The sequence below is a fragment of the Mesorhizobium sp. M1328 genome (assembly GCF_040318075.1).
GTDB lineage: Bacteria > Pseudomonadota > Alphaproteobacteria > Rhizobiales > Rhizobiaceae > Mesorhizobium.
Window position 1 is genome coordinate 1 of sequence record NZ_JAMYLO010000031.1, and the last position, 42,346, is coordinate 42,346.

Consider the following 42,346-nt stretch of genomic DNA (forward strand, 5'->3'; position numbering starts at 1 on the left):
AGGCTGACCGACAGGGTTCCAGCGGCGACGCCGAGACGTTGGTCGACCGCGTCGAGAAAGTCGTGAAAAAGACGGCAAGCAAAACCGAGGAAGCCATTCGCGACCGTTTGCCGGAGACGCACGAGTCTCCCAAAACTTCGTCATAGCGCTGCCGCCGGTTTTCGTGGTGCGCTGGCGAAGCTGTTCTTGAGGATCTCTCCACGGCGACGGCATGCCTCGGGATTAATTTGGCATGCAACCTCGGCTTTGCAGGTTGGCTCCTGGCGAGGTATCGAGTTGCTGCTTCCGCGCGCTACGCCTGCTTTGCAAGAAGCGCCGCACAGACATCGCTCACGACTTGCGGCAAGACATCGAAAGCAAAGCCGATGTGAAGCCGCTCGAGCGGGGTATGGCAGTCTCGTCCCCACGGGCCGATATTGATGGTGGAAATGTTGGCCAGCCCGCCTGACTTCGGCCAGCGAATACCGTCGCGCCACATCGGCGTGTTGCGGGCGACGACGTCGAGACCGGATCCGGTAGCCTCGCCAAAGAAGCTCATATCCGAGATGCCGGCGAAGTAATCCGCACAGCCGATCGCCGAGCTATAGCGGGCGTTTGCGCCGGCTGCGATGTCCGAGGCAATCGCGCGCAACCTGCCGCTGCCGGCCTGTCCGAAAGGTTCGTCGGCAGATAGGGTATCGAGCCGAAGCCGGTGACGATTGCCGGTCCCGGCAAGCGGCTCAATCGCCATGCCTCCTCGGTAACCAGCCGGCATTGCTCGGGCAGCGGGAGATCGCCGGCGGCAAGAGACGCGCCGACGGTGCCAAGCCTTGATCTTGCTTCCGCATCGAGACGGTCCAGCAGTGCCTCGTAACGATGCAGGGGAATTGTTTCGACGAGATCGATCGCGGCGCTGCCGTGCTGGGAATGCCGCCGCTGCTTCAGCTCCGCCAGGCAGGCAGAAACAGCATCGGCGCAAAGCCGGTCAAAGCGATCAAGCACCTCGTCCGGCCTCCGTCGATAGCTCAGCACGTTAAAGCTGGCGAACGCCGTAGCCGGCGTTGTTACGTCATAGCCGGACTTGCCGTCGCGGATATTGAGCAAGCTCGGCGGTGTGCCCGGAACAAGCGCGATGACGCGACCCTTGCTGCCGTCACCGTCGTCGGCGATCGCATCGAGATTGATCGCCGCCAGAATATCGAGCCCGCGCTCGCCAGCAATCGCCGGCAGCGCCTGTGTCGCCTTGCGAGCTCCGGCAGAATTGTTCTCTTCGTCGGGGACGGCGATGAACAGAAGGTTTCCCGCCGCGTTGGTGCTTTCTGCGAATGCGGCGCAGACCGCCAGCCCGGCGGCGAGACCCGCCTTCATGTCGAGCAGGCCGCGCCCTGTGAGAACTCTCCCGACGCCAAATCGTCCCGCGCCTGCCTCGCGGCAGGCGCCTCGGCCACGGCCAAGGTTTTGCCCAGCGCCTGGGTGAGTTGTTGCGGCCGGGTTGCCATGTCCTCCAGCTCGCCATAGTCGCTCGTCGTGACAGTGTCGTAGTGGCCGGTCAGCACGACGGTGGCGTGGCTAGCACCGCGGACCAGCATCGCCACGCAGTGGCGCCCATCCCCCGGCTCGACTTCTATGGTCCAGATTTCCGCGCGGTGAAATGCCGTCTCGTGGCGCAACGCGTCGGCTAGCCATGGGCCGAACGAGGCTTCGCCATCGGTCCCGGTTACGCTTTTCCGTTCGGTTAGCGCGATGGGCCAGCGTCTGGTCCGGCCGGCCAGGCTGCTCTTTGCCCCACTGTTCATCATTCTCCTCGACGCACGTGAAAGAGCCTGAGCTTAGTGCCTCCGGCAACCTTCTCAAGGGCGGCCCGGGGAGAGGCGGAGTTAACGGCTGGAACCAACCCTCCTTCCCACTCGTTGCCGGGCAAAGGAGAATACGCCATGTGCCTTACCATGGGACCCCAACCAGAAGAGCCGCCATTAGACGCGCCAATGTGGACGCCGGATCCCGATGTGCAGCCGTATGAGTCTCCTGTTCCGAATCCAGACGAGAGCTGTGATCTCCTTCTGCGAGCGGTGTCGATATGATGGACGAGCAAGTTCGCACAGGTGGCTGCCTTTGCGGAGCTGCTAGCATCCGGCTCAAAGGGCAGCCGACGAGGGTTGGTATATGCCACTGCCATGACTGCAGGCGAACGAGCGGGAGCGCCTTCGTCTGCTTCGCGGTTTGGCCAAGATCGAGCTACGAAGGCACTGGTGATCTCCACACCTTTGCCGGGCGAAGCTTCTGCCCAACCTGTGGTTCGCGCCTCGTAAGCCTTCGGGACGACGAGGCCGAGGTGATGATCGGCAGTCTGGATCAAGCTCCGAGCAATCTTATACCAGATTATGAGCTGTGGATCGGGCGACGGGAGCCATGGCTGTTGAACCTGGAATGGGCCGAGCAGTTCGAGCACGATTGGGAGCCGAAGAAAAATTGAGGCCCCCCAATGGAGACGGCGTTGTCTGAGCCGGCCTAGCAGCCCGATCCACCGGTCTGACATGCCTAAGGGTCGTTACGGTCCTGCGCCGGTCATCATCGAGACCCTTTCAAAGCATCGGCGTCAAGCGCGCTAAGCTGCGTTCCCATTGCAAAGTTCCGGCGAGCGGAAACCAGCAGAACCTCCCTTCCAGGGACAACCGGGGTCAGGTTGGTTGGGGCAGCCGGACTCGGTAAGGCACGCGCCGACATGCGCGGCAGTTCGGCAACAGCATCAAGGCATTTCGAGAGCGGTCACGCCTGTCCACTTTGCGCGCGGCGGCCGCTAGCGGCCCGCCGCACGAACAAGACAACAGCAACCGCTGTTTTGAGGCAAATCGAAATCGGGCATCAGGTATTCGCGAACGACGCTCGTGAATGACGGTTCGGAACGGTTGGCCCTGTCGGGGGTTACCTCAGTCCAACGGGGAGGAGACTCCAAAATGGACCACACCAATCACGTACGGCTTTCGAGTTCTGAACTGCGCGCTGACGTTGTTGAGGGAGCGACCATCTACGGTCGCGACGATGAGGAAATCAGTTCAGTCGACCACATCCATGGAACGGGCGAGCATGCGCAAGTCGTCTTCGATGTTGGTGGGTTCCTCGGCATAGGCTCAAAGCGCGTGGCCTTGTATGCAACTCAGCTCGATTTTATGCGGGACGAAGACGGCACCGTGCATGCCATCACACAAATGACCACCGACCAGTTGAAGGCCCTACCAGAGCATTTTGATTAACCGCCAAGTCAGCTTCGGCGGTCTCGACCGTCAGATATTGTCAAGGTGGGGTCGAACCGAGTGCGAGCTCGTTCAGAGCGTCGGCGAAGGCATCGACCTGATCGTCAATCTGGCCATTCGGAAACGAACAGACCTCGTCGAGGAATGTTTCGTTCCAGCGACTGCGCAAGAGCTCACGTGTCCGCCTCAGCCTGGGCGGATGCAGTTTGCCCCTGTGGCCGTGTGGCCTGAGACCGGAAGAGCCTTCACGTCCTGGCCGGCCAGAAGCTTCACTTTCGTTGCTGCGTCCGCCTTGCCAGCCGAACCAGGGTCCTGCGGCATGCGGATCGTGACTTCCAGCCCGTCAAGCGTCACGACGTTCTTCAGCTTGGTCTCGACCTCGCCGGGAGACCAGCGGCCGCGCTCAATGTCCTCGACGTAGAAATTCCGTTCTTGTGGCCATGCGAAGCCCGACGGTCAAGTCAGGCCGTTTGCCAGGCTTCCTTCGACGCAGCGAAATCTCACGCAATGCCCGAAAGTGCCGGGATCTGATGCTGTCCGAATGGCACCGGGCGCTCTGGCCCGAGGTGGTGCTTACCAGGACCGGGGAGACCAGCTTTGCCAACCTGGTCTTGACGATCCGCACTCGACCGAGACTGCGGAGAGCGCCGCCACGCTTGACTGGCCCATCGTTGACGGTCGTGATGTCACAGGCGGGGCAGTATCGTTGTTAGATGAACTCGTCGCGTGCGGATGGCCGGTGTTTCTTCAGCTGGCGGATGATTATTTGCGAGCGCAGGTCTGCACCTGCATCTAATGGCGCGTCTAAACGTTTGCCGTCGAAGAAGATGCGACGGACTGCAGTTATGTCGAAGAACAAAGCCGAGGATTGCGACGAAAACCAAGTGCAACTGGAGCGGCGGGCTGGACAGGAGGGCCGCGGACGCAATGCCGAACGGCCATCGCAGATTTCCGGCCGCGGCTGGAGGGATGTGCTGTGGCGGGTGTTCGCTGAGGTAACGGAGGACCGCGTCATGCTGATCGCGGCCGGAGCCGCGTTCTACCTGCTTCTTGCCCTGTTTCCAGCGCTTGCAGCCTTCGTGTCCATCTACGGCTTCGTCGCCGATCCTCAGACCGTCGCCGAGCACATTTCATTCCTTGGCGGCATACTGCCTTCGGGAGGTTTGGAACTTATCAGATCGCAACTTAACTCATTGGCCGCTCAGAACACTGGCGCGCTCAGCTTTGGCTTTATCTTCGGTCTTGCCGTCGCACTGTGGAGCGCCAACAGCGGCATCAAGACGCTGTTCGAAGCAATGAACATCGCTTACGAGGAGACTGAAAAGCGCGGCTTTATCCATCTGAATCTCCTGGCCTTGGGATTCACCCTTGGCGCCATCGTCATTGGCATCGGCTTTATCATCTCGGTCGGGATCGTACCCGCAATGCTTGCGCTGCTGAACCTCGGCGGCTGGACCGAAACCCTTGTGCGGATCTTGCGGTGGCCGGTTTTGCTGATCATGGTCGGAATCGGAATTACGCTGATCTATCGCTACGGCCCTAGCCGCGAAAAGGCAAAGTGGCGATGGGCCACATGGGGGGCCTTCCTCTCGGCTGTGGTTTGGATCGCGGTCTCGGTGGGTTTCTCCTTTTACCTTGAAAACTTCGCTGACTACAACGCGACCTACGGAGCCCTGGGGGCGGTCATCGGTTTGATGATGTGGACCTGGATTTCCGTGATTATCCTGATTGTAGGTGCGGAGCTGAATGCTGAGATGGAGCATCAGACAGTCAAGGACACCACCACAGGTGCGCAGCAACCGATGGGTGCGCGAGGTGCCACGGTCGCGGACACGCTGGGCGGATCGGCCGATGCCGCCGACCTGCAGTCGCGTTTCGACGAGCGCAAATCCTAGCGCCTTACTGTGCATCTGCCGCAACTTCGCTTGGCGCCAATGACGGTGTTAGATGGCCGTCATCTTTCGAACAGGCCTATCGAGCATGTGAGATTATCCTCCCCATCACCGGAAAGACGGAAAGACAAAGCAGGGTTCAGATGCTGCTACCTCCTACTGAGGGCGCGCCCACGAGCGGCTTCGTCACCGTCGAGCTATACCACTCAGCGGGGCACGACCCGGACGCGACCATCCTTGCATCTAGGTCGTAGGTGTGACGCTTTGCCATTGAACGCCATCGACAACTCAGATGCTGCGTGAGCGCCTGTCACCCGCCGGAACATTTGGCTGTGTGTTCTTCAAGACTGTTGCCGCGCGTACGGTGCCCCTGTGCGATTGGGGAATCGGCGCTGGCCTTCCAAAGGCCGCTTCCCCTCGCGAAGTCAGTCACCCCGAGCCTTGAGCGCACGTGCGAGGAGCCGGGTGTCATTTAGCTGGATCACGCACGTCTCGAACGCTTTGGTCGGGCCGTGCCAGCGCAGCTCTTCGACGTTATCGAACAGGTGAGCGTCCGTGCGCAGCGTCGCGAGATTTTTGAACAAAAGCGCGAGCTCTCTACGGTTGCCGAGGGCTTCAAACGGAAAGCTTTCAAGAGGGCCGTAGCGGCCAAGCAGCCGGGCGGCCGAGACCAGGCCGATGCCTTCGAGACCCGGGTAGCCATCGGCAGTATCACCCACGAGCGCTAGGAAATCTGGAATCAGCGCCGGCTCAACACCGAACTTCTCGCGTACGCTGGCGGCATCGCGAATTTTCTGGGTCCTGCGGTCTACCTGGACCACATGGTCACCGCGCACACACTGCGCGAGATCCTTGTCCGGCGTCCAGATGCACACCTTCTGCACGCGCTCATCGGCGGCCGCGCTCTGTGCCGCGGATGCCAGCGCGTCGTCGGCTTCCAGGTCGATCATCGGCCAGACCGCCACTCCCATGGCCGCCAGGGCTTTCTCAAGGGGGTGAAACTGCGCGAGCAATGCCGGCTCGATGCCATCCCCGGTCTTGTAGCCGGGCCAGAGCTGATTTCTGAACGATTCGATTACATGATCGGTAGCCACCCCAATGTGTGTGGCGCCATTCTCGATCATCTCCAGCACTGTATTCAGCACCCCGACCACGGCGCCAAACGGCTTGTCTTGGCCGTTGTTGAACCGGCGTTGGCCATAGAAGTGGCGAAACAGCTCGTATGTGCCGTCTACTAAATGAACGATCATCTCAATCCTCGAGGAAGCGCTCGGCCGCGCCCGTACGCCCACCGCAAGCCATGTCTCTTACCGCAGCAGCTTACCTTCAAGTCGCAGGCGCGGGCACTACTATATGGTAGCCCGCTGCGACAGCCCCTCTTTGACAATCACGATCTGCGCATGGCGCTGAAATACGCCATCGACCGCGAAGCGCTCGTCAAGACTATCCTTGGCAGCCACGGGAAGGTCGGCAATGACACGCCGGTAAACGCAGCCTATCCTTTGTTCTCCGCCGACATTGAGCAGCGTGTCTACGATCCGGACAAGGCCGCATTCCATTACCGGAAATCAGCACATTGGCGCAGTCGTAACCCGCCTTTACGAGAAGTCCCTCGCCTCGGCGGCCTAAATCGATCGCAGCCCTCCACGAAGGCCGGATTGCGAGGTCACCCGCGGCCCGTCGTTCAGGAAACTTCCACGACACGGAAGACCTCCCCCGATCCTGAATCCCGCACAAGATCGACGCGCTCGCCATCCCAGTGGTAGTCGAGATGCCGGCCTTGAACGGGTGCCGAAGCACAATCCGGGTAGAAAAGGCCAACGCACTCGCCGTTTGGGTGCCGGATGCTGGGATATACCACACCGTCCGAGCCAGCGTCCTTGAGGCTCTTCGCCAACTCTTGCGATGCCTGGCAGCTGTCCGGAGCAAGGGCCGGATGGCCCTGCCGCTCAGGCCCTCTCAAGTCGTGCAGATCGACATCAATCGAAAGAACGATCTCCCGGAACTGTGACGTCCAGCCAGCTTCTTCGGCTGTCCGCGCCATGAAGCGCTCGTGGTGGTGGATGGTCTCGAACAGCGCCGTCTCGAAGACGTTGCCGACGTAGAGGACGCCAAAAGTGCCGTCGGTGAAGCGGCTCGGCCTGTCGGTGCTCACGTGCGTGAAGGGCGCCATCAGGTAAGACGCGCCATTGCCGCCGACCCTGCGCTCGACCGGAACGAGGTCGAGATTGCCGATGGTCGCCATGACCCGCGGGTTGGTCTTCTGCTCCGCGGAGATCAGCAGCGGCCAATCGGCCGGATCCGCAATGTCCTCGAATAGATCGATCGGCGGAAAGGCGCTGCGAATGATCCTGACAACGCCTTTCCACTCAATTCGCGAAACCGGGATCTGTTCTGGGGCCGTCACCAGCCGCCGCGCTCGGCGTCGAGGTAGCGGCGGACTCGCATGATGTCGGTAAGCTCGCCGCCGAGCATCACGTCCAACGCGCTTGCCCCGGCAAAGGCGGAATTGCCGGTCCGGATCCACAAATATCCGCGCTGCGGCTCGGCGAAGATGATCCTGAGGCCCTTGTGGATGCCCATCAGGTTGGAGAGGCGCGCACGGCCGTCGCGGGATATCCGTCCGGGCCCTCCAGCCTTCCAGCGGCGGAAGGACCGGACCGGCATGTCGAGCAGGGTCGCCGCCTGTTCGTCGGTCAGTGCCCATTTGCCGAAAAGATTGAGCGCGGCGCGAAACATGGCAGCCGCCTCGTCCTGGGTAACAGGATCGGCACGGAATGCCTCAGGGGCGGTATCGATGCGTTCAAGTGCTAGCATGCGGCAGCTCCACATGGCAGTCAATATCTCATTACATGCCATTTGGCAATACACCAGAGAACGGAGCGCTGAAATGGTCGGAGCGCTCGCGGGTCCGGTAGCGGATGCTCTCGGTGAAGCAGCCCTGCGCCTTGTACCAGTCGAGCAGCGCCGCAATCCATCCGGTCAGCTCAAGCTGCTGCCTGCCATTGACCAGGCTACGTTGGAACGTGAGTCCGTCGCATTCACCTCCATTGGACGGCCCGTAGCCAGAACCGCCTGCACAATCTCATCAGCTGAGATGGTGGGCCCGTGCTCCGGCCCGAGGCCGCGACACAACTCTGGAACACAGTGGACTTCGCGACCGAGCAGTGAGCGGCCATCGCTCGCGCGAATCCGGCTGACCCGCACGTGGTCGGGCGGTAGCTTGTCCTAGACCGGCAGCAGCAGGCCGGTCGCGAAATGGAGCCGCTCCTGCTTGAGGCTCAATGCCGCCTCGTCGACTTCCGCCTGCGCACAGGCGCCGGAATTCCTCCTCATCGGCAGGCTCCCAGTTGGTCTCGTCCAACTGATCGGCAGTGAGATTGCCCGCTTCAGCGGACGATGCAGTTCGAGCCGCGCTATACGCGCCGCTACCGCAGATGTATGCTGCGCGCGCGCTCATCGCATGATCCGATATGATCGCCACCGTCATGGCAGGTGTCGTGGCGAACCGAGTGCGAGCTCGTTCAGAGCGTCGGCGAAGGCATCGACCTGATCGACAATTGTCCATTCGCAAACGAACAGACCTCATCGAGGAATGTTTCATTCCAGCAGCCGCGCACGAGCTTCACGTTACCGGCCCCAGCCTGTGTGGATGCCGGGTTTGCCCGCGTGGCCTTGTCGGCTGAGACCGGCAGAACCTTCACGTCCTGGCCGGCGAGCAATTTCACCTTAGTCGCCGCATCTGCCTTGCCCGCCGAACCGGGGTTTCCTTTCTGTTGAGCGTGAAGGCGTCGGTGCGGCCGAGCGAGATATGAGCCTGCTGATCAGCCGCCTGCAGCGCAGCCTCCTCGTCGGTGATCTCGATCGAGAAGAACGCGCTCTTGAATCCCTGCGAGGCGGCGAAGCGACACTGCTGCAGGCTGAACGATGTTTTTCCGCCACCACTGTCGGACATGAGCCCGACCAGGTTGCCGCGGCGGATGTCGCCGGGCGCGCTGGTGATCTCCGGCAGGAATCATGGAATGCGAGATCAAGCATCGCTCCTGGAGTTGGCGGCCTTGGTGACCGCGTTCGGCAGAATGGACGCCGTACTGCACCGAGGCGGCGCGCTCGGTCCCTTCCCTGGCAATGCGGGTGAGCTCGTCCGCCCTCGACCCGATGATTTTCTCCGGCGTCATGTCCATGGCATGTTTCGGGCCAGCGCGTCGAGATCCTGTGCCGGTGCTATGAGCCGGTGCCGCGCCCACATCTGGATGATGATGCCACGGCCGTAGTCATAGGCTCCAGATATGGTCACCGCCTCAGACGCCAACCGGATCACATAGGCGAACAGCGTCAGATCGCGGACCGTCTGGTCAGCCGAGATATACGGCTTGATCGTGATCGGGTTGACCGGCCGGCCCCCGCAATTGTCGTGCCCACGATCTCGTAGGGGGCGCCGTGGAGCTTGTCCGCGAAGTGGTTCGGCTTCAGGAAACCGGCGACACGCCAATAGGCGTGATTCAACTTCAGAATTGCCCCGAGAAGAGCTTGCTCGGCTCAATCGCATCCGGCAGCAGGGCTTTGAACTCACGATGCTGCGCGTTCATGCAACCACCGTCATGGTTTTGCGTTTAGCCGCTTCCGACTGTGAGGAGCGACAAGCGTGCCGGCGATCATTCCGATTACAAGTTCACCTCAGTGATAGTGGTCTCGTCTATAGCTGACGCGGCGAAAGCGCTTGAGCAACCATGGCCGTTTATGACTAAGTCGTCCCGACTTGACGCATTCCGGGTCCTGGAATGCATGGCGGGGCATTGCAGCCAACAAGCTGCAATCGAGGCCTTCAAGGCGGCCATCAAGCAAAAGCCTCCTAGCGTGGGCATCAAGGCCCTTAGCGGCGTCGCTGAAGAGTTGAAGTAAGGTGACGCTGCCCTCGCCATTTTGAACCCCCAACATGCTTCGCTGGCCATCGCTATGCCGCCGGCCTATGCGGCGTCCGCATTCTTTGTTTTGAGCGGCCGGCAGCGCTCGACCGCGGTGCGCTTCCACATGGCGTGGTCAAAGCCGGGCGAGCTGCCCATGCCGAGGAAATGCTTCCGCTACGTCGACGACGGGATTGTTTCCCAGCGGATACCGAGCCGCCGCTGATGATGGCCTCAGCGGCGCAGCGCAGACCCAGCCCCTCGAGCTGCAAGGCGTTCGGGTTAATGGTTTGCTCGCCGGTAGGGCTGTAAGCGTCTGGCGGGTCTTCTTGAATAAGACCACGTTGCCCATCGGCTGCTCGATCGCCACGAAGTCGGGCCTGTTGCCCTTGATCATGTCGCGAAGCTGGCGACCAAGTGATTCCGCCTTCTCCTCGGCGTTCTCGCCGACGGCTTTGATCAGGCCGTCTTGATCGACGAGAGCGATGAGCCGGGCTCATACCAAGCGAATCCGGTCACAGTGGCGATGTCGAGGCCGAGGACTCACCCCCTCGGCAATGCCGGCAGGATGGTGCCGCCAGCACGAATGCATAAGCGGCGGTTATCACCAGGCCCCAAAGCATGCAGTCGCAAGGAGCTTCCTCACAGAATGTTCGCGCACCCGGTCAATCGTGACGCAACGAAATGTGGTGTTCGCCCGTAGGTCGTAGGGACATCGCGAAAGGAAACCAGAACATGACCAGCGAACGAGGTGTCGGCACGTTCGAAAAGCCCGTGACCGTGTTGCTGTCCTCGGGCAAAGTTAGTGTTTCGAGCACCCGCGAAGCCGCCGAAATGCTGCTGTATGATTGGCCCATTGGAGAGACCGGGCGCCGCATCCAGGCACGAATGGCCTGCATGAAGGTGCTCGGCGGTGGAAGCGCCCCGGAGGTAGCCCGCGTGGCATTTCTGACCGCCGCCAAGGAAGCGAAAATCTTGAACGCCTGACAGGTGCTACTCCGCCACCGCTGCATGTGCCGGCCGGTCATAAGGCATCGGCGCGAAGGGCGCGGGAGATGCGAGCGAAGGCCGCATGAAGCGGTCCACGGCTATTCGGCGGCCTGAGAAATCAGCTTCATCGCATCGCCGAAGGTGTGAACCTGGTCCCATGAAGTGGGGCCTCCCCTACTGTCCCCTGAAAGTGGCGCAAACGTAGGCGCCGCCAGCGGCGTCACGGCAGGCGTAGGAGCTAATGTCGGGAGCACAGGTGGCGTTGGTGTCGGCGTCGGTGCCAGGACCGGTCCCGGCATACCAGGCACTCCCGGAACGCCGGGGACACCAGGGACGCCTGGCACACCCAGCGCGCCCACCGTGGTAGCCCAGCTGTCGAGCAGCCAATTGATTCGCATGAAGAGCGCTGTGCCGACGTACTCAGCAGCGAAGGGACCTATGAGAGCGATCTGCGGCAACTTTGCACGCTTATTGCGCGACGCAAATGAGACTGTTTGGGAGTGTCGGATTGGGCCGTGCGGCCCAGACAAACACTCTTCTGGTTTTGCGGCCCGGGAGCCCACTTGCAAGGTGGCAGGCTTCTTTGCGCAGGAATGCTGCGCTCCACCATGCGACGTGCGTGATGCCGAAGTTGAGGCGCTGACTGCGTTCGTGCCAGGTTCCGCACTTTAGCCAGGGGCTGATAGGCGCCTTTCACATAGCGCAAGACATGATACCGGGCTGAATTTGGGGAGAGACGAGGTAGTCCTGGAGCAAAAAGTCCGACTCTGGGGACATTAGTCCTGCCTGCCTCGGGCACGGGGCAGCAAAGAGCGACGACCGCGGTCCAACTGGTGCATGACCGGAGTCACCATGATGCCGTGCATGACAATTGAACTTACAACGGCGAAGCAGACGGTTACCCAAAGGGTTGTCGCTCCGTCGAATTCAGCCTGCCCGAGTGCGAAGGCAAGATAGTAGAACGATCCAAGACCGCGTATTCCAAAAAAAGCAATGAAGGCCTTTTCGCGTGATGACGCCGGAAATCCGATCAGTCCAATCCATGCCGCGATCGGTCGCACAACGAACAGCACCAGGGCGGTAGTGGCGATCACCTGCCAGCTCAAGGCGCCAAAAATCGACCCTTCAGCGATCGCTGCCCCAAAGCAGACCAGCAGGACCATCATCAGCAATCGCTCAATCTGCTCCGCGAAGGCGTGCAAGCTTTCGTGATACTCATGCTGCCTTTCAACAGACCGCAACGCAACTGCCGCCATGAACACTGCCAAGAAGCCATAGCCGTGAAGGATTTCGGTCGAGCCGTATGCAAGGCAGGTGATACCGAGCGCAACAAAGCCGTCTTTCGTCTCTGACAAGCCCGACCGTTTCGGCAGACGAAATGTAAGGTAGCCCATGACTTTTCCGCCCAGCCAGCCAATGACAAGGCCGGCGGTAATCTTCCAAAGGACATCCACGAGGACCCAATGTGTGAAGAAAGGCTCGCCGGTCCCTCTGGACAGCGCAATTGCGATGGCGAGATAGACGAACGGAAACGCCGCTCCATCATTGAGGCCGGCCTCTGAGGTAAGGGCAAAACGCACCTCGTCCTCCTTGCCGGATTGAGGTGGGCCAACCTGTATGTCGCTTGCCAGAACAGGATCAGTTGGTGCGAGAGCAGCGCCAAGCAGGAGTGCGGCGGCAAGACCGAGCCCAAGGATTGACCAGCCGATAAACGCAATTCCTGCGATCGTCAGTGGCATGGCCACGCCAAGAAGGCGCCAGGAGGACTCCCAACCCCGCCAGCTCACTGGCCGGTCCAGCTTCAGGCCAGCCCCCATAAGGGCGATGATGACCGCCAACTCTGTGAGACGCTCTGTTAGGCCCCGGTTCTCAAGTGGGTTCACCCCAACGAGCGAAGAAAACGGTGACCAAACCAAAAGAACCCCGATCCCGATGCACACCATTGGAAGCGAAAGCGGAAGCTTCTTGAGAAGCATGGGTAACCAGGCCGTAAGGAGCACGATTGCTCCAAAAACTGCCAACAGAAGGGTATAGGACTGCATGTGGGCTTAGGCCGTCGGGCGCACGTTCGAAGCGCGAAGCTGCTTCCAACCCCAAAACAAACAGACAGTCCTACTCACCCAATCTTCGCCCGCCATGTGCTCCCCCCACCCGTCCTCGACCGAGGGTCAGCCTAACACGGACATGGGTAGATCCCAGGCTCAAATCTATCGGTGATATTGTATGTGCGGCGCGGCTCAGAAAGACTCTTCCTGATCTAGCCGTGGATGTGCGCAACCATTTCCGCGCGTCGAGGCGCCCGCCGACATCGAGGTCGGCGTCTCCTCGCTGAGCATCCAGCATGCCGGAGCGGAAGGGACGCGCCAGCGCGATTTAAAGCGCCATTTAATTGGATCGCTTTCAGCGTGTTACCGAGGCCGAAACCGGAAAAGGGAATGGCACGGCGCCAAGCCACTGGGTAATCGTCTTGTGACGGAGCAATGGCTTACACAACGATGTCTGGCAAGACCACCCGCACTTCGCAACCCGGCGAATAATTCTCCCGTGTGAGCGTGGCTCCTAGCTGCTTTGCGAGCAATTCGATGAGGCGCGAGCCTGTTCCTCCATTTTTGTCGGGTGGCAACCGACGCCATCATCCGCCACTGTCAGAACTAGGGAGGGGTCTCGAAAGAGCTTCACTGCGATGGTTCCGCCTCGATCGCCGGGAAAAGCATGTTTGAGAGCGTTGGTAACGAGCTCGTTTACGATCAGCCCTAATGGTATTGCCTGCTCCGTTGGGAGATTAACTTCCTCCGCATCGACTTTCACGGCTATCGGTCTGATATCCCGGAGCGTATCTCCGAGGTGGCCGCACAATTCCTCTATATACGAGCGCATTTCGACTTGGCCGTTGTGGCTGGATGGCCGGAAATGGTCGTGAGCATCGGCGATGGCGTGAATGCGACGTACCGCTTTCTCCAGTGCCTCGCGCGCCTCTGGACTCGATTTCATCCGAGCTTGCAGCGACAACAGAGAGCTGACCATCGCGAGGTTGTTCTTGGTACGATGCGACAGCTCTTGTAGGAGCAGATCCTTCGCGCGTTCCGCTTCCGCCGCTCTCTGGTAGCCCGTGCGCAGCCCTTCACTGATGACGGCCAGCCCCAGTGCCACCACTACGAAGATGATCATTGGCAGCACCAATCCCACGGGCAGCAGAAAGGTGCCAGCGGGCTTCACCTCAAAGTATAGCAGAATCGTGCTCAGCACGGTGGAGTAAAGCCCCGAACCTCGATCAAACAGCACCGAGGCCAGGAAAATAGCGGGAAACATCACGAAGAAGCCCAGAACTCCGGCGCTTACATGAATACCCTGCAGGGCAAAAAAACAGATCCCAGTCAGGGCCGTCGTGGTCGCAATGCGCACGATTGGGGACTTGGGCCTCGGTGGTAGCCTTTTGAGGAACTCTTCCATCTGGCAGTAACCCTTATACCCCGTGCACGGGATTGCCGTGATAACGACAACTTAAATCGCGAGAAAACGTGAAAAGCAATTTGCCGATTTGGAGGCCCGGCGAAACACGCCTCGCCCACCGGTGCATTTCTGGACCGAACTCGAAGTTGATATGCCCGAGATGCCCGAAGAGGCCAAGTCGAACTGGCAAGTAAGCCCACACACTCTCGGCGGCCATTTACTTTTGAGCTAGCGCTAAAGATTGATCGAACCTACCATGTGTGGTCGGTTGGAGAGTGCCATGCCTGCTAAGCGTTTTAGAAAGCCTGTCGTCGTTCAGCCCGGCCGGATCGATCGTGACAGAGTTGTTGCCTCCGTATCGGACGCGGCCGAAATCTTGCTGAGACAATGGCCCCAGCCAGCGAGCAAGTCGCGGCTCACTGCCATCAAAGCGTGCCTTGCCGTCATCCGCGGCGAAAAGCCACCAAGAATAGCGCGCCAGGCATTTCTAAACGCTGCCAAAGAGGCCAAAATACTGCTTGGTGAGGAAATCTAAGATTACAGCCAAGTAGCACCGTTCGGCGCGTTCTCGGATCAGCGACTTTCGTGCCCGGCAGAAGAGGCTCACAATTGTCCGACCAATCTGCTTGATGGCTTTCAACGCAGCGCACCGATGCCGATCGCACAGAACAGGCCTGGAAGGCCCAACCGGTTGGCCGCAGGATGAAGGTCTCCCTGGCTCGAACGCGCGCCATGATTCTAAGGGCTGTTCCCTATCGAGATGGGATTGTCTGCGCAGCGGATCATGGCTTCCCACCGCATATTCCATGTCAGCTCGATATATGTTGCCAGTCCCGCCGAGCGTCCGTGCTGGGTGGAGAAAACACTGCCCTCGCGACTTAGCGTTCACGATAGCTGCGCATCCGCCCGAAACCTCCCAGTCAGTTCACGCCTGAATAATGTCAGAGGATTCTCATCCGTATCACTCCGGCCGTCAGCTTTGAGTGGCTCCATAACATGCGTCTGCCCCGGCAAGCGCTTCGGCACGGCGAGCTTTGTCCAACGCGCCAAGCCTTTGAACCGACGCAAAGAACCGTGGATAGTCGCCCGAACACAGGTCGAACAAGCGGAGAAAGGCCGGCACCCGATCGCTGTAAACGGAAGTCGCGGCGAGCTTTGCGTTGTTGATCGGAGCATCGAACCAGGCGTCATATCCGCGGTATCCATCCCATCGCCTGTCGCGCATCTGTCGGTAGCGCGTCCTCAGCCGTTCGATCGCGGCCTTCTTCGCGGCCCGCTTCTGCTCAGAAGTACCATTGCCGTCGTAGACATGCCTTAGCTCGTCCCGGGTCTGCGACACCAGCGCGAGAAATTCAGCTCTGCGCCTCCGGTCGGCTTCGTAACGGCGCAATCCGGCAGTATCGCCAATCGCCCGCAGCCATTTTCTCACACCGGTTGTTTCGACAGCGACAGCGAACGCTTCGTTGAACGCGGAATCGTCATGTACGTAGACGCGCTGGTGGGCCAGTTCGTGGAATACCAGCCCTGCAAGGTACGTTTCATCTTGGGTTAGCATCGTGCTTAGCAGGGGGTCACTCGACCAGCCCAGCGTGGAATATGCAGTTATCCCCGTGACGTATACGTCGAGGCCCTGTCTTTGAAGTTCGGCAGCGGTTTCAGTCGCAGACTTTTCGGAGAAATACCCCCGGTAAGGAACACAGCCGAAAACCGGAAAGCACCATGTTCGTGGCGTCAGCGAGAATTCCGGCGCGGCGAAGACGGCCCATGTCACGGAGTTGCGACCAACATCGACATAGCTGCGGTAGCTGTTGTTGTCGGGCAGCGCCAGTTCATCGGTAGCAAACTGTCGTATGGCGTTCGCCGATGCCATTCGGGCGCGCAATATCTGAGGGGTCGAAGGATCGTCGATCAGTTTTCCGACGTCTTGGCGCGCCGTCATGATCTGCACATGACCCTGCAAAGATTGCGCGTAATAGGAAATACTGGTGCAACTGGTCACCCCAGGCGTCAGGATAATCATACCAACCCATCGAACGAATGCACGCATCACGGTTTGCCTAGAGCACTGCTCTCATGTCCGGATAGCGCAATTTCGCGGTTACCTCCGGCCACAAACAGTCGGACCAATTTGGATGTGTAGGTTAGACCTTCGTCCTCGGCAAGATTGGCCACTGCGATGACTCGCTGCTGAATTGCCGGCCCGCCCGTGATGAGCGCTAGGCGTCAGGTGCCCCCCGTCATTGCGGAGCGATGAAGCTCGCGGCAAATGCGCAGAGCGTTTCAGCTTCCGGCGGACATAACTCCCAATTTAAATTCGACGTAGCGGGGAGCCCTTTCTTCGATTTCCAGACGAAGGTGCGGCGCTTGGCATCGACCTTCCACCCGGCTGCCTTCGAACGTGTCGTGGAGACCAATCTGTTGGGCAGCGACAACGGCTCGCGCGTGTTCGACCATGGGAAGCAGGCCGTGAAGGGCGGCCGGGGCTATTTGCAGCCACCTGCTCAATGCCGCGACGTGAGCCAGCCGCCAGCCTGCTATGTTCGGCGGCAATCGTTCAGCTTGCTGCCGCCGACCGTTTGAAAGCGATGGTCACCTTCGTCCCGTTGTTGGAGCTCGACTCGACAGCTAACTGCGCCTTGGCGTTCTCGGTCAGCGATCGCGCGATCAGCGCTCCGAGCTTGCCTGGCTTGGGCCACATCTCGCCTTCCGGCAGGCCGATTCCGTCGTCCGCCACTATAACCCGGCAGCCGTCGCCATCGACGATGCTGTGCAGCGTTATCGTGCCGCCGTCGCGCCCCCGAAAGGCATGCTTGAGTGAATTGGTCAGCAATTCGTTCACGACCAGCCCCGCTGGCATGGCGACGTTTATTGACACCGGATATGTATCCACCTTCATATCCAGCCGGATCCCCTCGACTGCATGCGAGCTCATCACCGCGGACGCGATCTGGCTGAGATACACACCAAGGTCGACCTCCTCCTTCGGCTCGTCGGCCGTTAGCGTCTGGTAGAGGATCGCCAAAGCGTCGACGCGACCGGCGAGCCGCTCAAACCGTCTCCGGTCGGCCTCGGTAGCGTTGCGGCTTTCCAGCCGAATGAGTGCGGTAATCATCTGCAGGTTGTTCTTTACCCTGTGCTGCAGTTCGCGAAGGAGTGTGTCTTTCTCGCTGACCCGCTCCTCGGCCGAGCGCTGATCTCCCGCCTCGCCGTGAGCCGATACGTCGACCAGGGCCACCAGCCGGAAGCAAACCTTGCCGTTGTCGTCCTCTATCTCGTTGGAATAAACGTCGACGATCGCGGGTTTGTCCTCGCCGCGCTCCAGCCTGAAGGTGCCGACCAAATCGGTTCCCTCGACTACGGCCTCGGCCAGCGGCCTGTCCTTTTGCTGATGGAGGCCTGTGCCTAAAAGGGCGGCCCAGTTTTCTCGGGTGAGCCTGGCGGCTGTCAGGCCCGATAGTTTCTCGAATTCCGGATTTGCGTAGACCACGCGCTCCTCACCGGCAAGGTCCGAAACGGCTATGGCGATCGGCACCTGGTCGAGGAATTTCTTGAACTGTTCGCTTTCCAGTGCGGTTGCAAGGTCAGGTGTATCAAGCAACTGCTCGACCGCCTCAGCCTTCTCTGAATTCGATGTCATTTGCGCGCCTGTTCTGTGCGGATAATATCAACATTGCGGCGCGCCTGCCATCGCCAAAACTGGATCTGCATCTCACGTTTCGCATCACGCATCTGACAACAAGCCCTGCGTCGCATAACTGCCGCTCGTCTAACGTTGCGGCCGGCCGAAGGAGAGCGGCAAGGGCCGGCTGCAATCCTGATGCTCTGGAACGTTGAAGCGGGCCAAGTGGCTCCCTGCGTATTGTACTTTTGGTGACTCTCCCAAACCGGAGGCCAAAAGTTACTGGCTCCTTGCCCTGCGAAGGTATTAGCCTGACGTCGAGGCGCGGCGCGAGACAAAGGAGAAAGGACCACAATGGCCAGCGTACTGAACGCCAAAGGTGTTCCACTCGCCTACAGCGGATCCTCCGTGAAGTGGTATTCGGCGACGAATTCCGGCCCGATGCTCTATGGCAGCATCTACAATGACTCGATGTACGCCGACGGCGGCGTCACCGTCACAATGTATGGAAGTAAGGGCGATGACATCTATTATCTGTATTCCTCCAAAAACAAGGCGGTCGAGCTGCCCAACGAGGGTATCGACACCATCTCGACCTGGATGAGCTACAAGCTCCCTGCGAATTTCGAGAACCTGACGGTCACCGGCGACAAACACTACGCTTTCGGAAACGAGCTAAACAACATCATTACCGGCGGCTCCGGCCAACAGACGCTCGACGGCCTGCAGGGCGACGACGTTCTCAAGGGCGGATCCGGGGCTGACATTTTCACCGTGGCACCCGGCAACGGCAGTGACCTGATCCTCGATTTTGGCGCCGACGATACTGCGCGGATCGGGAGCTACGGCTTCACCTCCTTCGAGGAGGTGCACGCCAATATGGTACAGACGGGAGCGAACGTCCGACTTGACCTGTCCGACGACGAGTTTCTTGTGTTCGCCAATAAGACCATCGACCAGTTCACCCCAGGCCAGTTCGATCTGGCCCTGGACAGGTCGCATCTGGAACTCACCTTCTCGGACGAGTTCAACGCGCTGGACCTGTGGAATGGCTCGAGCGGCACATGGGATTCGAACTTCTGGTGGGGCGCCGCGAACGGCAGCTCGCTCACGAGTAACAAGGAGCTTCAATGGTATATCGACACCAACTACGCTCCGACGCGTTCCGTGAGCCCCTTCAGCATTGAGGACGGTGTTCTCACGATTACCGCCGCTCGGGCTCCCGCGGCCATCCAGCCCTACATAGACGATTACAAATACACGTCAGGTTTGCTGACGACCTATGAATCGTTTTCTCAAACCTACGGCTATTTCGAAATTCGGGCTGATATGCCCGAAAAGCAAGGTGTGTGGCCGGCCTTCTGGCTTCTTCCCGCAGACGGCTCCTGGCCACCGGAACTGGATGTCGTGGAGATGCTCGGTCAGGATCCTAACAAGCTCATTCTGACAAGCCATTCGAACGAGACGGGAACTCATACGACAGTGTCCTCGACGGCCTATGCCGCGGATACCGAAGGGTTCCACACCTACGGCGTGCTGTGGACAGAAGACGAACTCGTCTGGTATTTCGACGATGTGGAAGTTGCCCGTGCCGCAACGCCTTCCGACATGCACGACCCAATGTATATGCTGGTCGATCTGGCGGTCGGTGGCCTCGCGGGCGCGCCTGCCGACGGGCTTGCGACACCTGCGGAGATGCAGATCGACTACATCCACGCCTACGCGCTGAACGATTGGCTTATCTAGGCGCAACACCTGACGGCGGCGGTATGTAGACGTTGTCATCGAGCCTGATTTCGGGCACGATCCTTGCGCCTGGACCGAACTGGAACCGATGTGAAGGCGATGTCGCATTCCCATTCGTCCGAGCCGCCGCGAACAACGCTCGCTGCGGTTTTGGCTTCTTTCCGCCGCGCGATCGCTGGAATTGCCCTGATGAGCGGCGTCGTCAATGTTCTGGCGCTGACCGGATCGTTCTTCATGCTGCAGGTCTATGATCGGGTCATACCCGGCCGCAGTGTGCCCACACTCGTCGGGCTGACCGTATTTGCCGGCACGCTATTCATTTTTCAAGGCGTTCTTGAGCTTGTCCGGTCGCGGTTGCTTGTGCGCATCGGGATGGCCTTGGACGCGCGATTAAGTGGGCAAGTCTATACCGCCCTTATGCGTTTGCCGTTGCGCACCAAGCTCCCAGGCGACGGCCTCCAGTCGTTGCGGGATCTTGACCAGGTGCGTTCGTTTCTGTCGAGCACTGGTCCGACAGCGCTTTTCGACCTACCCTGGATGCCGCTGTATCTGACAATTTGCTTCCTGTTCCATTTCTGGATCGGCATGACGGCGCTGGCCGGCGCCATCGTTCTCGCCGGCCTGACTCTGCTTGCCGAAGTTCGCACGAGGGAGCCTGCGAAGAGGGCAAACAGCCAGGCGGCGGCGCGCAATACGCTTGCGGAGGCGACGCGTCGCAATGCAGAGGTTCTGCAGGCGATGGGCTTTGGCGCGCGCATCGCCGAGCGCTGGTCAGGCGTCAACGCCGATTATCTCAACACCAACGCAACAGCCAGCGACCTGGCTGGGACGCTCGGGACGATCTCGAAGGTCCTGCGCATGATGCTGCAGTCGGGTATACTGGCGATCGGCGCCTATCTGGTCATCCATCAGCAAGCAACAGCCGGTATTATGATCGCCAGTTCGATTATGATGAGCCGGGCGCTCGCACCAGTCGAACTGGCTATCGCCCATTGGAAGGGTTTTGTCAGTGCTCGCCAGGCATGGACCCGGCTGAGCCAGCTTTTGGCCATGCTTCCCCAAACCGCCACGAGTGTCTCGCTGCCCGCGCCGGTATCTGCTCTTGCCGTCGAAAGCATCAGCGTCACGCCACCCGGCGAGCGCCGTGTGGTTGTGCAGGATGTCGGGTTCGCGCTAGAAAAGGGTGCCGGCCTTGGCGTCGTCGGACCGAGCGCGTCTGGAAAATCTTCACTTGTCCGGGCAATAGCCGGAATATGGCTCCCGATCCGGGGAACGGTCAGGCTCGATGGCGCGACCCTCGACCAATGGTCGCTGGAAGAGCTCGGCAACCATGTCGGTTATCTGCCGCAGGATGTGCAGCTGTTCGATGGCACCATTGCCGAGAACATCGCGCGCTTCGAACCTCGCCCGCCGTCTCACAAGATACTGGCGGCTGCGCGAGCCGCCGGCGTTCACGATCTCGTCGTCCATTTGCCTGAAGGTTACGAAACTCGGATCGGCGAGGCCGGGACGGCGCTTTCGGCGGGCCAGAGACAGCGAGTTGCGCTCGCACGAGCCCTCTACGGCGATCCGTTTCTCGTCATCCTGGACGAGCCTAATTCCAACCTCGATGCCGAAGGGGAGGCCGCGCTGGCGGCGGCAATTGAGGGCGTGCGGGCGCGAGGCGGTATTGCTGTAGTGGTTGCACATCGGCCGAGCGCGCTTGCAAGCCTGGATCAGGTCCTTGTCATGGCAAATGGCCGTGTACAGGCGTTTGGCTCCAAGAATGAGGTCCTGGGCAAGGTAACCCGTCCGGGAGGCGTTCCTCTGAAGGTCGTCTCCGGCCCTGAGGAGGCGACACAGTGATGACGCAACATGCGGCGTCCGCGATCGACCGGACCATTCGACGCTATCTGTTGGGCGGTGTCGCGGTGTGCGTGCTCCTGGTTGGTGGGGCGGGAAGCCTGGCCGCGGTCACGGAGCTTTCCGGAGCCGTCATTGCTTCGGGAAGGCTGGTTGTAGATTCCAGCGTTAAAAAGGTGCAGCATCCAACGGGAGGCGTGGTCGGTCAAATCCTCGTTCGAGAAGGCGATGTTGTGAAGGCGGGCCAGGTCTTGATCCGTCTCGATGAAACCGTCACCCGGGCCGATTTAGCCATCGTCACCAAGAGCCTGGACGAATTCGAGGCCCGGCTGGCCCGCCTCGAAGCCGAGCGCGATGGCAATGACGCCATCGCCTTTCCAGCTTCGCTGCGCTCGCGACAGGGCGATCCTGAGATCCGGCGTGCGATGGCAGGCGAGCAATCCTTGTTCGAGTTTCGTCGCCAGGCACGCGCTGGCCAGAAGGCTCAGTTGGAAGAGCGCATTGCTCAGCTCAGCGAGGAAGTTTCCGGTCTGACCGAGCAAAGGGATGCTAAAAGCCAGGAAATCAATTTGATCGGGCTTGAGCTCGACGGGATGCGCAAGCTCTGGCACCGCAAGCTGGTTTCAATCGATCGCATAACGACGCTTGAACGTGATGCAGTCCGGCTTGAAGGCGAGCATGGCAAGCTGACTGCGGCAATCGCGCAATCGAAGGGCCATACGTCCGAAACGCGTTTGCAGATCATTCAGATCGACCAGGATTTGCGCAGCGAGGTGGCAACCGAACTCCGTGACGTCCAGGCAAAGCTCGCCGAGTTGGTTGAGCAAAAGGTCTCGGCCGAAGATCAACTCAGGCGTATCGATATACGCAGCCCGCAAACTGGCGTCGTCCATCAGCTTGGCGTGCATACGGTCGGCGGCGTCATATCTGCCGGAGAGCTCATAATGCAGATTGTCCCTGTGACAGACGACCTGACCGTCGAGGCGCGCGTGGCCCCGCAAGACATCGATCAGCTGACACCAAGGCAGGACGCAACCTTGCGACTTTCGGCCTTCAACCAGCGGATAACGCCTGAGCTAAATGGTGTAGTCAGTGAGATCTCCCCCGATCTCAGCATCGATGAGCGAAGCGGCACGAGCTTCTATACCGTGCGGGTCACACTGCCGCGCACAGAGCTTACGCGGCTGAAAGGCCTGACCTTGGCGCCCGGCATGCCTGTCGAGGTATTCTTCTCGACCGGGAGCCGGACAATGCTGTCTTACCTCGTGAAACCTTTGGAAGATCAAATCCAGCGGGCATTCAGGGAGGAGTGAGTTCGCGCGCTGGCCTCGGCCATACGTGCCGACACTCTCGACCGCATGACCGCATGCGGAGCTGAAAGAGCAACGCATCGCTCCAGCGGAAGTTCAGGCTGCGGCAAGCCCATTGGTCGCGTATGTCGAGACAACTATTGCCGATGCGCCTATGTCGAACTCGTCATGGCAATCGGCGTGACCGGGAGCGCTCGCTTGTGGGCTGTGCTGGAATGCGCATGAAGTATGCGCCTGCGCGCCGCTTCGTTGATCTCCCGGCCTTCGAGGAAGTCGTCAATCTGATCGTATGTGAGACCATATGCATCTTCGTCAGGCCGAAGCGGGACGAGGTTCTCCAGGTCGGCGGTCGGAATCTTGTCAACAAGTTCAGACGGAGCGCCGAGATGCGCCGCCAAGGCGCGAACCCTGCGTTTGTTCAACCCGGAAAGAGGAAGAATGTCGGCGGCACCGTCGCCGAATTTGGTGAAGAAACCCATCAAGGCCTCAGCCGCATGGTCGGTGCCGATGACCAGCCCGCGGGTGGCGCCGGCGAGCGCGAACTGGGCGATCATGCGTTGACGCGCCTTGATGTTGCCGAGCAAGAAATCCTTGCGGCCTGCATCGCCAAGCTCGACCCCAGCCAGCTTGATCGAGTCCAGCATCGCGTCGGCAGCCGGCTTGATGTCGACCCGGTGCACTTCATCCGCCGCAATGGTGTCCAAGGCCCGCTGGGCATCATGCTCGTCTGCCTGGGTGCCGTACGGCAGACGAACGGCCAGGAATCTGGCGTCGTATCCTGTCCTTCGCAGTTCCTCGACGGCGCGTTGAGCCAGAAGGGCGGCGGCGAGTGAATCCACTCCGCCGCTGATCCCCAGCACATAGCTGCTTAGGCCCGACGCACGCAGATAGGTGCTGAGAAACTCCATGCGCCGATGCGCTTCCAGCGCGACATCGAAGCTCGCAGTGACCCCCAACGCGTCGATAATCATTTCCTGTTCTGTCATTCGCAGAAGTGCTCCCGAGGTCATAACATTCCGTCCAGTCGCGCGGCCACAAGGCCGACGGTGGTCACTGTCTCGACCTGCATGCCGCAGCGGCTCTCATGGATCGCCAGCATGCATCGTGAGTCGAGTCAGCTACGGAACATACCGCATCTGCGGCGATGACCACTGGCTTAGATCGATTGCTCCCATCACAGACGCGAGCACCGGGACCTCCGTTTCCGCGCCCGACGATAAGTGAATCAATCCCCGCAGACCGCAGCCGAGCATGCAGTCACCCGTGCCAAGCAGCCATACGGGTTTGTCCCGAGCAAAGCGGGCGGCACGAACCGCGCCAGTTCCGGAACAAGATCCATCAGTTGAGGATCTAGCCGATCGCGGGCCTTCGTCTCCCACCTTTGGTTCGTTTCGGGAATTCCGATCGACCATCTGTATTCCTCCCGGTCAATTGAGCTCGATCCAGGCCGGCGCATGGTCGCTTGGCTTGTCCCATCCGCGAAGCTCGACATCCACGCCGGCATTGCGCAGCCGGCCGGACACTGAGGGGCTCACAAGGAGATGGTCCATTCGCAGGCCGGAACTCCGATCGTAGCCGCCACGGTAGGAGAAATTCCAATAGGTGTAGATGCCCTTCTCCGGATGGATGCGCCGGACGGCATCTATCCAGCCAGCTTGGAGCATTTTGGCATAGGATTGCCGACTTTCCGGGAAATAGACCGCATCGCCCAGCCATCGGCTCGGCGCCACCGCGTCGATCGGGGTTGGAACGACGTTAAAGTCGCCGCACAGAACGCTTGGCACCCGGTCCTGGAGCAAATGCTGGCCGTAGCTGATGAGACGATCGAACCAGCGTAGCTTATAGTCAAACTTTGGGCCAGGCGCTGGATTGCCATTGGGCAGGTAGAGACAGCCCACGACAATCCCATCCACCTCGGCCTTGATATAGCGGCTGTGGGTATCGTCGGGATCCCCGGGTAGGCCGCGTCGACGTTCCACCGGCTCGATTGCGCGAGCGAGGATTGCAACACCGTTCTAGGATTTCTGGCCGTGCCAGATCGCGCCGTAACCCGCCTCCCTGATCGCTTCGGCAGGAAACTTGTCGTCCGACGTCTTCAATTCTTGCAGGCACACGATGTCGCAGTCGCTTTCGCCCAACCACTTCAGGAGCACAGGCAGTCGGCCGTTGACTCCGTTCACATTGAAGGTGGCGATGCGGGTCATGTGCACGCCCTCTTATGAAGACCTCGCGGCAGTCGGTCATAGGGCAATGTGGCCTATCCCCTGCGCTGAACCTCGAGCTCTTGATATCGCCAACTTCGCCGGCCTCCTGTGGGGCTGAAGGCTCACTTCCTGCCCAGCTTGTCTTCGACCTTCTTGCGAGTGTTGCCGAGCGACTTCACCGCCGACTTGACGTCAGCTTTGTTGGCGCCGGTTTTGCCCGCCTCATACTTCATTTCATGGTCCTGCCCACCAGCGATCCTTGCCCGGTCCTGGTTGCGTCCACGCGTTGTGCCAGTGTTCGCCATTTCTATCTCCAACGATAGCCTTCCAGTCACCAGACAACGCGGCCGGACTCTTCCGGTTCAATCCCGCGACGCGCAGGGGATGGAGCCAGCTCCCAGGCAGGGGTATCGAATGAGCCCTTGTATTCGGATCCGGCATGTCGCTACCGCGGGGCGGACCTAGCGGGCCGAAGCCTGGGAGGGTTATTTCGACATGGATGATCTTGCGCAGGAAAGCCGTACTCCTCTCGCTCAACACGTCACGCTCCGCTCGTCGTTTGCGTTCGCCCACGGCGCCGCATCGCCTGTCGACGTGTAGTAAAGGGCCTTCGTCGGGGAGGTCGACGCGTCCCCAAAGGCCCACCATCTCCTAATTGGCGCCGTCACCTTCCCAACTGGAGACGTGAACATCAGCGATCTTCGTCCCGGAACTCCCAGGCCGGACGACCGTTTCCCCTTGTGTAAAACAATGGAGGATATGTCATGGACTGGAATCGGGTCGAAGGAAACTGGAAGCAGGTCAAGGGTAAGATCAAGGAAAAGTGGGGCAAACTTACCGATGATGATCTTGATCGCATCGCTGGCAATCGCGATCAGCTCGAAGGCAAGATCCAGGAACGCTATGGTATCGAAAAGGACCGTGTTCGGCAGGATATTGACGACTGGTATGATCGGCAAGTCTGGTAGGATCGCGTCAAGCGGTCATTTACAAGAGGCGCTGTTTATTTAACGGCGCTCATTGGTGCGCTGGCAGTTGCAAGGCCAAGCCAGCTCGTGTTGAGACAGCCAGCGGTCCGACCCAGCCGCTGCGATCGTAGGGCGCAGACCGAACAGCATGTGAGTTATGCGCTGACCGGCTGCCGTCCGGCCTTCCGCGATAACGCCATAGGCGCGAGCGTGGGCGCTGTTAAGTTCTCCGGGCGGCGGACCTGATGTCCGCACGGCCGGCGCCTCCCGCCCCCGAGCTCCCAAACGGGCGCCGGCCAATCTCGTCTAGGCGGCAGCATTTCCGTCAAAGGCCGGTTCTCCCTGCTGTCTTTTGTCGTGTTCGGCGGGATGTCGATGACAACTGGCAAGTCTGGTAGGATCAGAAAGCGCCATCGGACGCTAGGCTCGTGCAATCCTTCTTCAGTCTGACCTGATCAACCCCAGCCGCCTCCCCCGCTTCCACCGCCACCGCCACCGCCACCAGAAGGAATGACAGGCGCGGGAACAGGCTCGTCCTCAACCGGTATAATTACTTTCTTCGCGGTTTTTTGTTTGCGAACGGGCTTGACGACCTTCGGCGGAGGCACCCGGCGGAGAATCTTCGGCTGGGGCGTTTCGACCAGCGGCGTCGGTTCAACCCTCGGAACCAGGGAAGTGCAGGCCATGAGACCCGCCAAGAAGCCGGATAACGCTGTTCCAAGTATTGCTTGTTTCAATACTCTGCCCGCCATTGTCTCCTCCTTGGTCAAAACAAGTCCCGACGCGGATTGGCTTCTTCCCAGACTCGTCTGGCCGCGTTAACCAGTTGAGTGTCTTGTGAACCGGAGCCGGCAAGCTTCGATTTCAGTTCCTGTCGCAGCTGCCTCAACGCCGCTGTTTTTGGCTTCGGTCCGAACTTTGCCAGCGTCCTCTGCGCGTCCGGCAGTTCCTTGCGCACGTCAAGTGCGGCCGCAAGTGCAAGGAAGCGCACGGCAAGGGCCTGATCGGCCTTGTCGCCCTTTTGCATTTCGAGGGCCGCTCGATCGTAAGCTGCGGACGGATCACCCCGAGCGATCCCAATTTCGAACAATCTTTGCGCTTCTGCGAGGCTCCGTTCCACACCGACACCGTCCCGATACATGCGTGCGAGGCTGCCAGGCGCATAGGGCTGGCCGAGATCGATTGCCTGCTGAAACAGCGCTAGCGCCGTATTGGGATCCTTCTCCACGCCCTGCCCGGACAAGTAATTGCGCCCGAGCAGGTTCATGGAATACATGTCCCGCCGCTGGACACCGGCTTGCAGGAAGGCAACAGCGCGGGCCGGGTCAGCGGTTACGCCGTTGCGGCCCTCGGTGAAGATCGCAGCCAGATCGTTCATCGCATAGGTGTGCCCCATCGCTGCCGCCTTGAGCAGCAGGTCCAAACCCTTGCCGGTGTCGGGCTTGACGCCATAGCCATTGAACAGGGCGCGACCCCACGACGTCATTCCGTAGGGATCGCCCTTGCCGGCGGCCGCCGCGTAGAGGGCGTTCGCCTGGGTGCGGTCGAGGGCCATCCCGGTTCCGGTCGCAAACATGTAGCCGAGTTCGAACACTGCGCGAACATGTCCCTTCCTGGCCGCCTCCTCGATGGCTGTCTTGGCTTCTTCGACCTTGCCTGCCGCAAGCAGCGCCCGCCCCAGTTCATAGCGGAAGCGCGGGACTTCGGGATAAGCCTTTACCGCGGCCTCGCAAAGCTCCACCGCGCTAGCGCCAATCTCATTCGGCAGCAGGCCGGGGGTGACGCCCTGCAGATCGAGAGGTTCGCCGGCAGCCGTGTCGCACGGATCGGTCCTCGGTGACAGTTTCATCGTGGCTGGCTTTGATGAGCTGCTGTCCGCCCGGATTTCGAAGCCGACCTCGACCTTGGCTTCCGCGCCGATCTGAGGTTCATAGCGCAGCCGGTCGACCTCTCCGGCCATCAGGCTCGACTGCGGCGACAGGGTTCGATCAGGCAGCGAGAGCGTTCCCGTTGCCGGATAACTCGATACTTTTAGGCTGACGGCGGGATCATCGGTCGGGAAATCCAGATTCAGCGCAACTGGACCCACGCCCACGGGAACGTCGATGTCGCGGTTTTCGATCGCCTCGGCCGCACCGGTGATATGAATGCCACGCTCCAGCACCTGCTGCTTCTGCTCGGCCTCGAGCGAAGCCATGATCTGTTCGCCTTGGACGCCTTCGCCGCTCTTGACCCGAAACACTACGATGCCTTGGGTCTGGCCGCCCCAGTTGTCATGCGTCGCATAGGCCAGCATGTCGACCTCTTCCTGCGGGGCGACTCCCTTGGGAACATCCATCTGCAGACGCGGTAGATCCTTGCCCTGGATGGGCACGCCCAACTCGACAGGCTTGCCGTCCAGCATCAAACGCCCCAAAGCGGGCGGTCTTTCGATGCTCAGGGTAATCGTGCCACCATCGACATCAACCGGTTCCGGCAGGCCCAAGTCGACCGGTCCGACTCCCGACAGCACGACCTTCTCCAGCACCGGCGGCAGCGAGGGTCGATTGCTGCGGCGCATCAGGACAACTTCGTCGATCAGCGATGAGTTCTCCCAGGGAACCTGGAGGCCGTTTGTGGCCTCGACCACATCGCGGCGCACCGCCGCCATCACGGTGCGGATCTCCTGGTTCGGGGCCAGCGCGCGACGGGAAAACGCCGCCGAAAACGGGCTGAGTTCGCCGGCGCCGTCATAAGCCGCCGCCCCGGGTTCGGTGGCGAAAGCAATCAAGGTGTTCAGCGAGCTTCTCACCTGTGCGAGCCCGGTATTGCCGGCAGTGATGAGCTGGTCTCTCAGCCAGTAATTCTTGCGCGGAAACGGATTGTTGCGGCAGGCATCGAGTATGATCACCTGAATCTTTGACTTCGAGCGTAACTGTTCCAGCACATCGTTGAGCTTGATGGCCTGGACTTCGATGTCCGCCGCCTGCTTTAAGGAGGCATCGACCGGGATCAGAAAATTTTCGCCGCCGATCTGGAAACCGTGGCCGGAGTAGTAGACGACGGCCAGTTCTGCGCCGTCTGCAGCGGCAAGATAGTTGCGGAACTGCTCCTCGAATTGCAGCTTCGTCAGATCGCTTGCGACGAAGACCTCGAACCCTGCCAGTCGAAACGTTTTGGACACGTCCTCGGCATCGTTGGCCGGGTTCTTGAGTGCGGGGAATTGTCGGTACTCCGAGTTGCCGATGACAAAGGCGACCCTTCGGTCGGCGCAAGCGTCAAAGGTCGTGAAGCTCGCGAAGAGGAAGGCTGCGATGATTCCGCAAAGTCGGAGCATGGCAAATCCCTTGAACGCTGTTGCCTCGCCCACAAGAACACGGCACGTGGTAGCAAGGTCCGTCAGAGAGCATGCAGTCTGCCGAAACAAAAAGAGAGAAAAGCCGTCGCGACAGCGGGCATATTCCTCACTTGATCGAATGCTAAATTACATCAGTGACCGAGTGTCTGCAACTCTGTCGCACCTCCACGCGTGCTCTTTAGATCCCTGGTCGCTCTGCTCGGTCGGCGATGCGCAACTTACGAACTACAGCGACTGGTCAAATCCGGGTGCGCGCCGATGCAGTGCTGCTGTTCCAAGGCGCGTAAGCGTCGCCGTTAGACTCCGCTTCCGTTAAGCCCTGTCAGCCGCCACCAATCTCGCGTAGACATGCCTGCCCGCATCCGGCGCTGCGACGTGAGAACCCTATGCGTATACTGTCGCGTACCCTCTTCCTTTTCCTAGGCCTCTGCCTGACCAGCCTTTCGCCCGCCAGGGCCGCGGCGGGCGATTGCGGTGATGCTGCCGCGCTGGTGCAGCAGGCCTATCCCAAGGCCCGAAAAAGCGCCGACGGCACCTCGTTCACGCTTGAACCGCATATCAGCATCGCCTCAACGCTCCCGGAGAGCGATGCGCCATTCGACCTGGTCTGCAAGATCTGGCCCGCCCACGACGACCTGCTACTGGTCGCAGTGCCGCTGATTGACGCCGCTAACGGCGACCACTTGCATGTCGGCGATATCGAGCTTCTGGTCGTCGACAGGAAGAGCCTGCGGGTGCGCCAGCGCCTGCTCCAGCCCGGTCTGATGACCGATGACGCAATTGTCATCGACAAGGTGGAATTCGACACCGGCCATTATGCACTGGCCCCCGGTGTCACCGCATTCGGCCTGCGCATCGAAATGGCACACCATTCGCTGACCGCTCCGTTCACTGAAACCGACCTGCGGCTCTTCGCTCTCGTCCGCGGTGAACTCCACGTGGTGCTCGACGGCCTCGTGGTGGCCGGCTCTGGCGGCGATAGCGATGGCAGTTGCGCCGAATCCTTTCATTCCAGCCAGGTCAGCCTGGCGATGAGCCCGGCGAGCCATCAGGGCTATCACGATATCACCGCGGTTGAGCGGTCGACTACCGATAATCCCTCCCCCGACCAGAATGGCGAATGCCAGTCCCATCCCAGCAAGCCTGTGAAGCGGACCTACCGGGTGCGCTATGACGGCAGCCGCTATGCGGTTCCGGTGGCACTCAAGGTGATGGGGTTGTGACGCGGCCGCACACGTCCCTGCCTTGGTTCGTCAATGTGATCAATTCCAGTTGAAAGGGTATCGATCATTAATTCTCTCGTGGTAGGAGGCGCTCAAGGGGGCTCTTCCCAAAGGAGCTGATGATTTGTGGTGGTCAAGATTCAAAAGGGGTTTTGCAGGAACGTGGGACGACAGACTTGACGGGCTATTCTCCGCAAAGGTCGACTACGCCGGAAAATCCATTCTCGATGTTGGCTGCAATATGGGCGTTGTCGCCTATGAGATATCCAAGCTGAAACCCAGCTCGATCCACGGGATCGACATTGCCAAGCCGCATATCGAGACTGCAAAAATGTTATTGAGCGGCTCCCCGGTACACGCCCGGTTCGATCGCCTGAATCTTGGCAGCCGGCGCCTCGGCAATATCCTTCTCCCGAAATACGATATCGTCCTGCTGCTGGCCGTCTATCAGCACATGCAGCGCAACATCGGCCCAGGCAAGGCGCGAAGGGTGCTTTCCAATATTGTCAGGCGCACCTCAAACGTTGTTGCCCGCGTTCCGCCGGGAACGGATGGCGAATTCATCGAAACGCTTTCTGACGACGGGTTCCAGGTTAAGAGCACTCACACATCGCCCCTTGGTAGTCATGTGCTGGTGCTTGAGAAACCCGCTCTAGGAAATCCGCAGCCATAGAGATTTCGCATCACGAGTGGCAATCTGCCCCACTAACATCCCATGTGTCAGCAGCGGCGCCGACCCGCTGCTGGCTGCAACTCCGCCCGGGAGCCCCATTCGCCGGCAGAAGCATCTCGCGGCTGGACTTCGCCAATGCCGTTGACATTGAGGGTCGCGGCTGCGGTGTTCTCTGCCACTGCTTGACAGACTGGATGCGCCCGTTGGCGTAGGTAATGAAGACGAAATTGGGCGCCAAGGCGAGAGCATCGGCCGTCCCGCTGCTGTCAGTGCGCTGCCGGTCGAAAATCAACCATGTGCGCCATCATCTCTTAGGCGCCCGCCCTGCGCTCATGACTCATGGCGCCGGGCGGGTGAACAGAGTTCGGAATTGCTCCTCCGCACGCCGCAGTCCTTCATCTGTCAGAACCACTGACTTCGCCTTGTTTGCTGGATTCGCGATCAGCCCCTTCTCGTGCAAGCGATCCAGAGCGTTCCAATCCAACCCCTTCCAGGCGCGCCTCTCTTCATGCAGCGTCAGCCAAAGCAGGCCCAGAACGGCATCGTCGATCTTGTCGGTGTCGATCTCCATGCAAGCAGTCTAACACGCGAAAGGGCCTCTGCCACGATCCACACCGGATGGTTACTCCCTGCCGCGAGCCTTCGGCTGAAAATAAGTGCTTCACTCAGACGTCGCGTGCGCGACAGCGTCATTTGCGCGGTGGACGAGCCGGGATGGGATCGGAGTTCATCATGGTGCCTAAGCGGCCGTGGCAGCCTTGCCGCTGGCAATGAAATGCGGATTGGCGAAAATCCTCGTCGTCGCTCTGGTTGCGCTTGCCGCAGGCGAGCGGCGCACCATCCAGCGTGCGCGTCATGCCGCCGGCAGCGCGCGGTACCGCGTCGCCCGGTAGCGGTGTCCTCATTCCATAGTGCGGCCGAAACGCGGATACGTTTTGCTGGACACTTTCTTTTCCGACGCGCTCTCCGGCCCGCAGAAGTCTTAACCTTGCCAGAGGTGAATTTTTGACCCCAGAGCGGTTATGGCGAAGCGCATTCCGGGCCACAACCGACTTTGCGACATCCCCTTCACTGATTCACTGCCCGTCTGGCGCCAGAATGCGAAATCCGCTGTGAGGCTCGGGGCTTAGCTACCAACCGCTCAAGGTCGGTCCGACGTTGCAGGTCTGACGTGTTTTCATCGAGCCAAGACTGACTCTAGTACCGTGCCGGGAATGAGCTATAGTTCAGATACTAATGAAGGCCGGGCGCTTGCACAATGGCTGGACTGGGTGAACAGATTGCGCGTCAGCAGCGCACCATGGGACCGCTCCTGGTGGCGGCAGTGGTCATCGGCCTTATCGGTCTGCCCGTCGCAGCCTGGCTCGACCTCCGAGATCTGTCGGAACGGATGCTGCGCAGGCAAGCCAGCGAAATCAGCCGGATCATCGACGAAATGCGCGGATTCTACGGCAGCGACGTCGTGGGACGCGTGCTGCAAGCAGACGGCGCCGTGACTGCGACGCACAACTACCGGGACGTCCCAGGCGCGATCCCTATTCCAGCAACCCTCTCGATTGAACTCGGCAAGCGCATCAGCGCTCACGACGGGTCGGTCAAATATCGGTTCGTCTCGGATCTGCCTTTCAAAGGTCGCGCCCCCCACCAGCTCGATGTATTCGAGCGGAATGCAATCCTTGCTTTGCGCGCCAACCCGAAGGAGCCGATCATCGAAGTCTCGGGCTCACTGTTTGATCGGCAGGTCCGCGCCGCGGCCCCAGTCGTTATGGGACAAGTCTGCGTGACGTGCCATAACTCACATCCGGACAGCCCCAAGACTGACTGGAAGGTAGGGGATGTCCGAGGGATCCAGGAGATATCAGTCAATCAGCCTATCGCTGCGAACGTCCTCACCTTCAAGTATCTGCTCCTATATTTCGGCTTCGCGGCGGCGGCGGGCCTGACGTTCATTCTCCTGCAGCGTCGGCAGTCCGCGTTGATTCAGGGCATCAACAAGGAGCTTTCCGAGGCAAACGACTTCCTGGCCGCGATTTCATTGAAGATCGCCAAATACCTTTCGCCTCAAATTTACAAAAGCATCTTCAGCGGCCAGAAGGACGTCACCATCGCGACCGAGCGCAAGAAGCTCACGATCTTTTTCTCCGACGTCAAGGATTTCACCGCGATCGTGGAACGGCTCCAGCCCGAGGACTTGACACTTCTCCTCAACGAGTACTTCACCGAGATGTCGACGATCGCGCTCAAACACGGCGGCACCGTCGACAAGTTCATCGGCGACGCGCTTCTTGTGTTCTTCGGAGACCCCGAGACGCAAGGCATCGAGGAAGACGCGAGAGCCTGCTTGCGCATGGCTGTCGACATGCAGCGTCGGGTGGAGCAGTTGAACAGGGTGTGGCGTGACCGCGGAGTTGAACGGCCCTTCCGAGCTCGCATGGGCATCAACACGGGCTATTGCAATGTTGGGAACTTCGGTTCCGATGATCGGATGGACTACACCATCATCGGAGCCGAAGCGAACTTGGCGGCCCGTCTGCAGTCGATTGCCGAGCCCGGCGGCATCTGCCTCAGCTATGAGACTTACGCGCTCGTGCGCGACCTTGTCCGGGCGCGTCCATTAGCACCGATTGCCATGAAGGGGATCAGCCGGGAGGTTGTCCCCTATGAGGTCGAGGGCCTCCTGGGGGAACTCGCCCAGCGTCCTCAGGTCATCAGCGAGCACGCGACTGGCCTCGACTTGTTCCTCGATGTTGAGGCAATCGACGAGAACGGGGTCGAGCGGGCGAAGAAACGACTTTCGGAGGCGCTCCTGGCCTTAACCATCCGAAGCAAGTCCGCCGCATTTTAGGTTCTTGAACGTGATGCAATCTGGACCGTGGCCAGCCACGTAAAGTCGGGTTCAACACCGTTCAGCGTTCAGCTGCGCCGGGTGCCGGCCAGGAGTTCGCGCGCATCATCCTCGTTGGTCATCAGCGCCGTCAGGGCCGAGGCGTCGATGAAATCAGTCATTCTCGTACAGGCTGTCGCGAAACGCCTTGTCGGCGGGCCTGCCGTGATCAGGCTTGCCCCGGGCTCGCAGATCACGGCAGACCCTGACGCCGATCTCTACCAGGGACGGTCTAGCCTGTTCGCGCTCAAGCTCATGCTTGAGCGCGGCATGGACGGCCTCTGTCAGACCAGTCCTCTTAGGTGCGGCGACCCGGCGGGCCAGTGCGCCGGTCTCGGGATTTTTGATGTGGAACGCCATCACTCGCTCGTATAGCCGTTCAAGTGTATCGGTATTTAGCAATTTGGATACACTGTGCGAAGGCCCCGCAGCATCGACCGGACACGAAGCGAATCGGCCACGCGACCCAACTGTAGGCTGGATGGGGATAGTGCCGTTGTGTTTACAGACCTCGAGCGGTATCTGAGGTCGCTTCCATAACTCACTTGTAACACCCGCACTTTCGTACGGGCCTGGAACTGCGCAATCATCGTCTAGCCAGATCCAGCAGCCTTGCCGCTGGCGATGAAATGCGGGTTGGCGAAATCCTCGTCGTCACTTTGGTTGCGCTTGCCGTAGGCGAGCAGCTGACCATCCAGCGTGCGCGTCGTACCGCCGGCGGCGCGTAGCACCGCGTCACCTGCGGCAGTGTCCCATTCCATGGTGCGGCCGAAGCGTGGATAGACGTCCGCCTCGGCGCCGGCGACGAGGCAGAATTTCAGCGACGAGCCTACCGAAACGATCTCGGCTGCGCCAAGCGCGCGGATATAGGCGTCGGTTTCCGGAGTGTTGTGGGAGCGGCTGGCAACGACTGTCAGCGGCACCATACCGGCCCTTGCCGAAATCGGCTGGCGATCGACGATTTCATAGTCGTCATTGATCTCGATCGTTTCCGCTTTGCCCGGCCGGCCGGAAAAGAAGCGGCCGGTGCAAGGCGCGAAAACGACGCCGATCTCCGGCACACCATGGCGAACCAGCGCGATGTTGACGGTGAAATCGGTGCGCCGGTTGACGAACTCCTTGGTGCCGTCCAGTGGATCGATCAGGAAGAAGGCGTCGCCGAGATCCGGCGCCATGATGCCGGCCGACGCTTCTTCCTCGGCCACGCATGGAATCTCCGGAAATGCGCCACGCAGCCCGGCAAGGATAATCTTTTCGCTCTCGCGATCCGCCTCCGTCACTGGCGAACTGTCCAACTTGCTGTCGACCGCACAGCCGGCACGAAAGACGCGCATCACCTCGCGCCCCGCCGCCAAGGCAAGGTGCTCGAAGACGGCGAGCATCGCTTCGTCGTCAGATACCGCCGCCGCTGTCATATTGGTCTTCGGCAATGTCCCGCTCGTTCAGCCAGTGTTCCAGGGCGTCCACCATCTCCTCGGCCGATCTGCCGAGTGTCTTGAGATGGATTTCGGGCCTTTCCGGCACCTCATACGGTGAATCGACGCCGGTGAAATTCTTGATTTCGCCGTTCAACGCCCGCGCATAGAGGCCCTTCGGATCGCGCCTGGCACATTCCTCGAAGGGTGTGTCGACAAACACCTCGATGAATTCGCCGTCGGCCATCAGTTCGCGCGCCATGCGCCGCTCGGCGCTGAACGGCGAAATGAACGACACGATGACGATCAGCCCGGCGTCGGCCATCAGGCGCGCGACTTCGGCGACGCGGCGAATGTTTTCGACACGATCGGCGTCGGTGAAGCCGAGATCGCGGTTGAGGCCGTGACGGACGTTGTCGCCATCCAGAATGTAGGTATGACGGCCGGTGGCGAAGAGCTTCTTCTCGAACAGATTGGCGATGGTCGACTTGCCCGAGCCCGAAAGCCCTGTGAACCAGAACACGGCCGGTCGCTGGTTCTTCATATCGGCGCGGGCGTGCTTGCCGACATCGAGCGACTGCCAATGGATGTTTTCGGCGCGACGCAGCGAGTGCAGGATCATGCCGGCGCCGACTGTGGCGTTGGTTATGCGGTCGATCAGGATGAAGGCACCCGTCGTCCGGTTCTCGGCAAAAGTATCGAAGGCGATCGGCGAGCGTGTCGAGATGTTGCAGATACCGACTTCGTTCATTTCAAGCGACTTTGCCGCCTCATGGGCAAAGTCGTTGACGTTGACCCGGTATTTCAGGTCGGTGACGGTGGCGCTGGTCTGGTCGGTCTCGGTGCGCAGGATGTAGGAGCGGCCGGGCAGCAATGCATGTTCGTCGAACCAGACGATATTGGCCGCGAACTGATCGGCGACCTGCGGCCGCGCTGCAGGCGACACCAGCATATTGCCGCGCGAGACCTCGACCTCGTCGTCGAGGACGAGGGTGATGGCTTGGCCGGCGACAGCCTGCTGAAGGTCGCCGCCATGCGAAACGATGCGCCTGACACGGGAGGACTTGCCCGATTTAGCCACGACCACCTCGTCGCCCGGCGCAACCGAGCCAGAGGCGATGGTGCCGGCGAAACCGCGAAAATCGAGGTTGGGACGGTTCACATATTGGACAGGAAACCGGAACGGCAATTCGACTGCGGCCTCGTCGACCAAGACGGTTTCGAGATGTTCGATCAGCGTCGGGCCGGAATACCAGTCTGTCCTGTCGGATCGGCCGGTAACGTTGTCACCGTAGCGGGCCGACATAGGAATGGGCACGATCGTCTGGAAGCCGAGCTCACGTGAGAACTTCGCGTAATCCGCGACGATCTGTTTAAAAACCGCCTCGTCGAAGCCGACAAGATCGATCTTGTTGACGGCGAGCACGATGTGGCGGATGCCAAGCAGCGAGGCAATGATCGAATGCCTCCTGGTCTGACGCAGTACGCCCTGGCGGGCATCGATCAGCACGATGGCGAGATCCGCGGTCGATGCACCTGTCGCCATGTTACGCGTGTACTGTTCGTGGCCGGGCGTGTCGGCGACGATGAACTTACGCTTTGGCGTGGCGAAGAAGCGATAGGCGACGTCGATGGTGATGCCTTGCTCGCGCTCGGCCTCGAGGCCATCGACCAGCAGCGCGAAGTCGACGTCGTCGCCGGTGGTGCCGTGCTTGCGCGAATCGCGCTCGAGCGTGGCCAGTTGGTCCTCGAAAATCTGCTTGGTGTCGGAAAGCAGACGCCCGATCAGCGTCGACTTGCCGTCGTCGACCGAGCCGCAGGTCAGGAAGCGCAGCAGCGACTTTCGTTCCTGTGCCGCCAGATAGTCGCGGACTCCGTCGGTCGGGGCGAGGCTCTTGGCCATGATGTGGCGCATACTCAGAAATACCCCTCGCGCTTCTTCTTTTCCATCGAGCCGGCTTCGTCGCGGTCGATCAGACGACCTTCCCGCTCGGAAGTGCGCGCCGTGAGCATTTCGCCGACTATCGCCTCCAGAGTGTCGGCGTCCGAGTCGATCGCGCCGGTCAGCGGATAGCAGCCGAGCGTGCGGAACCGCACCATCCGGTTCTGCACCGTCTCGCCGGGCCGCAGCTGCATGCGTTCGTCATCCCTCAGGATGAGCATGCCGTCGCGCTCGACGACCGGCCGCTCCTTGGCCAGATACAGCGGCACGATCGGGATGTCTTCCTGGAGAATGTACTGCCAGATGTCGAGCTCGGTCCAGTTCGACAACGGGAACACCCTGATCGATTCACCGGCAGCGATGCGGGTGTTGAAAATCTTCCACATCTCTGGCCGTTGGTTCTTCGGATCCCAGACGTGCTGGGCGTTGCGGAAAGAGAAGATGCGCTCCTTGGCCCGCGACTTCTCCTCGTCGCGTCGCGCGCCGCCGAAGGCAGCGTCAAACCCGTATTTGTCGAGCGCCTGCCGCAGCGCCACCGTCTTCATCACGTGCGTGTGGGTGTTGGAGCCGTGGTCGAACGGATTGATGTTGTCGCGCACGCCGTCTTCATTAACATGGACCAGGAGGTCGAAGCCGAGCTTTTGCTGCATCTGGTCGCGAAAGGCGATCATTTCGCGGAATTTCCAGGTCGTGTCGACATGGAGAAAGGGAAAGGGCGGCTTGGCCGGATAGAACGCCTTCATCGCCAGGTGCATGAGCACGGACGAATCCTTGCCGACCGAATAGAGCATCACCGGCTTGGCGAAAGCCGCGGCCACCTCGCGAAAAATATGGATGGATTCGGCTTCAAGCCGCTGAAGGTGCGTAAGTGCGATATTCATGGACTGTGAGCGTTCTTTCGTACCGATCCACGGAAGGGCCTGCGTCGGAGGCGACCCTCAGCCGCCCGATTCAAACTGCACTTCTGGACAATCTATTCTCGTGCGGGCGTTCTAGCAGATCGTTTCGGTCCAGAACAATGCAAGAGAGGCCTGCGGCCGAATGGTTCGGGAATGAATTTTCCATACAGCCGGTGAAATCGGGAAATTTCTGCTCACGGACCCTTGCGCCTAACAGGGACACGAAAATATTGCGTCGGCTTGTGACGGTGAGAGCCAGGAGCGCTCTCCTAAGACCCGTCCGCCTCGTTCAGGCGACGCAAGCCTAGCGACGAGGTTCCTAGCTAGAGCGGTTCCCCCTTTGACGGAATCAAAGGGGATTCCAGATTTATCTGTTTTGTGATTCAAGATGCTGGCTGGAGTGGAGGCCAGCATCGGATGACCCGACCTCTGCGGCGCGGCGATCAGGATGAGATTCGTATTGCCTCGCCCAAGAGTGTTCCCAAAGAACAATGCCGTTGCCTCACTCGGATGTTCTCGATTGCCTCACTGATTGTTCCCGAGATTTAGCCTCTGCCGATCCTGTGTTGCTCAGGGATGATCTCACTGCACGACCTCTACAATTTCCGTCCGCGCGGCATCGGCGAATGGCCCGAACACCAACGCATTGGCTTGCGTACTGCGCCAGATCTTCATTCGACGCTGCACGGTTCGAATGAGGCCGTCGGGATACACGCCGGGATATTTGACCTGCAAGCGTTCAAGCAACTCTCGTGACGTTCGCCAAGGCTCTGCCTCGAACCATTCCTCAAGCTCGGCCGTGACAGCAAGGAGAGGATCGGGTCTGCGCCGCTCTCGCTTGACCGCCGGCTTGGGGCGGGCGGTCGGGTTCACTTCCCCACCACGCCACGCAATCCGCAACCCGGACAGAAAGTCTTCGAGCGGCAATGCCTCGCCGTCGGCGGCAGCCGAACCGTCCGGCTTGTCGGCGATGTCGACCAACCTCTCTTGTGCCAGGCGTATGTCGCGCAGCAGCCGAACCGGATCGAGCGTCAGGTACATCGCCTTGAGGCGAAGGCGCGTATCCTCCGGCGTGCGTGCATCGTCAAGCAGCCGCTGATAGGGCGTGGCGGGACGATGATACCGCTTGACCACCCTGGCTCCGTCACGATGCTTTTCTTTCAACTTAAATGATGGCTGAAAGAAATTGATGAACAACCGCATCGAGGAATAAAGCTTGGCTAGCTCCCGTGTGGCTTGCAGTCCCTCGAAGCGTCGATATCCAACGATCTTACGCACGACCGCGCCATTCTTCTGCTCGACAAATGCCTGGTCATTCTTCCGGTAGGGGCGGCAACGGGTGAGTTCGATATTATCACGCAAGCAATACTCCTGAACACTCTCGTTCATGAAGACGCTGTCGTTGTCGGTGTCGAAGCCCAGCAGCGGGAACGGCAGCAACTTGCGCAGTTCGGCCAACGCAGTGATCAGGACCGTTTGCTCGCGAACCAGCAGCGGCGCGCATTCCGTCCAGCCCGTGGCGATATCGGTCAACACCAGGGTTTGCGAGAAGGCGCCCTTCGCGTATGGGCCGGAATGAGAAACAAGATCCGCCTCGACAAAGCCGGGTGCGGGGTCATCCCAATCCGAGAAAGTCCGAACTGGAACACTACGCCGGATCGTCGTTGATCCTTTCCGCCGCCGCGGCCCGCTGGCACTCGCCTTAATGTCCTTGAGAACGCGATCAATCGTCGCTGGGCTCATCGTCAACAATTGCCGGCGGGTCTCGCTATCCATAGCGCCGTGTCCGTGGCGTTCCATCGCTTCGATCAGGCTTGGCAAGAGCGGGTGTAGTCGCTTCCCGCAGATTCGATCCGATGCCTCCCAAACGACGACGAGAGCGGCGCGCACCTCATCACCGTAAACCCGCCGCCCCGGCCGAGGACCATTCTTCGCCGGCGCGCAGTCTCCTCGCAGCAGTCGCATCGCATGCTTGCGATGAAAGCCAGTGAGGGCCACGAATTCGTCCAACATCCTCGCCTTTTCGGCCCGCCCGCCTAAAACATAGCGTCCACTGATCGCCGCCACCAATTCCGCTCGTGTCGCCATGCTCACCTTCCTCATCACAGCTCCCGAAGTTGTTGATTCGGGAGCAAATTAGATGAGGCAACAAACCAATTTTAGGGAGCAGTTCAGGCGAGGCAATGCGAGGTCTCTCCCAGATCGCCGCGCTATACCGACCTCTTTCCAATGATCTTCGCGAACGTGTTGTAGCGGCGGTTTTGGGTGGCGAGAGCCGCCGGTCGGCCGCCAAACGGTTCGGCATTTCGGTTTCGGCGGCGGTGAAGTTGTTGCAGCGCCATCGGGTGACTGGCTCGGTCGCGCCGGGCAAGATGGGTGGACATCGCAAGAGGTTGCTGGAGCCGCACCGTGCCTTCATCGAGGCGCGTATACGTGAGACACCGCTGACCTTGCGCCTCTGATCTAATCCGGTTTGAAGTTCGTTCTGGCCCATCGAGAGGACCAGGACATGAAACGCAGCCGCTTCTCTGAAGAGCAGATCATCGGAATTTTGAAGGAACACGAGGCCGGGGTATCGGTTGCCGATCTGTGCCGCAAGCACGGGGTCAGCGACGCCTCGATCTACAACTGGAAGGCCCGCTTCGGCGGGATGGATGTGTCCGAGGCTCGGCGGCTGAAGGCGCTGGAGGACGAGAACACGCGGCTGAAGCGGCTTCTGGCCGACGCCATGCTCGACAATGCCGCGTTGAAGGATCTTGTGGGAAAGAAATGGTGACGCCCGCGGCCAAGCGGAAAGCTGTCGCTCGCCTGAAGGAAGGCTTCGGGATGAGCGAACGGCGGGCGTGTAAAGCCATCGGCTGTTGCCGCATGACGGTTCGCTACGAGACCAGCAGGCCGGACGACCGCGAGGTTCGCGAACGGATGAAGGCGATCGCGCAGGAGCGTCGTCGGTTCGGCTACCGGCGTCTTCTCGTGATGCTGAGGCGGGAGGGCCTGGTCGTGAACCACAAGAAGCTGTTCCGGCTTTATCGGGAGGAGAAGCTCGCCGTTCGCCGCCGTGGCGGCCGCAAACGGGCGATCGGGACCAGGGCGCCGATGCTGGTGCCGCTGAGGCCCGACGAGCGCTGGTCGCTTGACTTCGTATCGGACCAGCTCACCGACGGGCGCCGCTTCCGCATCATGGCCGTCGTCGACGACTGCACGAGAGAGTGCCTGGCACTCATCGTTGATACGTCTCTCTCGGGCATGCGGGTTGCCCGCGAATTGGACCGGCTCATCACCGAGCGGGGCCGGCCCAGGATGATCGTCAGCGACAATGGCAGCGAGTTCACCTCGAACGCCATCCTCTCCTGGGCGGATCAGAACCGCGTCGAATGGCATTACATTGCGCCCGGCAAGCCGATGCAGAATGGCTTCATCGAGAGCTTCAACGGCCGACTGCGCGATGAACTGCTCAACGAGACGCTGTTTACCTCGCTGGCTCAGGCACGCGTAGCCATCGCCCTGTGGCACGCCGACTACAACACCGCGCGGCCGCACTCCCAAATCGCCTGGCAGACCCCGGCCGAGTTCGCCAGCACCTTCAATCCGCGACGGTCGCTCGCGCTGCGCTATGCCAAAGGCTCCGCGCCAGCGCCCGTCGCTTCACCCGCCCAGCAGGGCACAACCCACGCCGGAAACGAACTCAAAACTGGATAGAAACTGGGGGCAACGTCACCGCATCTGACGCTGCACGGTTTGAAGGATGAGTTGGCCGCACGCGGGGTCAAGGTCTCGCACAACGCGGTCTGGATGTTCTTGAGGCGCGAGGGCCTGAG

General features: G+C 60.4%; 39 protein-coding genes and 5 pseudogenes. 19 read left to right on the forward strand and 25 right to left on the reverse strand.

From position 1 onward, the window contains the following. Positions 1 to 292: 292 nt before the first annotated feature. The 3 genes from NKH23_RS31700 to NKH23_RS31710 are packed head-to-tail and all read right to left on the reverse strand — an operon-like array spanning position 293 to position 1,775. Positions 293 to 538, reverse strand: coding sequence for a hypothetical protein (locus NKH23_RS31700; protein WP_352719951.1), 246 nt, complete (start codon positions 536 to 538; stop codon positions 293 to 295). Then, the gene (locus NKH23_RS31705; RefSeq protein ID WP_352719953.1) at positions 535 to 1,347 is read right to left on the reverse strand and encodes a M20/M25/M40 family metallo-hydrolase; all 813 of its coding nucleotides are present in this window, start codon (positions 1,345 to 1,347) and stop codon (positions 535 to 537) included. The genes NKH23_RS31700 and NKH23_RS31705 overlap by 4 nt, the downstream gene beginning before the upstream one ends. Beyond that, positions 1,344 to 1,775, reverse strand: coding sequence for a hypothetical protein (locus NKH23_RS31710; RefSeq protein ID WP_352719955.1), 432 nt, complete (start codon positions 1,773 to 1,775; stop codon positions 1,344 to 1,346). The genes NKH23_RS31705 and NKH23_RS31710 overlap by 4 nt, the downstream gene beginning before the upstream one ends. A gap of 284 nt (positions 1,776 to 2,059) precedes the next feature. Here NKH23_RS31710 and NKH23_RS31715 point away from each other — a divergent pair, with 284 nt between their 5' ends. The 3 genes from NKH23_RS31715 (at position 2,060) to NKH23_RS31725 (ending at position 5,125) form a co-directional block, all read left to right on the forward strand. Then, positions 2,060 to 2,452 carry a GFA family protein gene (locus tag NKH23_RS31715; RefSeq protein WP_352720095.1) on the forward strand — a complete coding sequence of 131 codons (393 nt, stop codon included), beginning with the start codon at positions 2,060 to 2,062 and terminating at the stop codon, positions 2,450 to 2,452. Between the two features lie 481 nt (positions 2,453 to 2,933). Next, on the forward strand, positions 2,934 to 3,230 hold the full coding sequence (locus tag NKH23_RS31720; protein ID WP_352719957.1) for a PRC-barrel domain containing protein: 297 nt from the start codon (positions 2,934 to 2,936) through the stop codon (positions 3,228 to 3,230). A gap of 845 nt (positions 3,231 to 4,075) precedes the next feature. Beyond that, positions 4,076 to 5,125 (forward strand): YihY/virulence factor BrkB family protein, encoded by a 1,050-nt coding sequence (locus NKH23_RS31725; protein ID WP_352719959.1) that lies wholly within the window; start codon positions 4,076 to 4,078, stop codon positions 5,123 to 5,125. A 422-nt stretch (positions 5,126 to 5,547) separates the two neighbouring features. Here NKH23_RS31725 and NKH23_RS31730 read toward each other — a convergent pair whose 3' ends face one another. Continuing rightward, on the reverse strand, positions 5,548 to 6,372 hold the full coding sequence (locus NKH23_RS31730; protein ID WP_353036366.1) for a 5'-3' exonuclease: 825 nt from the start codon (positions 6,370 to 6,372) through the stop codon (positions 5,548 to 5,550). A gap of 88 nt (positions 6,373 to 6,460) precedes the next feature. Between NKH23_RS31730 and NKH23_RS31735 the strand changes: the two are divergent. Continuing rightward, positions 6,461 to 6,699: pseudogene (locus NKH23_RS31735) on the forward strand (ABC transporter substrate-binding protein); the annotation flags it as partial. 107 nt (positions 6,700 to 6,806) lie between these two features. Here the strand turns inward: NKH23_RS31735 and NKH23_RS31740 are convergent. The 6 genes from NKH23_RS31740 to NKH23_RS31765 form a co-directional block, all read right to left on the reverse strand. Continuing rightward, positions 6,807 to 7,529, reverse strand: a complete 723-nt coding sequence (locus tag NKH23_RS31740; protein WP_353036368.1) for an RES family NAD+ phosphorylase — start codon at positions 7,527 to 7,529, stop codon at positions 6,807 to 6,809. After that, positions 7,526 to 7,939 (reverse strand): MbcA/ParS/Xre antitoxin family protein, encoded by a 414-nt coding sequence (locus tag NKH23_RS31745; RefSeq protein ID WP_352979703.1) that lies wholly within the window; start codon positions 7,937 to 7,939, stop codon positions 7,526 to 7,528. Before NKH23_RS31745 ends, NKH23_RS31740 begins: the two co-directional genes overlap by 4 nt. Positions 7,940 to 8,646: 707 nt before the next feature. After that, positions 8,647 to 8,850: a hypothetical protein gene (locus tag NKH23_RS31750; protein WP_353036370.1), complete on the reverse strand. Its 204-nt coding sequence runs from the start codon at positions 8,848 to 8,850 to the stop codon at positions 8,647 to 8,649. Continuing rightward, positions 8,847 to 9,077 carry a hypothetical protein gene (locus NKH23_RS31755; protein ID WP_353036372.1) on the reverse strand — a complete coding sequence of 77 codons (231 nt, stop codon included), beginning with the start codon at positions 9,075 to 9,077 and terminating at the stop codon, positions 8,847 to 8,849. Before NKH23_RS31755 ends, NKH23_RS31750 begins: the two co-directional genes overlap by 4 nt. Before the next feature lie 219 nt (positions 9,078 to 9,296). Beyond that, positions 9,297 to 9,419 (reverse strand): hypothetical protein, encoded by a 123-nt coding sequence (locus NKH23_RS31760; protein WP_353036374.1) that lies wholly within the window; start codon positions 9,417 to 9,419, stop codon positions 9,297 to 9,299. Between the two features lie 38 nt (positions 9,420 to 9,457). Further along, positions 9,458 to 9,628, reverse strand: a complete 171-nt coding sequence (locus NKH23_RS31765; protein WP_352979706.1) for a hypothetical protein — start codon at positions 9,626 to 9,628, stop codon at positions 9,458 to 9,460. Positions 9,629 to 9,808: 180 nt separating this feature from the next. On the opposite strand from NKH23_RS31765, the gene NKH23_RS31770 reads away from it, so the two are divergent. The 3 genes from NKH23_RS31770 to NKH23_RS31780 all read left to right on the forward strand — a co-directional run bounded on the left by NKH23_RS31770 (position 9,809) and on the right by NKH23_RS31780 (position 11,013). After that, entirely contained in the window at positions 9,809 to 10,024 is a 216-nt protein-coding gene (locus tag NKH23_RS31770; protein ID WP_352979744.1) for a DUF982 domain-containing protein, read from the forward strand. 54 nt (positions 10,025 to 10,078) lie between these two features. Beyond that, a complete protein-coding gene (locus tag NKH23_RS31775; protein WP_353036376.1) occupies positions 10,079 to 10,252 on the forward strand; it encodes a hypothetical protein in 174 nt (57 codons plus the stop codon). 509 nt (positions 10,253 to 10,761) lie between these two features. Next, positions 10,762 to 11,013, forward strand: coding sequence for a DUF982 domain-containing protein (locus NKH23_RS31780; RefSeq protein WP_353036378.1), 252 nt, complete (start codon positions 10,762 to 10,764; stop codon positions 11,011 to 11,013). 779 nt (positions 11,014 to 11,792) lie between these two features. On the opposite strand, the gene NKH23_RS31785 is transcribed toward NKH23_RS31780, so the two are convergent. Together NKH23_RS31785 and NKH23_RS31790 are read right to left on the reverse strand one after the other, a co-directional pair. Further along, positions 11,793 to 13,058: a cation:proton antiporter gene (locus NKH23_RS31785; protein WP_353036380.1), complete on the reverse strand. Its 1,266-nt coding sequence runs from the start codon at positions 13,056 to 13,058 to the stop codon at positions 11,793 to 11,795. A gap of 517 nt (positions 13,059 to 13,575) precedes the next feature. Continuing rightward, positions 13,576 to 14,466 carry a sensor histidine kinase gene (locus tag NKH23_RS31790; RefSeq protein ID WP_353036382.1) on the reverse strand — a complete coding sequence of 297 codons (891 nt, stop codon included), beginning with the start codon at positions 14,464 to 14,466 and terminating at the stop codon, positions 13,576 to 13,578. Between the two features lie 280 nt (positions 14,467 to 14,746). On the opposite strand from NKH23_RS31790, the gene NKH23_RS31795 reads away from it, so the two are divergent. Next, the gene (locus NKH23_RS31795) at positions 14,747 to 15,001 is read left to right on the forward strand and encodes a DUF982 domain-containing protein (RefSeq protein ID WP_352719962.1); all 255 of its coding nucleotides are present in this window, start codon (positions 14,747 to 14,749) and stop codon (positions 14,999 to 15,001) included. Positions 15,002 to 15,439: 438 nt separating this feature from the next. On the opposite strand, the gene NKH23_RS31800 is transcribed toward NKH23_RS31795, so the two are convergent. After that, the gene (locus NKH23_RS31800; protein ID WP_353036384.1) at positions 15,440 to 16,486 is read right to left on the reverse strand and encodes an aminopeptidase; all 1,047 of its coding nucleotides are present in this window, start codon (positions 16,484 to 16,486) and stop codon (positions 15,440 to 15,442) included. 230 nt (positions 16,487 to 16,716) lie between these two features. Between NKH23_RS31800 and NKH23_RS31805 the strand changes: the two genes are divergently transcribed. After that, complete coding sequence (locus tag NKH23_RS31805) at positions 16,717 to 17,046, forward strand: hypothetical protein (RefSeq protein WP_353036386.1); 330 nt, start codon at positions 16,717 to 16,719, stop codon at positions 17,044 to 17,046. Here NKH23_RS31805 and NKH23_RS31810 read toward each other — a convergent pair. Continuing rightward, positions 17,021 to 18,103: a sensor histidine kinase gene (locus NKH23_RS31810; protein ID WP_352719968.1), complete on the reverse strand. Its 1,083-nt coding sequence runs from the start codon at positions 18,101 to 18,103 to the stop codon at positions 17,021 to 17,023. The two genes, NKH23_RS31805 and NKH23_RS31810, sit on opposite strands and share 26 nt — an antisense overlap. Before the next feature lie 336 nt (positions 18,104 to 18,439). Between NKH23_RS31810 and eglC the strand changes: the two genes are divergently transcribed. The 3 genes from eglC to NKH23_RS31825 all read left to right on the forward strand — a co-directional run bounded on the left by eglC (position 18,440) and on the right by NKH23_RS31825 (position 22,986). Next, positions 18,440 to 19,831 carry an endo-1,3-1,4-beta-glycanase EglC gene (eglC, locus tag NKH23_RS31815; protein ID WP_352719970.1) on the forward strand — a complete coding sequence of 464 codons (1,392 nt, stop codon included), beginning with the start codon at positions 18,440 to 18,442 and terminating at the stop codon, positions 19,829 to 19,831. A gap of 99 nt (positions 19,832 to 19,930) precedes the next feature. Next, a complete protein-coding gene (locus NKH23_RS31820) occupies positions 19,931 to 21,676 on the forward strand; it encodes a type I secretion system permease/ATPase (RefSeq protein WP_352719971.1) in 1,746 nt (581 codons plus the stop codon). Continuing rightward, the gene (locus NKH23_RS31825; RefSeq protein WP_352720098.1) at positions 21,676 to 22,986 is read left to right on the forward strand and encodes an HlyD family type I secretion periplasmic adaptor subunit; all 1,311 of its coding nucleotides are present in this window, start codon (positions 21,676 to 21,678) and stop codon (positions 22,984 to 22,986) included. Before NKH23_RS31820 ends, NKH23_RS31825 begins: the two co-directional genes overlap by 1 nt. 149 nt (positions 22,987 to 23,135) lie before the next feature. Here the strand turns inward: NKH23_RS31825 and nadE are convergent, their stop codons facing one another. The 3 genes and pseudogenes from nadE to NKH23_RS31840 form a co-directional block, all read right to left on the reverse strand. After that, positions 23,136 to 23,969, reverse strand: coding sequence for an NAD(+) synthase (nadE, locus tag NKH23_RS31830; RefSeq protein WP_352719972.1), 834 nt, complete (start codon positions 23,967 to 23,969; stop codon positions 23,136 to 23,138). A gap of 441 nt (positions 23,970 to 24,410) precedes the next feature. Beyond that, positions 24,411 to 25,187, reverse strand: a pseudogene (gene xth, locus NKH23_RS31835) (exodeoxyribonuclease III). Between the two features lie 122 nt (positions 25,188 to 25,309). After that, a complete protein-coding gene (locus NKH23_RS31840; RefSeq protein WP_352719974.1) occupies positions 25,310 to 25,492 on the reverse strand; it encodes a DUF3606 domain-containing protein in 183 nt (60 codons plus the stop codon). Positions 25,493 to 25,951: 459 nt separating this feature from the next. Here NKH23_RS31840 and NKH23_RS31845 point away from each other — a divergent pair, with 459 nt between their 5' ends. Next, positions 25,952 to 26,155 (forward strand): CsbD family protein, encoded by a 204-nt coding sequence (locus NKH23_RS31845; protein ID WP_352719975.1) that lies wholly within the window; start codon positions 25,952 to 25,954, stop codon positions 26,153 to 26,155. A gap of 766 nt (positions 26,156 to 26,921) precedes the next feature. Here NKH23_RS31845 and NKH23_RS31850 read toward each other — a convergent pair. Beyond that, on the reverse strand, positions 26,922 to 29,471 hold the full coding sequence (locus tag NKH23_RS31850; protein ID WP_352719976.1) for a caspase family protein: 2,550 nt from the start codon (positions 29,469 to 29,471) through the stop codon (positions 26,922 to 26,924). Positions 29,472 to 29,878: 407 nt separating this feature from the next. Here NKH23_RS31850 and NKH23_RS31855 point away from each other — a divergent pair, with 407 nt between their 5' ends. After that, positions 29,879 to 30,715: a PA3715 family protein gene (locus NKH23_RS31855; protein WP_353036390.1), complete on the forward strand. Its 837-nt coding sequence runs from the start codon at positions 29,879 to 29,881 to the stop codon at positions 30,713 to 30,715. A gap of 124 nt (positions 30,716 to 30,839) precedes the next feature. Further along, positions 30,840 to 31,388: a class I SAM-dependent methyltransferase gene (locus NKH23_RS31860; RefSeq protein WP_352719979.1), complete on the forward strand. Its 549-nt coding sequence runs from the start codon at positions 30,840 to 30,842 to the stop codon at positions 31,386 to 31,388. 337 nt (positions 31,389 to 31,725) lie between these two features. Here the strand turns inward: NKH23_RS31860 and NKH23_RS31865 are convergent, their stop codons facing one another. Both NKH23_RS31865 and NKH23_RS31870 read right to left on the reverse strand, forming a co-directional pair. Further along, positions 31,726 to 31,959, reverse strand: coding sequence for a DUF6429 family protein (locus tag NKH23_RS31865; RefSeq protein ID WP_352719981.1), 234 nt, complete (start codon positions 31,957 to 31,959; stop codon positions 31,726 to 31,728). 168 nt (positions 31,960 to 32,127) lie between these two features. Then, positions 32,128 to 32,319 (reverse strand): annotated as a pseudogene (locus tag NKH23_RS31870) (3'(2'),5'-bisphosphate nucleotidase CysQ); the annotation flags it as partial. 327 nt (positions 32,320 to 32,646) lie between these two features. Here NKH23_RS31870 and NKH23_RS31875 point away from each other — a divergent pair. Beyond that, complete coding sequence (locus tag NKH23_RS31875; RefSeq protein ID WP_353036393.1) at positions 32,647 to 34,233, forward strand: adenylate/guanylate cyclase domain-containing protein; 1,587 nt, start codon at positions 32,647 to 32,649, stop codon at positions 34,231 to 34,233. A 153-nt stretch (positions 34,234 to 34,386) separates the two neighbouring features. On the opposite strand, the gene NKH23_RS31880 is transcribed toward NKH23_RS31875, so the two are convergent. From NKH23_RS31880 to NKH23_RS31900, 5 genes are all read right to left on the reverse strand, one after another. Further along, a complete protein-coding gene (locus NKH23_RS31880; RefSeq protein ID WP_352719987.1) occupies positions 34,387 to 34,632 on the reverse strand; it encodes a type II toxin-antitoxin system VapB family antitoxin in 246 nt (81 codons plus the stop codon). A 233-nt stretch (positions 34,633 to 34,865) separates the two neighbouring features. Next, positions 34,866 to 35,654: a 3'(2'),5'-bisphosphate nucleotidase CysQ gene (gene cysQ, locus NKH23_RS31885; RefSeq protein WP_353036404.1), complete on the reverse strand. Its 789-nt coding sequence runs from the start codon at positions 35,652 to 35,654 to the stop codon at positions 34,866 to 34,868. Positions 35,655 to 35,664: 10 nt separating this feature from the next. Beyond that, entirely contained in the window at positions 35,665 to 37,602 is a 1,938-nt protein-coding gene (gene cysN / locus NKH23_RS31890; RefSeq protein ID WP_353036396.1) for a sulfate adenylyltransferase subunit CysN, read from the reverse strand. 2 nt (positions 37,603 to 37,604) lie between these two features. Further along, the gene (cysD, locus tag NKH23_RS31895; RefSeq protein ID WP_353036398.1) at positions 37,605 to 38,510 is read right to left on the reverse strand and encodes a sulfate adenylyltransferase subunit CysD; all 906 of its coding nucleotides are present in this window, start codon (positions 38,508 to 38,510) and stop codon (positions 37,605 to 37,607) included. Between the two features lie 600 nt (positions 38,511 to 39,110). After that, positions 39,111 to 40,631, reverse strand: a complete 1,521-nt coding sequence (locus tag NKH23_RS31900; RefSeq protein ID WP_353036400.1) for an integrase catalytic domain-containing protein — start codon at positions 40,629 to 40,631, stop codon at positions 39,111 to 39,113. Positions 40,632 to 40,711: 80 nt separating this feature from the next. On the opposite strand from NKH23_RS31900, the pseudogene NKH23_RS31905 reads away from it, so the two are divergent. The 3 genes and pseudogenes from NKH23_RS31905 to NKH23_RS34735 form a co-directional block, all read left to right on the forward strand. Next, positions 40,712 to 40,972, forward strand: a pseudogene (locus NKH23_RS31905) (hypothetical protein); the annotation flags it as partial. Positions 40,973 to 41,037: 65 nt separating this feature from the next. Then, a protein-coding gene (locus NKH23_RS31910; protein WP_353036402.1) for an IS3 family transposase occupies positions 41,038 to 42,227 on the forward strand; the annotation gives its coding sequence in 2 pieces (ribosomal slippage) (positions 41,038 to 41,287 and positions 41,287 to 42,227; 1,191 coding nt in all). A gap of 21 nt (positions 42,228 to 42,248) precedes the next feature. Next, positions 42,249 to 42,346, forward strand: a pseudogene (locus tag NKH23_RS34735) (IS630 family transposase); the annotation flags it as partial.

Coding starts and splice junctions, on each gene's coding strand:
- NKH23_RS31700 (WP_352719951.1), bottom strand. CDS start 538: ATGAGCTTCTTTGGCGAGGCTACCGGATCCGGTCTCGACGTCGTCGCC.
- NKH23_RS31705 (WP_352719953.1), bottom strand. CDS start 1,347: ATGAAGGCGGGTCTCGCCGCCGGGCTGGCGGTCTGCGCCGCATTCGCA.
- NKH23_RS31710 (WP_352719955.1), bottom strand. CDS start 1,775: ATGAACAGTGGGGCAAAGAGCAGCCTGGCCGGCCGGACCAGACGCTGG.
- NKH23_RS31715 (WP_352720095.1), top strand. CDS start 2,060: ATGGACGAGCAAGTTCGCACAGGTGGCTGCCTTTGCGGAGCTGCTAGC.
- NKH23_RS31720 (WP_352719957.1), top strand. CDS start 2,934: ATGGACCACACCAATCACGTACGGCTTTCGAGTTCTGAACTGCGCGCT.
- NKH23_RS31725 (WP_352719959.1), top strand. CDS start 4,076: ATGTCGAAGAACAAAGCCGAGGATTGCGACGAAAACCAAGTGCAACTG.
- NKH23_RS31730 (WP_353036366.1), bottom strand. CDS start 6,372: ATGATCGTTCATTTAGTAGACGGCACATACGAGCTGTTTCGCCACTTC.
- NKH23_RS31745 (WP_352979703.1), bottom strand. CDS start 7,939: ATGCTAGCACTTGAACGCATCGATACCGCCCCTGAGGCATTCCGTGCC.
- NKH23_RS31755 (WP_353036372.1), bottom strand. CDS start 9,077: ATGTCCGACAGTGGTGGCGGAAAAACATCGTTCAGCCTGCAGCAGTGT.
- NKH23_RS31775 (WP_353036376.1), top strand. CDS start 10,079: ATGCCGCCGGCCTATGCGGCGTCCGCATTCTTTGTTTTGAGCGGCCGG.
- NKH23_RS31780 (WP_353036378.1), top strand. CDS start 10,762: ATGACCAGCGAACGAGGTGTCGGCACGTTCGAAAAGCCCGTGACCGTG.
- NKH23_RS31785 (WP_353036380.1), bottom strand. CDS start 13,058: ATGCAGTCCTATACCCTTCTGTTGGCAGTTTTTGGAGCAATCGTGCTC.
- NKH23_RS31790 (WP_353036382.1), bottom strand. CDS start 14,466: ATGGAAGAGTTCCTCAAAAGGCTACCACCGAGGCCCAAGTCCCCAATC.
- NKH23_RS31795 (WP_352719962.1), top strand. CDS start 14,747: ATGCCTGCTAAGCGTTTTAGAAAGCCTGTCGTCGTTCAGCCCGGCCGG.
- NKH23_RS31800 (WP_353036384.1), bottom strand. CDS start 16,486: ATGATTATCCTGACGCCTGGGGTGACCAGTTGCACCAGTATTTCCTAT.
- NKH23_RS31805 (WP_353036386.1), top strand. CDS start 16,717: ATGAAGCTCGCGGCAAATGCGCAGAGCGTTTCAGCTTCCGGCGGACAT.
- NKH23_RS31810 (WP_352719968.1), bottom strand. CDS start 18,103: ATGACATCGAATTCAGAGAAGGCTGAGGCGGTCGAGCAGTTGCTTGAT.
- eglC (WP_352719970.1), top strand. CDS start 18,440: ATGGCCAGCGTACTGAACGCCAAAGGTGTTCCACTCGCCTACAGCGGA.
- NKH23_RS31820 (WP_352719971.1), top strand. CDS start 19,931: ATGTCGCATTCCCATTCGTCCGAGCCGCCGCGAACAACGCTCGCTGCG.
- NKH23_RS31825 (WP_352720098.1), top strand. CDS start 21,676: ATGACGCAACATGCGGCGTCCGCGATCGACCGGACCATTCGACGCTAT.
- nadE (WP_352719972.1), bottom strand. CDS start 23,969: ATGACAGAACAGGAAATGATTATCGACGCGTTGGGGGTCACTGCGAGC.
- NKH23_RS31840 (WP_352719974.1), bottom strand. CDS start 25,492: ATGGCGAACACTGGCACAACGCGTGGACGCAACCAGGACCGGGCAAGG.
- NKH23_RS31845 (WP_352719975.1), top strand. CDS start 25,952: ATGGACTGGAATCGGGTCGAAGGAAACTGGAAGCAGGTCAAGGGTAAG.
- NKH23_RS31850 (WP_352719976.1), bottom strand. CDS start 29,471: ATGCTCCGACTTTGCGGAATCATCGCAGCCTTCCTCTTCGCGAGCTTC.
- NKH23_RS31855 (WP_353036390.1), top strand. CDS start 29,879: ATGCGTATACTGTCGCGTACCCTCTTCCTTTTCCTAGGCCTCTGCCTG.
- NKH23_RS31865 (WP_352719981.1), bottom strand. CDS start 31,959: ATGGAGATCGACACCGACAAGATCGACGATGCCGTTCTGGGCCTGCTT.
- NKH23_RS31875 (WP_353036393.1), top strand. CDS start 32,647: ATGGCTGGACTGGGTGAACAGATTGCGCGTCAGCAGCGCACCATGGGA.
- NKH23_RS31880 (WP_352719987.1), bottom strand. CDS start 34,632: ATGGCGTTCCACATCAAAAATCCCGAGACCGGCGCACTGGCCCGCCGG.
- cysQ (WP_353036404.1), bottom strand. CDS start 35,654: ATGCTCGCCGTCTTCGAGCACCTTGCCTTGGCGGCGGGGCGCGAGGTG.
- cysN (WP_353036396.1), bottom strand. CDS start 37,602: ATGCGCCACATCATGGCCAAGAGCCTCGCCCCGACCGACGGAGTCCGC.
- cysD (WP_353036398.1), bottom strand. CDS start 38,510: ATGAATATCGCACTTACGCACCTTCAGCGGCTTGAAGCCGAATCCATC.
- NKH23_RS31900 (WP_353036400.1), bottom strand. CDS start 40,631: ATGAGGAAGGTGAGCATGGCGACACGAGCGGAATTGGTGGCGGCGATC.